The 48,614-nt window shown below is 63.4% G+C and carries 13 protein-coding genes; all 13 read right to left on the bottom strand.

The features are described from left to right. Positions 1-1,131 (bottom strand): hypothetical protein (locus tag CAI21_RS19555; protein ID WP_220348898.1); only part of this gene is annotated, 1,131 nt, incomplete at its 3' end. Continuing rightward, positions 1,124-2,179 carry a hypothetical protein gene (locus CAI21_RS19550; RefSeq protein ID WP_116303839.1) on the bottom strand — a complete coding sequence of 352 codons (1,056 nt, stop codon included), beginning with the start codon at positions 2,177-2,179 and terminating at the stop codon, positions 1,124-1,126. The genes CAI21_RS19550 and CAI21_RS19555, both read right to left, overlap by 8 nt. A gap of 73 nt (positions 2,180-2,252) precedes the next feature. Further along, a complete protein-coding gene (locus CAI21_RS19545; RefSeq protein ID WP_116303838.1) occupies positions 2,253-3,314 on the bottom strand; it encodes a carboxypeptidase-like regulatory domain-containing protein in 1,062 nt (353 codons plus the stop codon). Between the two features lie 11 nt (positions 3,315-3,325). Continuing rightward, positions 3,326-5,323 carry a hypothetical protein gene (locus CAI21_RS19540; protein ID WP_116303837.1) on the bottom strand — a complete coding sequence of 666 codons (1,998 nt, stop codon included), beginning with the start codon at positions 5,321-5,323 and terminating at the stop codon, positions 3,326-3,328. Further along, entirely contained in the window at positions 5,218-5,856 is a 639-nt protein-coding gene (locus CAI21_RS19535; protein ID WP_116303836.1) for a fibronectin type III domain-containing protein, read from the bottom strand. The genes CAI21_RS19540 and CAI21_RS19535 overlap by 106 nt, the downstream gene beginning before the upstream one ends. A gap of 164 nt (positions 5,857-6,020) precedes the next feature. Further along, positions 6,021-6,893: a peptidyl-prolyl cis-trans isomerase gene (locus CAI21_RS19530; RefSeq protein ID WP_116303835.1), complete on the bottom strand. Its 873-nt coding sequence runs from the start codon at positions 6,891-6,893 to the stop codon at positions 6,021-6,023. Positions 6,894-6,936: 43 nt separating this feature from the next. Further along, entirely contained in the window at positions 6,937-7,815 is an 879-nt protein-coding gene (locus CAI21_RS19525; protein ID WP_181919546.1) for a peptidylprolyl isomerase, read from the bottom strand. Next, a complete protein-coding gene (locus tag CAI21_RS19520; protein ID WP_220348895.1) occupies positions 7,802-12,700 on the bottom strand; it encodes a hypothetical protein in 4,899 nt (1,632 codons plus the stop codon). The genes CAI21_RS19525 and CAI21_RS19520 overlap by 14 nt, the downstream gene beginning before the upstream one ends. A 50-nt stretch (positions 12,701-12,750) precedes the next feature. After that, positions 12,751-21,675, bottom strand: a complete 8,925-nt coding sequence (locus tag CAI21_RS19515; protein ID WP_116303832.1) for an Ig-like domain-containing protein — start codon at positions 21,673-21,675, stop codon at positions 12,751-12,753. Next, positions 21,669-30,944: an IPT/TIG domain-containing protein gene (locus tag CAI21_RS19510; RefSeq protein ID WP_181919545.1), complete on the bottom strand. Its 9,276-nt coding sequence runs from the start codon at positions 30,942-30,944 to the stop codon at positions 21,669-21,671. The genes CAI21_RS19515 and CAI21_RS19510 overlap by 7 nt, the downstream gene beginning before the upstream one ends. Next, positions 30,941-32,812, bottom strand: a complete 1,872-nt coding sequence (locus tag CAI21_RS19505) for an IPT/TIG domain-containing protein (protein ID WP_116303830.1) — start codon at positions 32,810-32,812, stop codon at positions 30,941-30,943. The genes CAI21_RS19510 and CAI21_RS19505 overlap by 4 nt, the downstream gene beginning before the upstream one ends. A 5-nt stretch (positions 32,813-32,817) precedes the next feature. Next, complete coding sequence (locus CAI21_RS19500) at positions 32,818-47,202, bottom strand: Ig-like domain-containing protein (protein ID WP_147305179.1); 14,385 nt, start codon at positions 47,200-47,202, stop codon at positions 32,818-32,820. A gap of 730 nt (positions 47,203-47,932) precedes the next feature. Then, the coding region (locus tag CAI21_RS19495; RefSeq protein WP_181919544.1) for a HEPN domain-containing protein at positions 47,933-48,614 on the bottom strand (682 nt) is incomplete at its 5' end.

The raw sequence follows: 48,614 nt of genomic DNA, 5'->3' as shown, positions 1-48,614 counted from the left end.
CTCGTCGAAGATCGCGACCTTGACCGGCACGTAGTAGCGCGGGCGAAAACTCAGCAAGCCGTCGCCGGCACCCGTGCCGCCGAAATCCGGGGTGCCTTCATGATAGGGCTGTGCGTTGACGTGCAGGTAATAGTGGTTGGCCAAGAGGTCCACGCCTTGCAGCCGCAGCATCTGCGTGTGCCGTCCCGGCTGAATGGGGAAATGCGCCACACCGCCACCGAGTTGCCGGTCCGCCACCGTCCGCGCCAAACGGCCGGTGAAACCGGGAAGGGAGGCGGGAAGCGGGGTGCCATCGTGATCGTACCACTCCGTGATAACGGCCACGTGAATATCGGAGCTTAAACCGGCGCCCTCAAAACCCACTAAGTAGTTGTCTTGCTCGCCGATAGCCGCCTTGCGCTCTACCCGGACTTTAAGGTTCGGCGGCCCCAACTGTAGGCCATTGATGCGTACGTCGATCATTCCACCCGTCGGAGGCGTTAGCGTCGTCGTGGCGGTACCGATGTAGCCGGTTTTGCGGTTGATGGCGACCACCTGCACCGCCTCGCCCGGGCGTAATTGATCAATATCTCTTATTTTCAGGAATTCCGGGCTGTAAGAAAGCCCGGACTCATAGGGGGTTGAGAGGCGGCGCTGGGTTCCGACCGTAATGTCGCCACTTGGTAATAACAAGCTTATGTAGAGTCGATTAATATCCGGATCAAGATCAAACTCATCAAGCCCTTGCCGTTCGGCAATTAGATCTCCTGTGGCAGCTCTAAAGACGTAGAGATCCGTCTCTTTGAGATCAGCGAGACTCAGTCGCTCCAGCAACCCTTGATGAGCGAAGTCAGGCGACGCGTGGGGCTGGATGGTGAAGTCGGGCGGAAGCGGGTTACCCGCTCCATCACCGTCCTCCGGACGACGGCCTTGTAACCATACGCCCCATTCTTCCCCCCAAGGTTCGACATGATCGGCTTGGCCGTCACCATTGAAGTCCCAACCTTCCGGCGGAACTTGCTCAAAGCCAGGCACGTTGACCCCATAAGTCGTCGGCCCCCGTTCGACTGGCCCACCACCAAGTTGGCTATTACTAATATCAGCCTGCCCTACCAAGGCCGTCACATCAATCGGAAAGCTAAGGTCAGGCACATGTACCCCGCCCCGCTATTATCCCTTCGACGTGCAAGTAAACGCCAATACCGACTAGGCCTCCAGCAAGGGCTTTGACGTGGGAGCCCAAGCAATGATCATAGATATCCCGTTGCTGATAGTGAAACCTCGGCGCCTGCGCTCGCGGATGAAAGTGACTATAGAAAATCTTCTGAAAAACGATATAGGTAAATTCAATATCGAAGCCAGGACAACCGCTCCGCATATAATTCAACCGGAACTGCCCGTCGGTATCGGTTACGGTTTGCACTTCACCATAAGCGCTCCACATACTAATTTCTGCCCCAGGGACGGGGCCGCATAGCGCATCTTCACCTCGGCGACGTCCGATAACACGGTTATCCCCTCCCGGCTCGTAGGCTACATCGATGGTGCACTCATCGGGTTGCTCCGGCCCTTGAACGAAGTAACTAGAACGGTAACCAAGTGTATAGTCGCTTTGCCGAAGCACCCTCCCGTTTACATCAAGCAGTACCGACTGAGTACTAGGCTCCAATATAGCTAGGTTGGTCAGGTCGATAGGCGATTCGAGCAACACCGGATTGGTATCAGGAGTCGCCAGCGTCAGCGGACCTCTGGTCAATACCGACCGGGTCCCCGGCCAACGCAAGGCCGGCTTATTCACCGCCTGGTTATCATGAAAGGTAGAAAAAGACGCCGCTTCATAAGCAGCTCGACTCATTGGAACGGCACCCCGAGCCTGGCCGTCCCGGTGCTGGTCCATGAACGAGGTGTAGGCATCCGCATGGGCTCGGTACTCGGCAGCCGACATAACGCGAGCACCGGCCAACTCGCCCACGGCCTCACCGATCACGTCCACAACGTTTCCTTGGCTATCGAATTGGGCGAAAATAGGCTCGCCGTTCTCGCCCAAAATCAGGGATCTAGCGTACACCGAACCGACTACCGCCCTCGGCTGCGGCATGTAACTCGATGCCAAGCTCACCGTGGTGTATATTGATGCCACGGCAATAAATAGCACTCCCAATAGGCATTTAAGTGCTCGTTGCTGCCCCGTGAAGTCCATTGCTGTTCCGCCTTGTTTTTCTAGTTCCTTGCATGAGGCATTGTGCTGACCTCGCTTCGCGACTGATGCTCCGTCAGCGCTCTAACTCTGCCACCAATGCCTTCAGACTGATCTCGCCGTTGGCGTGCCGTTCCGCCCATACTTGATAATCGTCAGGTATCAACACATAGCCGAGGTACGCAAGCGAACTCAGCGGCAATTTGCCCACACTGTGGATGCGGCGTTGTTCGATACGCCCCAGCCCGACCGGGATCAAGTGTTTTTCGTCCGGCTCGAAACCGATAATAAGTACGAAGGCGCCGTCATCAGGGATATAGTCATAGCTGCCGTAAAGGGCGGGTATAGCCATAGACAATCCCACCTCGCCATCGACCCGTACACCGGGCTGAACGGCAAACATCCAATGCGGATTCGCCACCGGTTGAGCTCGGTAGGGAATACCGACCCGATCCAACTGCTGTACGTGAACATCGCCGTTATCACGGCCGCCGGGGAATTGCAGCCACGCCCCGCTCAAGTCAAGCCGTAGCTGGTCGCGCGCGAGGCTAATATTGCCGGTACGGCCGCGAATACGCTGAAAAGGCAGTTCCGGATTCAGCCGGGGAAGCTGTGCTGCCGGTAAACGGTTGAGTCGACCGGGCTCGACTGTCACCCATTGTTCGGTTGTACCGTAGCGACGATCGGCTAAACCGGGGTTAACGACCATGCGATGGCGGCCGGCCGGCAGAGTCGCCTCGACGTTACTCCGGAAACCGAAGTTAAAAGCGCCGTTACGGCCAGTGGTCGTCCGTAGATTGATATCCGGCAACGCCACCACGACTTCATCGACTGGCTGTCCTACCTGATCGACCAGCAAACCGGACAGGAAGCTCGGTAGAGGGCGGATGCCGTACTGGAAACGACTCAGCACCTCGCCGTCGTAACGCAGATCCACATAAACCGTGGCACCGTAAGCAAACTCTCGCGCGGGATAAAACACCACGGCCCGATTATCCGGCAGGACGGAAAGCTCGCCCGCGACCTCCGCTTGATCGCGATTGACCTGAATCACGGGCAAACTGCCTCCGGTGTGCAAAGCCTGCCGACCGTGGTTGGCGGAGAGATCATAAGTCGGCCCGTGGACGGTTTCGGTCACACGCACGGTAATCAGGGCCGGGTCGATCGGGCGGTTGAAAAAACACCAATCGAGCGGTTGGGCTCAATATCGCTAGCGGCGTTCTCAGGCTCCGTACGCGCGACATCGAGTGCGATGTCGTCCAAGTTCACCCACTCGAACTGACGCCGGGCGCTCGCCACCACGGTAGATTCGGCATCCAGCACCTCCACGATCACCTCGACCGCGCCGGCTTGGACGGCCTCGAAGTGGACGCTGGCGCGGGCCAGATTATCGCTCACTGACATGCTCTGCGGCTCGCCCGCGCCTGAGCTAATACGGACTTGGTGGTTGTCCTCCAAACCTTCCAGGCGGGCGATAATGTCAACGCTGGCACCGTCCTCACCGGCCATTTCAAGCACAGCGCCGGCCCGCGGTGCGAGTATCTCGATGCCAACCGCTGGCGTGAACGCCAGCACATACTCTTGTTCGGTACGGTTGCCGGCATAATCCCACGCCGCGAGAACAATCGAGCGCGACTCGCCAGCAGTTAAGTTGAACAGAGTATCAAACTGATAATGGCCCGTTTCGGCACCAGGCACCAAGCCCAACGTGCGGTCGTTGAGGCTGACGCCGGCTAAGCTAGCATCCGTCACCGTACCGCGTAAGCGGTACGGTGATTCAACGACCGTGTTGATCTCGGGCGCCGGCGCCAAGGGGCGCTCGAGCACGATCACCGGGGCGTCGGTATCGCGCTGCAAGTTAATCGTACGGCGGCTGCTACGGCCGTCGATGTCCTCGGCAACCACTACGATTTCTAATCCCTCCGCCGACAACTCGATACTATGGCGGAAACTCAAGCGGGTAGAATCGCGACCGCCCACGGCCACCACTTCATTGTTCACCGTAACCTGGGCCACGCCGACCGTGCTGGTGGCATTACCGGCCACGATTACGCGTTCCTGGTTGCTGTAATCGGTGGCGGACGGGGAGGTGATTTCCAGCGTCGGCGGGGCGATTTCCCGCTCCGGACTGTCGTCGCGGAATACGCTAACCACTTGACGGTCGTTGCCCGCCGGCGAGGCCACCGCTACCGCTATCTGGTTGGTGCCGGGTTGCAAGGGCACGGCGGCGAAGCTGAACACATGGGCGCCGTCCTGCGGGCCGGGGTCGGGGGATTGCTGTCGATCACCCAGGCTCACCCGCAGTTGATCGCTCGCCTGGCTGCTGTAGACGACACCGCTCACCGTCAATTGCTCGGCACGGGTGGTGGTATCGCGTGGCGGATTGAGAATAAGCAGGCGAGGGGCTGCCGACACCTCGCGCATGACCTGCACCTGCGCACTGGCGGAATTGCCGGCGCGATCGACGGCGGTGGCCGTCAGCAGGTTCATACCCCGCTGCAACGGCAGCTCGGCGGTAAACGCGCCGCCGGCACCGATAAAAGCCTGGAAACTCTGCCCGGCGTAGCGATCGGAGTGCACCCGCACGTCGGCAAGGCCTGAGCGCGCATCGCTAGCACGCCCTTCGAGCACGATATAATCTTTCGTGGTAGTTCGCTCGGCCGGGCCGTGGATTTCAATGTCGGGGGCCGTATTATCGGTTATGAAGCGGTAAACGACCTCGGCCTGGCGCCCCGGCCCGCCCGTTTCCTGCACCCGAAAGCGCCACTCGGCCGGCCCCTGCACCAGGAGGCTTAGTTCGAACCGATCACCGTCGAGGCTCACCGATGAGCGCCCCCGCCCCGATTCCGCTGCGACAGTCACGGTACCAAACGCACCCAACACCCGACCGCTGACGGTATGGCGCGGCTCACCGTCCCAAATTTGCCAGAATCCGCTCTCGGCCGTACCGGCCGCGTCGGTAAACGCAATCGTCAGCGGTGGCAAGGGTTCAAGCCGCACCGGCTCGCTCAGCGGCCCTTGCAGACTCAATGACTCGCCGGTCAGCGGGTTGCTGAAATCCCGCACCGTCGCCACCCGATAATACAAAGGCTCGGCACCGGTTGCGGTGGCATCGCGGTGTTCGGACTGCTCGGTCTCGACCAGCATGGCTTCGGCGGCCGCGAAGTGCCTCGAAACACTTGGTAGCGGTAGCCGCTCTCCGGCTGCCAACGCAGCTTGCCGTACCACTCGTCGCGGCTAACCGAAAGTTGGCGTACCGGTGTCGTGTTATAGGCGACGAAGAATTCGACCTCGGCGGCAGGCCCTGCTTGGTTGTCCCGGTTCAATGCTACGACACGGTAACGATAAACCGTGCCGTTAGCCGGCTCGGCATCGACGAAGCGGGCGTCGGCGGCAGCGACTTCGGCCAAACGGCTCAGTCCGCCGTTGATCTCGCCCCGATAAACGCGGTATTGCGCCACGTTATCGGCAGGGTTGGGCGCTGACCATTGCAGGCGCACACCGGATCCTTCCATCGTGGCGGATAAATCGGTCACGGCCCCAGGTGTCGGCGCCGGGTCGTCGTCGGATGAGCCGCTACAGCCGAGCAGGGCGAGCAACAAGGCGCAGAGAAAAATCAGCGCGCGGTAGCGACTGCGTCGCTGCGCAGCCGAGACAACCGAATGTGTTGTGCCTGGCATGGATCGGTCCTGGTTCCACTGTCCCAAATCCTCTCGCAATCGCATTCGGCAATCCCGACGAGGACTCTTATCCATGGACGAGCCGTTATGGCCCCGCCCCCCATCAAATCGCGTATCGTGCATGACCGTGCCCTGGCCATGCGTGCTCAGCGCTGTGCGCGCAATTAGTTGTCGTCGTTATCCCAGAGGTAGTCGATCTCTACCTCCTCCAGCAGCGGCTCGGTGACGCTGCGCACCGCCGCCTGCATTTGCTGCGCCGCCAGCGCCTGACGAATCTGGCCGCTGACCTCGGTCAACGGCCGCGGCGGCTGCTCGACCTCGTCGACCACGCGGAGCACGAAAGGCCGCTGGTTGTATAAACCCGGCGCAGAGCTTTGGCCGGGTTCGACGCCGTCCACCACGCTGCGCAAGCGCGTATCCAATAAATCGCCCTCGCTCGTGCCGCGGCGGTATTCCAGCTCGTGGCCCTGCGCCCGCAGGCCTTGCGCCAAGGCGGCCCAATTGCTGTGGTCTTGCGCCGCCGCCAAGGCTTCCAGCAGCTCGTCACGGGCCGGATTGGCTAAGGCATCCGGCGCCATAAGCAGCTCGAAGCTGCGCACCACACCGGCGCCGAACCGCTCGGGGTGGCGCTCGTAGAAGTCTCGCACCATCGCCGAGGACACCGGCGCCGGCGCCACCCGTTGTTGCAAGTAGGCATTCAGCAATAATTGTTCACGGTGCAGGGCGGCTTGCACTTCCAGCTCGTGTAGACGGTATTCGGGCAACTCGGTCTCGGCGCGGCGCGCCAGCACCCGCGCCATCACCAAACTTTCCAGCGCCTTGCGCTCCACGTCGGCGCCGAGACCCGCTGTCGCCCGGTCGCCGAACAGGGTCAGCAAATGGGCGTCCAACTCGGCTTGGTACACCGGCTCGCCGCCTACTTCGGCTAGCACGCGGTCTTCAAACTTACGCTCCACTGCCGCGTCGGTATCGGCTCGCTCGCCGCAGCCGACCAACAACAAAGTAAGGAGCAAGCTCGCACGGAGTAAGGCTTTCATTGTTCTGTTTCTTCCGCTGTCGCAGTGGCGCTGTCGGATTGGTTTAATCCGCCGTTTCGATCTCAATCTCGCCCAGCAGGCGCTCCAGCTCGGCTTCCCGCGCCTGGTTACGCAACTGGTGGCGGATGTTGCCGCGCACGGCTTCCAGCGGCTGTTTCACCGTCATCGGGCTTTCCAGCACTTTCACGATATGGAAGCCGAACGGCGTCTCGAAGGGCTCGCTCAGCTCTCCGGCCGGCGTGTTAAAGGCCACTTCGGAGAAGCGGGTGCTGATCGTGCCTTCGCGCAGCCAGCCCAGATCGCCGCCTTTTGCCGCCGACACTTGGTCTTCGGAATACTGTTGCACCAGTTCGGCAAAATCCGCTCCCGCGCGGAGCTTGGAGTAGGCCTCTTGCAGCGTGGTCAGCTTGGCCTGCCGCTCGGACTCGTCCATACCGCTGTGGGTGCGCTGCAAGATGTGCGCGACGCGGACTTGCCGGTGCTGATAGTTGTCGGCGTTATTGAGGTAGTAGGATTCGATCGCTTCCTCGGTAACGCGGTCGTTGAGAAAGGCTTGGAAATACCGGCTGATCAACATTTCCTGGCGGAATTCGTTCAACTCGGCCTGGATCGCCGCGCGATCCAGCACGTCGCTTTGTTCGATGACGGTGGCGAGCGCTTCGCGTTCGACATACTGCTGCAAAGCAGCCTCGCGCCGGCGCGCATCATCGGCGGGAATACGCTTGAAATCGAGGTGAGCGCTGAACTCGGCCTCGCTGATGGTTTTATCGCCGATTCGCGCCACCGCATCCTCGTCGCCGCCGCGCGAACAGGCGGCTAACACGAGAACGATTCCTAAAGCGAGCACAGTACGTTTGAGCATCCCTTTCAAATCCCCCATCCCGTTCATTGGCATTATATCGCTTTGCTTATTCTTGCTCATAAAAATCATCGTGAGTAATCAATCCACCTTCATCAATCTGGGAGCCGTCCGGATCCCGAATCACCAGCCGCTCAGCGCCGGCATCGAATTGTCCGTTACCGGTGATATGTACCGTATCGAAGACGTGAGCGCCGGTTATACGGTTGCCGAGCAACGGCGAGAGGTCGTCGTCGGTACGAATCACCAGACGGTCTACGGAACCGGTTTCGATGCGGTACAAGGGGCTTTCCGGATCGGTGGCGTCGAGATCGACCCACATACCGTCGACCGGCCCTTCGGCGGCCGCCGAGGCGGGATCGACGGTAACGGCATCGAAACGGAAGCGGCTCGCCGCACCTGGAGCATTGCGTTCACCAGCCAAAGCGGCCTCCGCGTCGAACCAGGGCTGGCTGCCCACCACGATACGGTAGTTACCCGCCGGTAAATCATGGTTCCATTCCAGGTCGGCGGCAGGGCCCGCATCCTCGTTGTAATAGAAGGAGTGGCTGGTATGCGACCCACCGGTATCCAAGTCCACTACCTGAATCAGATGGCCGATATTGATCCACGGACCGTCCCAGTCAGGGTCGGCCGTAATGGTAAGAACCCGCGGCGCATCGACGCTAAGGTCATACCCCACCAACGAGCCTTCGCCGAGGGCAGCGAGCTGCCCTTCGAGCCGCTGCCGGATGCCTTGTGCATCGGCGATTTCAAGCTCCCACAGGCCTTGGCTGAGCTGGTTCACGCCCACCACACGGTACTCGCCAAAGGCGCGCGCGTGGACTGCCCCGGTGGCATTCAAGCCATCGTTATCGACTCGCAGATGCAGGGTGTCCTCGGCAAGGTTCTCCAGATAAATCGTTCCCGGCGCACCGCCGCCGGCGGTGGCACGGATATTACCTAAATTAAAGTCGGAGAAGCCGTGGGCGCGTAGCGCGACCCGGCCGCCGCTGGCATTCCAACCGCCGGCGGCGGAAATCGAACCCGAGCCGGTCAAGTCAGTCACCGTTACATCGATCGAACCGCCCGCGGCACCGTTGTTACGGTGATCGGCCAACAGTTGCCCGTTCAAGGCCAGGGCACCGGCGCGAACGATCGCTACACCGCCGCCGGCGCCCGAGTTATTACCGCCACTGCCCGGGAAGCGGGGTAGATCGTAGCGGCCGTAGATACAGTCAGCCGTGCGGCCCTGAGCGACGCCGGCGTGACAGCCGTTCCAGGCCCCCAAAGTTCCGAACGGTCCATGCTGGCGGTGGCCAAAGCCTTGCGCCGACACGTCGATGCGGGAGTCTTGATCGACGAAGATCGAGCCATCGACATCGACTTCTAGCCGCGCATCCGCCACGGCATTTATCCGGCCGTTCATACCCGGCGCGGTGAGTACCGCACCCTCCATCAAGCTTAGGTTATTGTTCACGTTGAGATACCGGCTCGCCAGTGTGGCGTTCACCAGCAAGGCGTCGGTGGCCGACACGGCCCCTGCATGGAGTTCGGCACGCTGACCCAGGCCCAGAGTTCCGGCCACCCGCAGGTGACCTTGTACAACTAGGTATCTGTCTTCGCCCAAGATCATATCGCCCGAGGTTCTCGCATCGCCGGACACCTCGATGTTGCTGTCAACGGCCTCCTGGACCAGCCAATCGAAAGTGCTGACATCCACTTCGCCGACCAGCAGTTCGCTCCGCTCTAGCGACGAAGCGGCTGGATTGTTAACGATCAAGCGGTCATCGCCGAAGTCGACCGAGGCCTCATCGGCGATGGTGAGCGTCTCGAAGACATGCACACCGACAAGCACGTCGCCCACCGCATAGCGCGCGGCAAGATCTTCGCTGCTGTGGAGAATAAGGCTGGTCTCCGCGTTATCGATCACACGATAACGCTGTGCGGTGTCCGCATCCTCACCCAACTGGACCCAATGCCCGGCAAGTCCCCGCTGCCTGTCGGTATCGCTCGGCTCCCAGTCGCCATCCGCCACACCGATGCGCCATCGGTGATCGCCGAGGGAGCTGATCTCGATGATTTCGTGGCGTCCCACGGCTCGCACCGGCGTACTCCCGCCGGCGGGCCTAAACCCAGTGCCGACGATGTGTAAATGGCCATAATCAGCGCCCGATTCCTGCCAGTAGACCGTACCGGCACCAGCGGAGGGACGAGTACCTGCGGGGTTGTTCAGACCGCCGCGGGCGGTGGTCGAAGAGAAGTCGAAGCCGGCGAGATCGTCGCCGTATAAGCTGATTCGGCCGCCGCCCGCGGCGGCATTGCTGTTGGAATTGCTGTCCACGACCGAGCCGCCCACCGCTTCCAAGCGGCCGCCACCGACCAGCGATTCCACCTCGATGTGGATACCGCCGCCCGCAGTCGAATCATCCCACGACGCATCCATACCGTTGGCGAGGATGCCGCCGTACAACAGCAAGGATTCCGCCTGAAGCGTGACATAACCGCCGCCAGGCAATTCACCTCGAGAAGCGCCGCCGGCAAAACGGGCGCGCTCATAATGCCCGACGACGCAATCCGCCTGCGCCGAGACGCGAACCCCGCCGTGGCAACTTTGGTGATCGCCGTCGGCGGGAACGAACGGCGCCCGCTGGCTGCGGTAATACCCCTTACCGCTAACATCGATGAAGGAGTCGGAGTCAATACTGACGGTTCCGGCAACCTCCAAATGCAGCGGGTAAGGCGCTTCTTGGGCAGGAGACGGGACCGTCAGCACCGCTCCGTCGCGCAAGAGCATATCCGCACCGACCTTGATCGGTTCATGCATACCGACTAGAACATGAGCGGTTTCGAGTACGAGAGAACCCTCGATCCCGGCCTCGGTAGCCCTCAACAGCAAGTCGCCCGTTGCCCGCAGATCGCCGGCGAACGTCGCTACGTCGGTATTCACCGACGCTCCGGCGACTTCGACATCGCCCCCGACCCACAGCCTGCTGCTATGTAGCACGGCGTCGTCTGTCAGGCGCACATTTCCCTGAACATGGATGCTGTGCGCCGCCAACCGGCTGTTGCTATCGAGTTCCAAGTCGCCGCTAATCTGCAAAGCAACCGGGACAAAGACCTCCGCGTTCCGCAAACTCAACGAGTCTGCGGTCACCGCGCTTTCGAAGGTGCGCGTTGTATCCTCGACAACGACATCGCCCAGCGTCTGGGCGCCACGGCTGAGGAGGGCGGCATCGCTAATCGCCCACCAGTCCGTCACCGAAACCTGGTCCGCGATGACAAGATCAGCCGCCGCCAGCTTCGCCCCGCCGCGCACGTTAACGGCATCGAACTGGTAAACGCCCTGCAAAGTCGCGCCGATGTAAATGCTGAGGTCCGTGTCGGCCCGCACGACCAAACTATCGACCGCGCTATCGACGATCTCATAGGTGGCCGCGTCGTAAACGGCGCTATCAAAGCTGATCTTCCGCCCGACGAGGCTGGTGCGCCACATTGTGTGGCCCGTCGTATCGAAGCCATCTTGGGAGCGCCAAGCGGCATCGTCCGGCAAAAGCCAGGCGTCTTCGGCGGCAAATACCCGATACAGGCCGTCGCCGAGATACTCGACCGCCGTTACTACATGCACGCCAACGGAAGGCAGCGTGGCCTGCGGACGAGACGGGGCGCCCGCATCCGCCTCGCCGCGACCGTCGGCATCGACGATCAAATCACCGTAGGTCTGGCCTAAGCGCTGGACGAAAATCGTACCCGGCCCACCCGCGTAACCCTCGCTCGGCACCGCGCCGGCTCGCGCGTGGATCCGCAGGCCTTCCTCCAGAGTTTGCGAGCCGTCGCCGTAACTGTCGTAACGAATGGCGACCCGGCCGCCGCTACCCGAGCCTTGTTGCGAACGCGCTGCGCCACCGTCCACTGTGATTCGGCCATCGCCCTCAACGTGACCGAAGCGCAAGTCCAGACTGCCGCCGGCGCCACTGCCATAGTGGCAAGACACACGACCCGTACAGAAGTTGCCTTCAGCATCGGCGCCAACGGCGCCGATTTCGCCGAACAGGGCCAGGCTTCCTGCGTCGACTCTGAGCGCACCGCCGCCGGCGGCTGCACTATGGCCAATGCTGCCAGGCCCTGCCGACCTAATAGCACTCTCCCCCGGAAACAGAGGCTCTTTGACGGAGCCGTAGGCACGGTAACGGCTAACGCCGTCCCGCAGGGCGGTATCGCCGCCATGCGGGGCGCCGTAATACAGAACGTTATGCAAACTCCACCAGCGCGCATTGAACGGCGTTACCTGTAAGACGCCGCCCGCGTCGATACGCAACTGATCACGAACCTGAAGGTGACGGCGTTCCAAGCTGCCGAAGAACTCGACACGGCCGCCGCTTTGGATATGCAGCGAAGCAAGCTGCGGCAAGTCGACAAAGGTCGAAAGGCGCAGCACACCACCTTCGGCAACCGTTAAGCCGGCAAAACGGTAATCCTCAACGTCGGCACCGGAGTTGAGCGTGCGCTCGTCATCAACGACAACCTGGCGCGTACCCCATTCGCCGACTTCGAGCACTGCCGACTCGCTGACGGCTCGACCATAGACATCGTAGGCGGTCACGGTCACTGCAATCTGTTCGCCCGCCTGCAACGAAGTATCGAGCGTGGCCGTAAAGTCTACAACCTGCCGCCGGTCTCCATCCGCGCGCAGAGAGAAATTCTGTTGCGCGGAACTTTCAATGGCCCCCTGGATTTCTACAACCGCTCTATCGACAAATTCCACTTTTCTCGTCACGACCAAGCGGCCGCTAAGCTCTGCGCCTGGCGGTATGCTGTATTCGGGCAGTTCCAGCGCCACCTCATGCAACAACTGAGACGGCTCAATCTCCACAACGATCCGCTCATCGCTGAAATTAGCTTGCCCCGCGTCGTCGAGGACGACTAGACGGAAGAACCCATCGCCGGCCATTTGCGGCAACATAGTCACGGGCAGCCGATAGAAGAAGCGGTCTTGCTCGACTATGTCATCTCCAAGCGCTAATAAATGCCCCCCGGCACCGCTGCGTATTGGTTCAGAAGCTCGTACCGAGGCACCATTGACCGCCAGCTATGCCAGCCGAGCAAACCTCCCTCGCCTAAGCGAGCGCTAACCGCCGGCCGGGAGCCCCACCCGGTCCAACTGGTCGCGGGAGCGGTCATCCGCTGAAGGTTTTCCGCTACCTGACTCCACGCCTGCTCCGTATCCTCGGGGGAGAACACCAGCCCAATATGCTTCGCACTCCGGCCGCTATCGATAACTTCCGAGGAAACGCTAAACATTTGCCCTGTGCTCAGGTTCATCTCCGCCGGCATATCAAGCAAGGAAACCTCAGGAGCGGGCGCCTCGCGTACCGTCAGTGGCACGGTGAGTTCTGCGTAGGCGCCGCACACCGACTCAATCCCAAACTTCAGTTCGCTCAGTCCGGCGTTAGCGATTGCTTCATACACACGATAAGAATCGAAATAAGCGTCGCCGGGAGCGTCAGAGGCCAGAGCGTCAAAGCTAGTCGACTCGCTCGCGGCCACGGCCCCCTCGTCGCTTACCAGCCACGACCACGCATCCCGAAAGCGCGGCAGCAATACATAATCGGAGCCCTCTCGGCGCACGAGCCGATAGCTGTCCTCAGCTAAGTTGCTCGGGCGATTCAACCACGTAAGAGCGGAAACCCCGCTGGGCGCATCGGCACTGAACCTAACCGGACGGACGTTGCCTTCAGACAGATAAATCGGCCCCTCCTCCAATGGATACTTCACCTCGGCCTGTGGGGTCCCGCAATCGCTCGGCATCACATTAACCGTGAAGCTAGCGACATCGTCGAGTACGCGTTCGGCGCCTCCCGCCTGAGCCTCCCGAAGACGTAGCGTTAGCTGGCGTTCGCCGACCTGGTCCGCGCCGAAGCGGACAATGTTGCGCTCAGCCTTGTAGCGAACGCTCCGGTCCTTATGCTGCACTGGGTGGAAAGCCTGCGCCGCATTTAAGTTGCTGCCTCCGTTCCCCCAGCCGCCGTCGACATCTTCAATCGAGCATGTCCGCACATACCCATAGCCGTAGTGCCCATCGGTACACGGACGCAGAACCAAGGTGTACGATTGCGGCTGACATCGAGTGCAACGCACAGTGCCCGTCAGAACTTCCGAGACATCGGCCTCGGCGGGCACTACCGCAAGCAAATAGCGCCCTTGCGATAACGGCAACTTATCTGCAGTAAACCAAGGGTCACGCGACCATGCATACACAAGGTCTTCAGCAACCGGCTCCCCCGTATCCTCGAACAACAGCAAAGAAAGCTCGGTATCCATTTCAATTTCGAAGACACCAGCCTCTTCGACCCGAATCGAGTACCAATGCACGTTACTCAAACCATGGGCATTCCATTGGCTGCTTGAGGTAACGGTGTTAAAGCGGCCGCTGACTGGCTCGCCAACGTCTAGAGCCGGATACCGCAACTCCGGCACCAAAGGCTCCCCGTCGATGAGATACTCGATCCAAACGCGGTTCTTAGCTCCGCCGCTGATCTCCAACGGGATGTCCAAAGCCTCGCCGACCCGTAACTCGATCCTATCGCCCAGCTCCGGCGCGACATCGATCACAGGTAGAGGAGCATCCACAACCGGCACTTGAATCTGGAACTCCTCCGTGACCCCATCAAGCAACCCATAAGTGGATACCGTCAAGGTGCCATCAGCGTCATTGGGCACGCCATCCGGGAGCACAAGTTGCAGAGCTTGCGGCACACTTCCTACGCTACCTTCATAGAAATACTGGAAGTAGCACTCGGCACGCCAAGCCAGTTGTAACTCCTTACCGTCCAGCCAAGCGCACTCGACTTCGGTGGGTTCGCTGCCGGAGATCTCCAGCCATAGGCGAGCATGATCCGCGTTGCGGTATAACACCTGCGGCGGGTCAAGCGGCATAAGGCGGACGCCTGCATCCGTACCTTCATCGACATGTAGCACGCTAACCGCAGTATGTTGGCCCAAGGAAACCAGGAGTTCCGCCTCGCCGTGGCCCACCACAATGAAGGAGCCATCCGCTTGGTACTGAGCGACGGCTGGCTCGGACACGGCAAATTCGGCGCCGAAGCGATCTTCGGTCACATCGATAACGTAGTCCTTATCGTTCGCGCGAACTTGAGCCTCAACGCTGAGTTGGATCGGTCCGGTGTTGTTGCTGAGGAACACGCGGGACTCCGTCGGCGTGACCGTCAGGCCGACCACATAGTCGCTGATGTCGGCGATGCTGTTCGGGTCAGTCGGATCGGAGCCTAGATAAATCTCCAGATCGTCCGGCAGGCCGTCGCCGTCGGTGTCGAGCTTGAGCGGATCGGTGCCGTAGACGTAGATCTCGTCGTAATCGCTGATACCGTTACCGCTGGTATCCCATAGCAGCGGATTGGTGCCGTAGTGCAGCTCTTGCAGGTTGGTCAACCCGTTGCCGGAGTAGTCTTCGTCGCCGTCATTGATGCCGTTGCCGCTGGTATCGGCCAACGTCGGATCGTAGCCCATTTCGTATTCCAGCCAGTTCGGCAGGCCGTCGCCGTCGTAGTCGCCGTCGCGCTGCAGAATACGTATGGAGAGGGTATTCGCCACTCGCAGCGGCTCGCCTTGGTACAAACCGCTCAGCTCGATGCGAACCGGCGTGCCATCGTCCACGCCCGTGTCGGTATGGCGCGGCAGGGTGATTTCGCCCTCGCTCCAGTCGAACGGGTGCTCGACCTCGTCGATCAGCACCCGGCCGTTGCTAATCGCGCTGCGGTCGATGCCGTCGCCGAATTCTAGCGCAAGCGTCAGGCTGGTTTGCTCCAGCGCATAACCGTTGCCTTGCTGCGGCAGGGCGACCTGCGGGCCGCAAATCTCACCTTCCTGTACGAGCACGGCGTCCTCTTCGGCTAGGCCGATCAGGTTCGAGTCGGCGGTGCTATAGCGATAGCAGCGGTTCAACTCGAAACCTTGGAAGACGAACTCGACCGTCGTTTCGTCGACGCGAGCATGACCGTAAACCGGCGCGTCATCGAGGTACAAACGCACCGGTTGGCCGTTACGCTCGGCGATCACCGGCTCGGTATAAGTGAACAGCAAAGTCGGTTCGGTGCTGTCGTGCGGCTGGCTAAAGGCCGCCGCACCAATCGCCGGCGGTCGCTTGGCGAAGTCGAGACGGTATTCGGCATTCAGCGGCAAGTCGGCCAGTTCCGGCTGCAATTGCTCCACGCTCAGCAGCACCTCTTCCACCGCCTCATTGCTGACTGGGAAGCTCGCCCGGCCACGCACCAGGTCGACCGTCGCTTCGTTGCCGAGCCCGTTCAGCTGCGCCGATCCCGTCACCCGCAGAGCGGCGCTGAAATCGGCATCGCGTCGACTGTTGTCGGCGTTACGCAAGGTGCTGACTCGGTTACCGAAATCGTCGACCAAACTGAGCTGCATGTGTGCTGTATCGCCGGCTTCCAGCACATCGGGGCGACCAAGCGGCTCCTGCGAGTCGATCTCGGCCAGTTCGAACAGCAACTGGGACGGCGCCCGCGCCAGCACGCGCAACGGCACGGCGTCGACGGTTTCCGGCAGGGTATTGGGGTTACCGTCGTGATCGTAGCGGAACTCGAAGCTGTCGCCACCCACTGCCTGCAACTGCATGCTGTAGTCGCCTACCATTCGACTCGCCGTGGCGCTCACCTCGGCGCGACCTTGACGCAAAGTGATCACTGCCCGCTCGCCGGCATGACCTTCATCGCCCACTAGCGGCTCAGTCCTTACATGGTCAGCGAAGCCGAAGTGGAAGGACGGCGCCACCACCTCAGCCAGCACTTTGACCTCACCCACACCAGTGGCGGCATTGCCCGCCTCATCGACCGCTTCCAGCGCAAAGCCAAAGGCCTGGCCGGCTTCCAGCGGGGGAATATGGCTCACCAACACGCCACTGGCCGGCCCCGGCAGGATTTGCAGCGGATGGGCGGTGTTCACCGTACTGCCGTACGGGATCACTTCGGCCCGCACGCGGTACTGCCCGCTGGTGCGCACGGTATCCATATCCAAGCTCGCCAAACCGGCGGCGTTCGTCTCGCTCACGCCCAGCTCGACGTCGTCGAGACTGCCGTCGAGGCGCTGCAGCACCCAGCGCACGCTCTGAGCCGGCACGTAGCGACCGGCGGAATCGAGCACCCGAACCTGCAACGGCAACGGCTCGCCGACGGTGGCGAAACTGCGGTTGAGATCGGCATCGCCGCCACGGTAGAACTCGATGGCGTTAGGCCGCTGCGTCAGCACGATGCTGAACGGCTCGGTCTCGTCAACCTGACCCAGCTCGTCGGTTACCCGCAGACTAAAGCGCATCTCATCGCCATGACGACCATCGCGCGGGGTGGATAAGGAGAAGTTCACGCTGTCCTGCGTCAGGCTGCGTCGATAAGCAATCTGCGGCGTTGGGCTGCTGTGGTCGATAGCCGCCAGCTCCAGCCGCGCGCCATCGTCCACCGCCCACAGATTGCCGACGCTGACGCGAAGCAGACTATTGAAGAACGCACTACCCGGCACGTCGACCACCAACTGCGAAGCATCCGGCGGGCTGTCCGGCACCACGGTAATTTCAACCGTATCGCTCACCACCTGGCCGCGGCTGTCCTCGACCTCGACCAGCAGGGTCTGGGTATGCGCAGTATCCAGGCGCAAAGCGCGCGAATCCAATATGTCAAAGCTTGCGGTCACGGTACGCGGCGCATTGTCGTAGCTGCGGCGGAAGGTCTCGCCGTGCCAGTGCACACGCACTTCGCGCAAGGCGACTGCATCGCTTGCGCTAATCCGCACCGGGAAGCGGCTTTGCTCGCGCACCTGCTCCGGCGCCTCGATGGCATCGAGACTCGGCGGGTTATCTTCGACAATAGCGAAGCTCGCCGCCACTTGCCGCTCGTTACCCGCATTATCGACCACAATCACCGAGTAATTCAGCGTCGCACCGGCCTGCGCCGGGGCTTCTTGGTAGCTGAACACGCCGGCGTCGAAGGCGGCGGCGACAATCAAGCCATCGCGGCTCAACAAAGCGTAGTCGATGCCGCTTTGCGAGTCGTCCAGCTCGACATTGACGGTAAACGGATGGCCCGCGGCCAGGCGGCCGTCGATCATCGGCCCGTCGACGCTAATCGTTGCGTTGGGCGGGAACGGGTCCAACAGGCGCGGGAAGCTCTGCGCGGAGGATTCAACGTAATTGCCGTAGATATCCACCGCGCGCACCCTGATGTAGTGCCCGCTGTGGCTAAGATCGAAGTTGCGCTCGATGATGTACTCGGGGCCGTAGTGACGACCGAGAATCTCAAACGGCCCATTGGGGCTCGCGCTGGCGTAGAACTCGACCTGCTGCACCGGCTGCGTGCTGTTATGCACGTGGGCCTGCATCCGCAATGGCCGCGGTAAGTAGAAGTTCTCCAACTCGACGCTGACGCTGAACGGATTGGCCGGCAGCTCCTCGCCTTGCAGTAATACGCGCCGCGGGGCGGATCTCAGCACTTCGCCGGTTACCGTTTCGATCTCGCTGTGCAGCTCGAACGGGAAGCCGTTGCGTAGCGAGGCGAGCACCGGTACCCGGGCGCTAAACGGCGCCTGACTGCTGCGCGCCACCAGCTCGCCGTCGAGGTAGTAACGCACTGCGTTGACGCCGCGGCTGTCCTCCAGCGCGAAGCGAATATGCTCGCCCTGGCTGAACACAGTATTGGGTGCCGGTGCGGCCAGCGCCGGGTTGGCGCTTAGCCAGGCAGCCGGCAGCTCCCGCAACTCAAAGCCAAAACCACCCTTACCGCCCACTAGCCAACCGTCTTCGGCGGCCAACGCAGTCACGCTGGCGTCAAAATCGATCGTGTAGTCGAGCAGCCGCCATTGAATCGGGTCGAGCGCCTGCACCTGCTCGCCGGTCGCTATCCACAGACGGCCTTGAGCATAATGCAGCGCCGTGATCGGGCCGTCGAAACGCATCACCGAGTCGGTCATATCCACCAACCGCAGCCGGTAGACGACATTATCCAGCGCGTAGAACAAGTGATCGCCATCGCTCGCTAGCAAGCGAATCGGGCTTGCTGCGTTCAAGAGGTTGTTCACCTCGACCACGGCATCGACCAAGGGCAGCCCGCCCGGCCGTACGCTATGCACACGGCCGTTCACAGTACCGACGAAGACACGTTCCTGCACCGCCACCAGCGACTCGATGGCATCGCCAGTCTCCAGCTCCAGGCTATCGCGCCGCGACGGCTCGTGCCGGTCGGCGAAGTACAAGGTGGAACCGCGGCTGGCGACCACGTAATCCTGGGTGAGGGCGATATGACGATAAGCACCGCCACCGAACACCTCGAATGCCCGCTCGACCCGATCCAGGCCGATGACCCGTGCATGGCCCGGCTGCACCAAATACCGCGTGTCGAGTGCGGCCGCCACACCCTGACTGGCTTCGGTATACGCCGCCGGATAGACCCGCGACTGCCAGCCGCCGGCGGCATCGCGATCTAGGCGAATGGCGCCATAGTGATCGGCGCCGAGAGTCACTGCACCGTGGGCGACGGCGACGTCGCGGATCAAGCCGCGCTGGCGCTCCGGCTCAAACAGCGCCCGGCTCTCACCGGCGGCGAAGTCTAGACCCAGCACGGTTCCGGTGGCACCGCCGATCCACACGCGGCCGCCAATCAGCACCGCACCGTCCACACGCTCGCCGAGTATCAGCGGATAGGTACCGACCAACAGCGGCTGTCGGCCGCTGGCCACGTCGATGATCTGCACGCTCTGTTCACGAGCCGACAGCGCCAGCAATTGCCCCTGCAACCGCAGCAGGCGATCGGCCGCTACGCCTAACTCGAAGCGCTGTTCGTTGAAGTCCGGCGTCAGCACATGCAGGCGGCCCTGGGGTGACGCGACGTAGAGCAGGTCGCCGTGGCTCGCCATGGCGCTGAACTCGCCGGAGCGGGTGTGGCGGATACTGAAGTCCGCCGCCAGCCGCGCGACCTGCAAGCGGCTCAGGACGACAAAGCCGCCATCGGCTGCCTGAATATCGAGTACCGGCCCGGACAGGCTCAGATTCGCGACCGGCTCCAGGGCGTTGCCGGCAACCTCGAAACCCGTGAGCTCGCGGCCTATTACTGCCAGCACCCGCTCATCCACCGCCGCCAAGGCCGTCACCGGCTGGCTCAATGGCTGCGTCGATAACACACGGTAATCATCGGTCGGGTCCAGCACGACTAACCCGATACCTTGCTGTGCCACTAATAAACGCTCGCCGAGCGGGGCGACGGCGGTTACCGGCGCTTCCAAGGTGGCGAGCAGGGCGCCGTCCAGATCGCGCAGTTGGCGGCCGCTGATGAAAACGGCATCCCCCACATCGGGCAGGGCCAAATCGAAACTGCGGGTTTGGCCCAGGCGCTGCACGCCCAGCGTATCCACCACTCGGATGTCGCGCTTGATTTCGCTGCGGTTGCCGTACGGGTCGGCCACGCTGGCCACGACACGGAGCGAGTCGACCGCCTCGGGGACGGTGAACTCCAACTCGCGCTCGCCGGCGAACAAGGTGCTACCGTCCTCGGCGCGCACCACCAAGCTTGCCACGGCATCGGCAGCCAACTCGCCACTGATGCGCAGGTGCTGATAAGAGCCGACCAATACCTGCGGCTGCACACCTTCCAGGGTAAAGCTCGGCTGCTGTAGTTCGGGGAACACACGGATGCCGACTTCGGATTCGCTATAGCGATACTGCTCGCCGTAGTAGGCACGCACGCGCACGAACAGATTGTCCTGCTCGCTTACCGCCGGGGCACGCAGGGCGAGCTGGCCGGCGGCGCGGGCGCTGTAGACGCGACCCAGCAGATTGCGGTTGAAGTCGTACAGACTGATCTCGGCATGGCGGAACGGCTCGCCGCGCTCGCTGGCCCGGTATTCCACCGTAATCGCCTCGCCGGCGATAAAGCCGCGGTTGTGCTGCGGCTGCAGCAACAGAACCTCATCCCGCTCGGGGTCGTTAGCCGCCAGACTCAAATCGATGCTGCGCTCGACGCTGCCGTTGACGCGCAGCTCGAAGGCCTGCGAACCGACCGCCTCGTCCAACGCCAGCCACTGCGCGGCACCGCCGTCGACGCTGGCGCTAAACGGCCGCGCCAACGTGCCCTGGCCGAGTTCCAACCGCCGAATGCGGGCCGCCTCATCCAGGCTGACCTGCACCGGCACCACGGCACCGGCGGTCAGCGTGGTGCCGGTATCCGGCCTCACCGTGTCGATCGCGGTGTAGCCGCTGCTGAGATAGCTGAGGCTGATTTCGACTTGCTGGCCGGCGCGGTCGCGGCGCAGCACGCGAAGCTCGCCGCCGGTAAGCGCCGCACGCGGCAAGAACCACTGCCGTTCGCCATCCCAATGCGGGGCGGCGGGCAGAACACGGCCGGCGGCGTCGGTGAATTGCACCTCGCTACCACCCAAGCTGGCGCTGTCGGCCACGCCGCTGATCAGTACGCCCTGCGCCAGCTCGGTCAGCTGCGGCTCGAACGGAGTGTCCTCGGCGCTTGCTCGCAGCTGGCGACGGCGCAGCTCTGTGCGCTCGGCGCTTACCACCCGTTCGTACAAGGCATCGCCGGCGAACTGCAACTCGCTGGCACCATTGCGCCACAATCCAACCAGCTCCGCGTCGCGATAAACCTGCCAGGTGTTGTCGGCGTAGGGGCCATCCACCTGCAACCACACGAGTTCACCGTCGGCACGCGCCTGGTATACCGGGCCACCGGCGGCCACCGTCGCCGTCTCGGCCAGGTGCCCTTCGGTATCGAGCCGGGCAAAGCGCAGGGTTTCGCCGGCCCAGCTTAGCAACCGCTCGCCGGCAATATGGAAACCATCCTGCCCCGGTAGCGCAACGAGGGCTTGCCGTACCAAACCGCCGTGTTCGCTATAGAAACGATACAGCCCCGACTCGCTCAGCACATACAGATACTGGGCGTCGACTTGGGCGGCGCGCGGCGCCTCGTCAGCAGCTGACCGATACCGGCGATGAACTCGCCGTGCTGGAATTGATACGGCGTAAACAAACGCCCGTGTTGGACAAAGAAGGTGTCGCCGCTGGCGCCCACCAACTCGCCGAGTAGCGGCTGCCGCACAGGGTCGGCCCAGGCGCCGTCGATCAACGGCCAGAACAACAGAGCCCGTTCGCCGCCCAGCTCTTCTTCCGCCAGCAGACCGCTGCCGGTGTAGTGCAATTGATGCAGGCGCGCAGCCGGCGCCTGATGCAGCACACCGTCGATATCGCGTAGCTGATAGCCGCCGTCGAGGCCGCCGACTGCCCACACTAGGCCCTCGCCGGCGGCCACACCCGGCGCCACGGCGAACTGCTCTAAGCGGCCGTCGGTGCGTGGCAGGCTGGCGACGATACTCGTCGTCGCGCCGAGGTAAGGCAGTTTGGTTAGGGTTTCGTTGATCGCCAGCTCGTTATCGGAGCGGTCGCGCAGCAGCGCTTCCACCGCGACCGCCGCACCGTCGACGGACAACGCCACGCCACGGGCGACACCATCCATCGGGATACTCGCTACCGGCATGCCGGTGGCCGGATCGCGTACCAACACGGCCGAACTGTCGGCAAACGTCGGCATGCTTTCCGGGCGCGCGGCCTGCACCCACAGCTCGGTACCGCCCAGCACGCTTGTTGCCGGCAGCAGCTTGAGCGTCGGCTCGGCGTCGATGCCGTCGTTGCGCAGCACGTTGAGGAAGCGGCGCGCGCGCAGGCCGTCGACTTCCAAGCGCACCACCACAACGGCACTGTCGTTGATGATCGGCAAGCGCTCGCTATGGGCAAAGCGCGTGGTTTCCTCCAGCGAGCGGGTCAGCGTGGTCACCGGCTCCTCGCTCTCCACGCCGCCGACGTCGAAGTACAGTTCGGCCTGCGGCACGTTGCGCATCATCAGCTCGAACTCGACCGCCTCGCCTTCGTAGAACTCGGCCCCGTTGGCCGGCGCGAGGATGTCCACCGCCGGCTCGCCGAGGCTGGCGTCGTACGGCTGCACGGTAATGGTCTTAACGTCGCTGACGTTCTCGTTCGGGTCCCAGGCACGGGCGGCGATAGTCAGCGGATCGGTCGAGGTCGGCGTATAGGTAAAGCGGTCCGGCCGTGCGGTCGCTTCCCAACCACCGCCGTTCACCGCCACTTCGATGCGGTCGATGCCGTAACGGTCGAAGGCCTGGAAGATCACGTCGAGCGGCTCGTCGAGCAGCACGCGATCGCCGTCTCCCGGGGTTACGATCTGCAAGGTCGGCGGCGTCACATCGAGATGTAGTGTGTAACTGTCGTCGACCTGGCGCGTGCCGGCGAAACCGTATTCCAGATGCAGGCGCACCGGCACCTGATCGGACGGCTCGATATCCGCCAGTTTGGGATGCAAGTAGGACAGGCTGGTCGTCGCCGTGCGGGTATTCGGGTCGAAGTCCACCGCCAACGGATACCAGGTATCGAACACGCGCAGCTCGGCGCGAGTGATTAGATCGCCGTCGCCGCTGATATCGAAGCGAATATCGGCGCGACTCATTTCCTCGACCAGCTCGGGGGCGGTATACACCGGCGAAACATGGATCTCGGGGTCGACCACGGCGGCGTCGAAGCGCTGCTCGGCGTAGTTGCCGGCACGATCCTCGGCGCGCAGGATGACGGCGAACTGGCCGTCGCTTTCCTGCGCGTGATAGACCAACCCTTGGTTGAGCGACTGATAAGGGCCGAAGCTTATACCGCCGTTAGTGGACACCCGCGCCGAGAAGCGAAGCGCCTCGGCCGGGTCACGATTGTCTTCCGCGCTTGGCTGGAAGGTATAGCTGCGGCCGCGGGTCAACTGGGTCGCGGCGGTCAGCGGGTTGCCGTCGAGACTCAGCGCCAGCTCACGCGGTGGCAGCACGTCTTGGCTGACGAACTCATGCTCATAACGCCCGTTGTTGAGATCGGCGCGTTGTACCGGCAGGTTGCCCTGGCGGTCCGCTAGGCCGTCGATGACGAGCTGGTAAATCCGGTTGTGTTCCAGGGCACCGCTGCGCAGCCGTGCTTCGACGATATTACCCGTTACCCGCAGCTCGAAGCGGTCGCTCACATCGAGCGGTTCGGCGCCGGAGTAATCCTGCACCACGGCAATCACCTGGAGATGATCCGCCATCATCGGTTCATCGAAGGTCAGGCGCAACGGCTCCACGTAGCCAAGCCGCTGCGTCGTAATCAAGCGCGGCGGCACGTCGTCAATGCCGGTGAGCAGCTCGGCGGCAGTCACCTCTTCGCCAGTGGCCGGCTTGCGCACCACGACCTGATACTGCACACCGTGCTCGACCGCCGGTGCGCTGAACACCAGCCCTTCGGCGGTTTTCCGGAAGCTGACGCGGTTATTGTCGCTAGGCACGAAGCCGGCACCATGCTCAAGCCAGTGCACGGACAGCTCGCCTTCAAAGCCCAGCCCGGTGACGCTTACCTGCGTACCACCGGCCTCGCTGACCCGATCCGCCGCTTCGGCATGGTCGGTGCTTACCGTGTGGAGTTCCAGGGCTTGGCCGACGAATACCGCCGCCGGCAACACCTCGGTTTGCCCGGCCTGAGTCACGCGCAAGGCATGCAGCCCAGCCTCCGGCACGGCGGCGCTAAAGCGCAGCTCGCTGCCTGCGTCATTGACCGTCCACTGCGCCGGCTCAAGTTGCAAGCCACCCAACCTCAGCTGCTCGGCCTGGTGTAAACCGCTGCCGTAGACGGTGAATTCGGTGAGCCGATTGCTGATTGTCGTGCCGGGACGCAGGCCGCTCAGCGCCAGCGGCTCCAGCCCGAACACGTCGGCCGCTTGCAGGTACCAGGGCATGGCATAGTCGATCTCGACGCCCTGGACCACGTCGGCCGGCGGATTGAACAAGGCCACCCGGTAGCCGCTCTGCGCAGTATAGCGGTCGGCACCGAGTAGCAATTGCAACTGTTCGCCCAGCAGGCGGGACTCACCGGTCATGCGGTAGTCATCCTCTTCACGGATGACATCCAACAGAACCTGCGACCAAGCGGCAGGAGCGCCGGTAACGGCCAAAGCAACCTGCTCGTCGTCCGCACCGATCCGCACCCCCGGCACCGGTCCTAAGACGTTGGCCACCGGTACGCGCACATTGTGATACTGCTGTGCGGCGCCCCATTCCAGCAAGTTGCGCTGGAAGCGCAGCCGCTCCGGCGCCGTATCGTCGATGAACACCTCGGCTACCGTCGCCAGCCGCAGGTCTTCGCCTAGCTCAAGCGCCGGGCGGACGTCGTATAGCATCAAACTCCGGTCGCTACGATGCACGGCAAGCAGTTCACCGTTCAACACCGCACTAGTCATGCCGCCGATGCTACGCACGCCCAGTGCTCGCAACTCGCCGCCGTGCGGCACGCGACCGGTGTCGTAAAGCTGTAGGTTGCTGGCACCGTGCAGCAGCAGACGCTGCGGCGAGAGCTGTAAGGCCTGCGGGTTAATCACTGAGTGATACAGCTCGGCGACGATCGTTTCCGGCGTGTGGAGGTGGCGGACCTCTAGCGTAAAGTCGGTGAGCAGATACAACATCTGCTCCTGCACGCCGAAGTCGATCACCGAGTCGGTCAGCACTTGCCATTCCTCGCCGCCGATCCGACCCAGCAGGATTTGCTCGCCGTCATCGGCCACGATAGCGCTGCCGCTCAGCGCCAGGCGTTGGAAGGCCTTGCCGCTTGGGTTGCTGAAGCGGTGCAGCCGCTTGGGCGCGTAGACATTGCTCAAGTCGTAGACCAACAACTCGGCGGCCGTGGTCGCCATCAGGGCGTAGTCCTGGCTCAGCGCCAAAGCGGCCACTCCGGCGCCGTCCCACTCCAGCACGGAGAGGAACACCGGCGCAGCGCCGTCGCGGGTCGTGTACAGCTCAGGCGTGCTCCCGGCAACCAGTAACAAGTCACCGGCGCGGTCACTGGCGCGTACTCCTCGAAGCTGCGAGACGGGCCCGAGGCCGACGCTCAAGGAGTCGTTGCTGATCGCGTCCAGCCCGTTGTGCATATTGCCGACCTCCAGGCTCACCGGCCCCAGCAGGTTCTCCGGCAGCAGGAAGCTGAGCATATCGGCGCCTTCCAGGCGCACGTCACGCACTGGCAGGCCATTGGCGGTAATCCGCGTCATCGGCCCCAGACCTTCGCCGACGATGGCGACGCGCTGGTCGCTTTGGTACAGCAAACGATGTTGATAGGGGTTAAAACCGTCGGCGAGCGGCTCGAAGGTGCCGATTTGCTCGATGCTGGGCTCGGCGACGTAGGTGAAGGCGCCGGCGCGGAAATCGCTCATCGCGCCGTTACGCACTTCAAGGCCGACCAAGCGGTTATCCGTCGGCCGGCTGTCCAGCCGCGGCAAGCGGAAGCGGACCTCGTCCGCCGTCAGCGAGACGATAGCGGCCGGGTCCACCGCCTGACCGCCGAGCACAATTTCGGTGCCGCCGGTAAAACCGGTGCCCAGCAAGCGGATCTCGTCGCCACCGCGCCAAGAACCGTGCACCGGCTCCAGCCGCTCAATGGCCGGCTGCGCGTCGGCAGCGGCATCGAAGCGGAAGCTGTATTCCGCCGGCAGGGTGTTACCGTGCAGATCGCGCACCGCTTGACTGACCCGGACCCGATAGCGACGACCGTCTTGGAAATCGCTCGCCGGGCGGAAGTACAGACGCGTGCCCGTGTTATTCACCTGCGAGGAGACGTAGCCCGGTATCGGCGCGCCGGACAGGCTGACTTCCAACAGGCGGTCGGCGACATCGCGCAATTGCTCGGGGTCGAGGATGCGGTTGAACTGCACCGCCACCGCTTGATCAATCGGATGTGTGGCCATCGGTTGCGGTGTCTGATCGACAATCACCAACTGATCGTTGACGATGGTGTTCAACCCGCCGCCCAGGCTGCCGGCCGCGACAGCCGATGCGATCGGGTTGCCGGTTGGTTGTCCGTCGACATAGATGTAGGCGGTGCCGGCGTAGATGGCGTCGCCGCCGAAGGCGAGCGCGTTGACCGCGCCGGTCACCGAGAAGTAGTGCTGCAACTGGACGGCGCGCTGATACTGACCGTCCAGCCAGGGCGAGATGTCGAACAACTGCACGTCGCCTTCGCCGGCCGCCACGTACAATGTCTGGCCTGCGAGCTGCAAGCGACCGGCGAAGATATCGCCGTTGCGCAGCAGATACGCCAGCGGCAGTTCAGCGACTGCCGCAGTGCGCTCGTTCGGTTGCAGCGCGTAGAGCACCACTTTAGCGCTGCGGCCGCTGCTGGCCAGCACGCGATCGCCCCGCACCAGGATATCTTCGGCGGCGAACGCATAGCCGGCGCGGTCGACGCTGGCAAAGCGCTCGGCCACCGCGAAATCGCCGCCGGTGAGGTCGAGCCGCAGGATTTCCTGGGCGTCGGTCAGCGCCACGGTGAGGTGACGGCCGCTGACTTGCAGCGCCCCCGGCGTACCGCCGAGGCGCTCGCGGTCAATCCGGACTATTTGCTGCAGCCGCCGTTCGACGTCGCGGCGATAGACAGCCAGGCCGTCGTCGCCGCTGACGTAAATCAGCCCGTCCGCCACCGCCAGCCGGTTACCCAGCGCCGGCAGTTGCTCGACGCTCAGCAGTAACGGCTCGGCCGCCAGGGTAATATCGAAGTGATAGAGCCGATCGCCGCCCAACAGGTAGAGATCCCGCTCGTCCAGGACGATATCGCGGAAGCCGTCCGGCGGCAGCGTCTCATCCAGATGATACGGCTGCTCCAGGTCGGCGAACTGGCGGTAGACGACATCCGGCCGCACCGGGTCGGAAATATCGGCCACTACTAATTGCGCTCGGCTGGTGGTCGGGTAACCCACCACCTTGCCAGTGCGATCGACGAGTTCGTAGCCGCCGCCGGTGACGGCGTAGACGATTTGATCGCCCAGTGCGATGGCGGTAACCGGGCTGGAGCGGTGGTCGCCAGCGGATAGATCCACCGAGCCGGTTTCGCGGCCCGCGTAGAAGTAGCCGTCGCGGTAAACATCCTGCTCGTCCGGGAACAACTCGCTGCCGGCAATGACATCGGTATAGCCGAAGTCGCCGGCCGGCACCCGCACGCGCAGGTGGTTGCTGCTCAGCAGGCGCAGATCGCCGACCTGAGCGCTGCCGAAATGGACCGTCGTCGCGTGGCTGAAGCCGCGGCCGCGGATATCGACGAAGTTGCCGCCCTGCGGCGGGCCGGAGGCCGGATCGATATCCTCGATGGAGACGCGCGGCAGCACAACCAAGGCGCCCGGGCTCACGGCCGCGATGCCGCCGCGCTCGACGGTGAGACTCAAACTTGCGCTGGCGGTCGGCAGGCGCAGACGCGGCAGGTCGAAGTAAATGGCGTCGTCGGCAACGCCGCTGATCGCCGCCGCCGGAATCGCCTCATCGCCCACCCATAACCGTAAGCTGTCCGGATCGCTGCCGAAACCTGCGCCGAACACCACGGCCTGTTCATTGCCGTCGGCATGGAAATAATGCAGCCCCGGCTCGCCGTCGCGGATCCGCGCCACGCCTTCGATACGCGGCCGCTGACCGTCGATTAGGGTGTAGTCGGCGCTGACCGCCACAGTGAGCGGCTCGCCGTTGAGCGCACGCAGCTCGGTGCCGACCTGCAGCGTCAGCCCGCCCTCATACGTCAAAGCCTCGGTGAAGCGGATATCGATGTAACCGCCTGCCAAGGTATTGATACCCTCTAGAGTATAGGCATCGCTCGGCAACGCGCTGCCGTCGGCCTGCCTCAAGGTCAGGGCGGCCGCCAAGGCCTCGGCCTCGGTATTGAACAACTGGCTGAGCTGGACCCGAATCCGATCGCTGGAGGCAAGTTCGCTGCCCGACGGCGGCTCGATCGAGGTGACCGCCAAACGCGGAGTCGGCATCACGGTAGCGCCGCGCCCGCCACCGACGAACACCCCGCCGACGTTAGCAAACAAGGCATTGGACGCCGAGCCCAGGCTTTGCCAGTAAGCGGTATCGTAGTGGCCGTCGGCATCGCGGTGGAGGACTAGGTATTGATCGCCGCTGGTCACCACCACCTGGCCGTGCTGCACCAACATGGACACACTGTCGAGCTTACTCACCGCGCCGCGCGCGACCGTTTGCACGCGGTAACGCTGCTCGCCGCCCAAATCTTCGAAAATAGCCAGCTTGAGCGCGCCGTCCTGGGCGAACAGCACATAAAGCGCATCGCCACGCCAAGCCACATCCAGCGGCCGACCGCGCAGTTCATCCTCGGCGAAGGCCAAGGTGCTGTAACCGGCGGGCGGATCCAGCGCCGGGTCGCTCACAGCGAAGAAGCGGACAAAACCGGTGCCCAAGTCGTTGTGCGCCGCCAAGGCCAGGATGCCACGCCCGCGATGCAGGTCGAGGTCGCTGGCGATATTACCGGGCACCGGCAGTTTATGAACCAGCAGCGGGCGGCTCAGATCGTGCACGTCGACGACCAACAAGCCGTCGCTACCGCTAGCCAGATACAAGGCGCCGCCCTGGCTGACCAGGCCGGTCACCGGCTGCTCGGTGCGCATCTGCGCTAGCCGCACCGGCCGACCCCAGACGGCAATGTCGTAGATCTCCAAACCGCTGGGCATCAGGAAGCGGTTCTCGGCACTCGGCTCCGGACCGTCCTTAACGCCGACGAAGAGGATATCGCCGCGGCTTTCGGCGGCACCGACCACCATCGGCGGGTAATTCGGCAGGTCGATCGAACGGCCTTCGCTCATCGTGTACGACAGGTTGCCGACGTACAGCTCGTCGCTGCCGTGCACCAGATACAGCCGGTACAGTTCGGGCGCGGTCACACCCGGCGCGCGGAAGCGGAACTCGTCGAGGCTGACCACATTGTCTTTAAGATCGGAGATGTAGGTGCCCGCCGCCACTTCTTCGGTGCGAATCTCCTCGCCGCTGGGCGAGCGCAGCACGATCTTAGTGCCCGGCAGAATGGCCGGGGTGTTGCTACGGATCGCCACCACGGCACCGCCTTGGGTGCCAGCGGTATCGGTCGACTGCTCGAAGTCGACCAGATCGGCCGCTTCGACCAACACGATGGCACCCGGCAGCGCTGCGGTCAGCCCGCCATCGACCACCCGCAGGTGATGCTCGCCCAGTTGCAGCGGCAGCATCTCCAAGCTACCGGCCGGCAAGCGCAAGGTATTCTCGTCGACCCACACAGGGTCCAGGGCATAGGGGCCGATGTAGGCTTGCAGTTCCGCGCTATTGCGGAAGCCGGCGCCGTGGATTTCGATATCCGCATAGTCGCCACGCCGTGCCAGGCCGTTTTCCACCCACTCGATGACTGGCCGCTGGGCGTTCGCCGGCGCCGCCGTCAGATGCGTCACAAACGGCCGCCACAGCGCCCCGCCGCGTTGGTTACGGGCCTCGTCGATCCGCAATTGATAGGTCGCGCCCGGCTCGCGCGGGAACTCGAACCGATAGCGGGAGTAGGCATCCTCGCCATCGCCCAACGGCGTCACGGTCACCGGCACGGCCTCACCGCCCACGCGCTGTACACTGACCGCCGCCAGCGAAACCTCGGTAATCGGCTCGTTGAATTGCAGCTCAAGCCCTTCGTCGGAGGCGATCAAGGCGCCTTCCGGTAGGGAAGCCTCAAGCACCACCGCGCCGGGCAGCTCGAACACCGTCATGGCTTGATCGGGGGCGACGGCGACGATGCGCTCGCGGTAAATGTCGAGCGCGGCGACCGCTTCCTGGTTGCCCGCCGAGATCACCTGCGGCGCTAACGGTTCGTGAATATCGACCGCCACCACCCCGGTGCCCCCGGCAACCAGCAGTACATTGCCGAACAGGTGCAAGCGATTACCGCGCCCGGCCACGCCTTGCAGCGTGTTGCCCAGCTCAAGCCGCGTGGTTTGCTCCGGCCGGTCGCGGTGCAGGATGACCAAACCCTGGTCGCCCACCGCGGCGAGCAGATAATCGCCGTAGACCGCCAAGTCATGCACGTTGCCCGCAACCCTATAGCTCCGGGTCAAGGCCGGGTCGAACAGATGTTGCGCCGAGATGGTCGAGCTGTCCCGATCACCGGCGAGGCCGGCAGATAGCCCGCCGCAGATCGGCGGAGCCGGCACCCACACGCTCGACGCCCGGGTGCCGCCGCTGAACAACCAGCGGCCGTCGGTGACCAAGGTATTGGCTCCTATCGGCGCGCTATCCTCGCCGATGTACACCGGGTCGTACGGATCGGCGTAGTTCACCGCTGCAGCCACCCTCGGGCGTTATTGCGGGTCTGTCCGAAATCGCAGGGTTCCTGCGGCCCGTCGCCCTCCAAGGTGCCGAGCTCGGCCTGGAGAGCGAATAAGCTGTTACCCCACTTAAGGACATCGGTGACAGTCATATTGCCACCGTCGTGCAAAGTTTGAGACAGCAACTGCAGGCCGTTTTGCTCGTCGAGATTGAAGCGCACCGCACCGGCAGTACCGGCGGCTAGGTACAAGCGCTTGCGCTCAACGCCTTCCTCGCGCTCGATCACACTGTGGATGCGTAGCGAGTCCGCGCCGATCGGCAGGTAGGGCTGCTGTGCCTGCAACTCCTCGTAGCGTTGCCGCTCTTCATCGCTCAGTGCCGCTTCGCCGAACTCAGCGTTGAACGCTTTGCCGCTCAACCGCAGGTACTCGGCGTAAGCGGCTAGATCGTTGCGTCCGCTCGGGCCCGAAGGCAGAGCGCCGACACCGCCGACCAGCAGCGGTTGGCGGGCATTTTGAATGTCGAAGCTGCTTAGCAACACGGGGTCGGAGAACAGCAGGCCGTGGGCCTGGAACACCGGCCCGCTCAGGTTGCCGTCTCCGGCGACAGCAATGCCACCGTAGTGACGGGTGAACAAACCGCTGTTGGTGATCGCCACCCCGGTGGCCTGGTCGATGACGATATCGGTCGGGTACAGATCGCGCGCCGGATGGCTGGCCAGGCGGCGCAGCCCGTAACCGAAGCCCTGCTCGCCGGATAGCACCGTCCGGGTGCCGTAGCGGTCTTCGCCGTAAACGTTGTGCAGCCCCGGCGTACCACCGCCGGTGACTACTTCGATCTGCTCGCTGGAGAGCACGCGAATGCTGCGCACCGGCACCGAGCCGATTTTGATCTTAAGGCCGTCCATCACCGTGTTGCCCGGTTCGAAGCCCTGGCCGGTGATGATGACGGTATCGCCGCCGGCGCCACTGCCCCATTGCGGGCTGATGGCATCGAACTGCAAGGGCGCATCGACCGCCAAGGCGCCGCGCAGGAAGGCTTCTTCCCAGGCGCCGAAGCGCTCGACGGCCACCGCCACATCGTAAATACCGGCGCTGGCAATCGCCGGCACTTCGGCACGAATAATCGCGGCGCGTTCGCGCTCGTCGTTGGATTCGATGTCGACGATGCGGGCTGCTTGCGCACCGACGTAGACCCGGACGCGCTCGGCATCGGTGGGGATACCGATACCGGAAACGGTAATCTCGTGGGCGGCGGCCAGCGGTATGCGCCGCGGCACCACCGCTTCCAACCGCAGGCTGTCCGGCCGGCGGCCGCGATACAGCAGCGGGAATTGCTGGCTCTGACGCAAGCGGTACATCGGCGTGACCGCACCGTTATCGAGCAGATTGACCGACTCGACGCCGGCTTCGGCCACCGCAGTGAGCCGGTCGCCGGCTTGCAGAGCGCCGGCATCGACCAGGGTCAGCCGAGCGTCGTTATTGCTGATCGCCACCTCGACCGGCAGCGGCTCGCCGGCCGGGCCCAGCAAACGGAAGCGATGGCGGTTGTCCGGCCAGTTGTCGATGGCTTTATTAAAGCGCAGCCAGACCACCAGTTCGTTATTGGCATCGCGATCGAGTATGCCGTTGGCGGGGTGGATGCCATGCACCTTGAGCACCACATCCGGCGTCACTTGCACCACATTGCCGCTGCCGCGCCGGCCTGCCGAAATGGCCGCGTAGTCGCTCGCCAACACCACTTCCAGCCGGTTGCCGGGGAAGGCTTCCATACCTTCGGTGACCAAGGGCGCGGCCGGGTTAGTCACATCGACCGTCGCCACACCGCGCTCGCCCAGCGCCAGGTAGGCGACTGAGCCGCTCACCGAGACATCGTGCACAAAACCTAATTCGTTGACGCGAGAAACAATCGCCGGCGCACGCGGTCGCCGATATCGACCACCACCATACCGGCGTCGCCGGCTGCCAGGTACGCGTAGTCGCCCGCCACGGCGACGCGGCTGGCCGGCACCGGCAGCTCGGCGACCACCTGGAGCCCATGTTCCGGGCTGCCTTCCAGCATGTAGAAGCCGCCGGTATCCCGATCCAGCGCATTCTCCAGGCGATTGGCGCCGACATTGAACTCGCCGGCAACCACTGCATAGAAACTGTTCTCCCCGGCCGCCATCGGCAAGCGCTGGAGATCCAACGCAGCATGCTCGTTGGGCAACACCCGCTGGCTATTGAGGTAGGACTTGGTCTGCAAGAAGACATCGGCAATGCCGATGCCGCCTTGCGCCATCGCGATCACCGCGTGGCCGTTTTCCACCTCTAAGCCGCGCGCGAAATCGGCCGGCAGCGGCAACTGGTTAACGATGCTGGTGTTGTTGAGGTCGCGCGAATCAAAGGCGATCACGAACAAGCGCGCGCTCCCCGCCACCGGCTGGCCGTTAGAGAGCCGGGCGCCGGTGACGAACACACGGTCGGTGGAACGCTCGAAGTAGGTCGCCACCCCTAACGCCGCATACCCCTGCGGCAGCCGAACTTCGGCCAGAATACGGTCGTCCTTGCCATCGCGGTTGAAGTCGATACGACGCCGCAGATCGTCCAGATTCAGCGGGTTTTCCGCATCGGTGGTGTAGGTCGAAGCGTCGATATTGTAGATGCGCACGCCGCTGGTGCCGGCGGCGGCCACCAGATAAGTCCCGGTCGGGTCGAGCGCCAGATCGTAGATGCGATCGCCGGCGGCCTCGATGTTGGACTGCACCGGCTGTTGGTACTCGAAGGCGCCCGGCAGGACGGCGAACTGACCGTTCTCCAAACGCACTTCGACATCGACCGTACCGATACGGCCGGCCGGGGTCACCAGGCGGATGGTTTCAGAGTCCAGCACGCGCACCTGGTCGGCATCGGCGGGGATATCGTCGAAGCGCACCTCGACCTGGGCGGACTGGAAGCCGCGGCCCTTCAGCGTCACCTCGGTGCCGCCGTTCACGGTGCCTTGCGCCGGCGCGATACTCACCAGTTCCAACGGCTCGACGTAGTTGATCGCCCCCAGACGGCGGTCCCGGCCGCCGTTGCCGTTGATCACGGCGAGCTCTGCCGGCCCCGCTAAGCCCGGCGGCACGGCAAGTGTAAAGCGGGTCTCGTCAGCGCCGAGGCTTTCACTACTCTGGATCGGCGCGTTTTCACCGGCGACCAGGAACACCGCACCGTTGGCGTTCCGCACCACCACCGTCGCCTCGCCGCCGGTGGTCGGCACCACGCCGGTCTCGACGCGCGCGATCTGCGGCCGCGCGCCGGGGCCGGCAGCGGTTTGGAAACGGATTGTGTAATCGAACAAGCCGGCGGTGCGACGGCTACCCAGCACGCCTTTGAGTTCGAGGCGGTGAGCGGCATTAGCCTGTAGCGACGCCTGCGGGGTAATCACCACCCGGCGCGGATTATCGGCGTCGATGCCGGCACTGAAGGGCAGTGCCAACCCGCTGTCGCCGTCGTCGTACAACAACGCTAGGTAACGCGCCAGGTAGGTGTGCGCATCCTCGCCAGCCGGCAGATCCAGCGGCCGGTTGAAGTACAACACCAAGGGCTGATCGGTGCCGAAGCCCTGTTCGCCGTCCGCCGGTAGCGAATGGTCGAGATCCAGCATCAGAGTGTCGAGCAGCAACAACTCCATGGTCCGGTCTTGCGCGTCGCCATAGGCGGTGATCAAGCCGGTCAGGACTCCATCGGCGGTAAAGTCGAGCTCACCGAAACGACGGCCATCCCGATCGCCGCAACTGCCCACCGGCAGCGCATCCAGCAAGCCGAGCTGGTCGGCGCGACTGATATCGTGCAGCGCTAGATACATACGGCCGTCGCCACCGCAACGGGTACGGCCGGTGGCGGTGGTAGCGGGCGCGGCGGCAAAGCCGGTCACACTGCCCGGCACATCGAAGCCGCGGTTATCGTGCCGGCCGAGCAAGCGTACGTGATCCGGCCTTTCGGTATTAAAGAGGAACAAACTGGGATCACGCGAACCCGGCCGCGCCAAGCGCGGCTGTCCAGGCACGGCAACCAGACGGCTGGTCTGACCGGCCTGGCGCGGCACCACGCCAAGCTGCGGCAAGGTCGGCCGGCTAGCATCGAAGACGAAGGTGTGCTCGCCGGCGCTGACGTACAAACGTCCGTTGTTCACCGCCAAGCCCGAGGGGCGTAAGGCAATGCGACGGCCGTCGGCAATGACATCGTGAATTACCCGAACCACCGTCGGCCGACGCGGGTCGGCCAGCGAGATCACGGCCACGCCGTCGCTCGGACTAGCGGCGAATAACAACGCATCGGCGCTTGCCAGATGACGCGGAGCCTGTTCAAAGTTCAGGGACAACGCATACAGGATGTCGCGGTCTTTGCCCTCGGCGGCCTCGGCATCGCCGCTGCCCGGCAGCCGGTCCTCGCGGTCGTAGACCAGAATCAGGCGCTGCGCTTCGTACGGGGTGTTGATGTACGGTAACTCATAACCCTCGGCCGCCACATAAAGCTGCTCATCGGCCAGGTGCAGGGCGCGCGGCACCAGCTCCTGCGGCAGGTTGAAGTAGCCTAAACCGTGCATCGGCGCGGCGTTGCCGAGCGCATCGGGCTGGTAATGCACCAGCGAAATCCAGCCCGGCGCGAATAGGTTATAGAAGTCGTCCAACTCGCTGACCGTCTCCGGCGACACGCCCTGAGCGAGCACGCCACGACCAAGCACATACACAAGGCCCAGCTCGGCATCGGTCGCCAACGCCATCGGCGCCCCCGGCGGCAACTTCATGGGGTCGGGAATGAACACGTGCGGATTGCGCTCGGCGAGCAGCTGATCCAGCTCGTTACGGGAGAACGGGCGTTCGACTTCGATGCGGCGGTCAACGTGCAGACGGCCGTAGAACAAGGCGTTCGGCAGCCAATGGCGGCGACCGTCGGCGTCGCGAATCTCGATATCGACGAAGCCGCGATACGAGCCGTCGAAATTCGGCACCGTCCAGGACATACGCTCGGCGCTGTAGAGCCGCAGGCGATTTTGATCCACGGTATCGGTGACCGCCGTGTCCGGGTTGCCGCTTTGATAGGCGGTCAGCGTCACACCGGGGTGGAAACCGTAGCCGACGATGCTGACGCGGTCGCCCTCACCGGTCTGACTGACTCGTACCACCGGCGGGTCGACGAAGGAGATGTGCAACAGATTGACGTAGGTAAACGCGCCCAGCACGGTGTCGCGCAGGCCGTCGTCGTTCACCACCGTCACCGCTGCCGGCCCCGGGTAATTGGGGATGGTGCGGGCGTAGATCTTGTCGAACGGATCGTCGTCGCGCGGCGGCTCGACTCGGTCGACCAGCAAGCGCTGACCGCCCAGGTACAGCTCGGGGTTGTCGCCGAAGTCATGCCCGCGCACCACAATCTTGGTGCCGCCGTCGATGCCGCCCACCGGCGGCGTGATCGAGGCGATATCGGGCGCGGCGGCAACCCCGGCCGGCGAGGTGGTAAAGGCGAAGCTGTAGCCCTCGGCCAGGGCGCGACCGGCCAAGGGCGCCAGCCCGGCGCTCACCACCACATGATATTCGGTGTTATCCAGCAGTAGCGCGTCGTCGTTGCGACGCAGCTCAACCATCCGATAGTGCGGCTCGCCGTTGCGCTCGCCAAAGCTGAGGCTGAACTGCTCGCTCACGTCGCGCCCGATCAAGGGGTCGCCTTCCAGCACCCGGATATGCTCGGCCAACGGCGCACCGGCCGGCAGCACCGCCGAGAACTCCAGCCGAATCCGCGCCAGGTCGGTGGCCACGTCGCGGGCATCGCGCGCCGGCTGATGCGACAGCAGGGTCAACCCAGCCAGTTCGATGCGGTTAATGCCGCGCTTACCGGCGGCCACCTGCACTCCACCGCGCGCCAGCACCATGCCGCGGGCGGCGAAGTCCTCGGCGCTCGCTTGCGGATGGGTCAGCACCGGCACGGTGGCGTCCTTGCGCGGATCGTCCAACTTACGCAGGTCGACGATCTCGACCAGCGCCTGCGCCGGCTTATCTTCCTGGTCCGAGTAATGCACGCTGACGTAGGCAAAGCCACCCGCCACCGTAACGTCGTAGCTACCGTCCGGCACCAGGTCGGCCTGCGCCGGCTGCAAGTCGACCACCCGCCGCAGCCGCGGCTGGTAGGGGTCGCGGATATCGATGATGTTGAGCGCCGAGACGTTGCCGTCGCCGGCCATATCCGTGAGATACAGGGTCTCGCCTTCGATGTGGAGTCGGTTAGCGACGCCGAAGGTGTCCAGGCGCGCCACGATGGGCATGCTCGGATCGGCCAGGTCGGCCACCACCAACCCCTCGTGGGAGGCGGCGATGAAAGCGAAGTTACCGTGCACGGCGACGTCGCGACTAAAACCGTTCGGCTTGATGTAGCCGACGTGATAAGGCGCGCTCAGGTCGCTGATGTCCACCACCTGCACGCCGCCGTGGCCGTTGGCCACCAGGGCCAGATTATCGCGCCGGGTAACGCCGTAGAGGTCCGGGTAGGGCATGTCGACGCGGCCGGCGAGCAGGTAGGGCAAGCCGAATTGGCCGTCGGCGTTGTTGACGGTGAAGATCAACAACTCGCCGGCGGTGTTGTCCAGGTATTCGCCGCCGGTTTCCGGGTCGATGTCGATCCGGCTACGCATCCGGTTGACGAAGCCATGCCCTTCGCTGCCGGCCACCGTAACGCCGCTCTTCGCCGCTAGCACAAAGTCAGCGTCGGCGTGGATCTCGCCAATGGTACCGGCGAAGATTTCCGCCGCACCGGCCATCAAATCCGAATAGATAAACACCTCGCCGTTGTCGGCGTGCGACTCGTCGACGGCATCGGCGATGAACAAGCCGGTACGCGGATAGGCGATATCGTCGCTCAAACCCGGTGCCGACACAGTGCCCTGTTCGATGCGCATCGGATCCTGCGTCGCCCACGCTCCCAGCAAAGCGCCGTGGCGGTATTCGCCACGATAGTGATCCACCGCCGTGTAGTAGACGTTACGCGCTTCGGTGCGGGCGTTCTGGCCCGGCAGCAGGAAGCGGCGCTCGGAGATCCGCAGGCCGATTTCGTGGCGCGTCTCGCTCTCGGTGCTGTGGTTGTCGGTGCGCACTGTGGTGACCACCCGCACCCGCTCGTTGTGGGCGGTGTCGCGAGCGAGCAGGGCGCCGTCGACGAATTCGTCGCGGTAGACGTAGTAGTGCCGATCCGGGTCGCTTTGGGCGCCGTCGGTGTCGGCGTCGTTACGGAACAACTGCCGTTGGCGCTCGACGACGACTTCCCAGGTCCCGTCCACCCTTTGCCGCTCCCGCAGCCACTGCTGAGTGACGCGGCGTTGCGACTCGACCCCGATGTCGCTGACCAAGGCAACCGAGCGCACCGGCTCGCCAGCGGTGAGAATCTCGCCCTGGAAAGGCTGGATCACTTCCAGCCGCGGCGCAACGGTATCGTCCACCACCCCCACGCGTACCGGCTCGGTCTCGCCGCGCTGACCCAGCACATCGTAAGCAACCGCGTGGATCACCAAGCCCTTGACGCCTTCCGGCGGCGTGATAAGCGCACGATAAATATGCTCCTGGGCGAAGGAGCCAGTGGTGTCGGTGGCCGAGCTATAGGCCGTGTGCACGGCGTTGCCGTTGACGTAGAACACCACTCGATCGATGCCTTCCGGCCCCAGATCGTCGATGGCTTCCACCCAAACCTCGACATCCTGGCCTTCGATCACTGCCGATTCGTTGTTGGCGGGGCGCACAATTCGCGCGCTGGGCGGCTCGTCGGCAACGATCAACAAATCGCGCGGGGCCGACATTTCCGACACATAGCCGTCGACGTCGGTGGCCTCGGCCTTGAAACTCAAGGTGTCGCCGACCCGCCCGGTCGGAACGCTGAGATGGAACTGGAACGGCGCGCTCACGCTCTCGCCGATGCGCTCGTAGCTCGGCTCGGCGCCGGGCGCGGTAATCGCCCTGAACAGACGCACCGAGTCGACCCCGGCTTCCGGATCTTGCGCGGTGACGTGCACCACTATGCCGCGATTTTCGGTGATCTCGGCCAGCTCGCGGCCCAAACTGAAACCGCGGCTGTCTAGGATATCGATGCCGGTGACGGTGGGCGGCTGGTTGCGCATCAGGGTAACCGGCACCTGCTCCTGGCTCTCGTTACCGGCACCGTCCATGGCGTGTACCCGCAACTGCAAGTTCAGCTGCTCGACGCCCTCGGCCGCCTCGCCGAGGTAGTCGGCTAGGGAGGCCAGCTTGAGTTCGGCGGCGTAGGGGGCGGCCAACAGCAAGCGGCGTGCGATCACGTCGGCTTCGTCGAAGTTGCCGCTGCCGGCAGTGTCCGCTAAGAGCTCGAAAGTGACGGTGCTGACACGCACGTTGTCGTGCACTTCGGCCTCCACCGGCAGGCTGCGCTGTTCGACCACGCTGGCGCCGCTGGCAGCCGGACGGCGGATGATGATCTCGGGCGGATCGACGTCTTCCTCGACGCGCACGCGCACCGGGGCCGGTGTCTCGGCCACCCGCGGCTCGCCGGCGAGGCGGATTTCGGTGGCGGTGGCGGTCAGCTCCAAATCGCGACCGGCCTGGCCGTAAGGGATCTCGACCAGGAACTCATACGGGAAGCTGGTATCGGTGTAGGTACGGTCGCCGCCGATCAGGCCGGCCACCTGCAAGCTCACCCGCTCGATGCCGACATCGTCGACCGCATTGACTTGCACCAGCAGGTGCTGGCCTTCGATGACCTCGGCGCCGTCGTCCGGATGGCCGATTGCCACCGTCGGCGGTTCGTCCTCGACCAACTCGATGGTAATTGTCTCTTCCACCAAGTGGTTGTTGAGATCGCCGAACCGCGCCCCGTAGGTATCCAGCGCCTCGACGCTGAGGGTCACCCGGTTATTGGCGCTGACCTCAGGGTCGTAGTCGGGCAGCGTCACCTGGAAGGTGTACGGCGCCTGCCGCAGGCGTTGTTCGTGAATCACCGTGCCGGCGCTGCCGTGGCGCGCCACCAGGCGCACGTAGTCGATGCCGACATCATCGAAGGCGTTGACGTTCACGGCCAGCCGCGTGCCCTCGACCACCCGCTCGCCGGGAGCGGGCTTGACGATATCGACCACCGGCGGCTCGTCCGCCCGCACCGGATAGCTGACTTCCCGCGCCCGTTCGTTACCGGCCGCATCGCGGGCAATGACTTGCACCCACACGTCCAACAGTTCTTCGCCGGTGGGGGCGAGGTCCGGGAACCGATCGAGGATCTCTTGCCGGCGGCCGACGTTGATGATCCGCGTGTACTCGGGGGTGTCGATGTTCACCGTGGTAACCGGCAGGAAATCGCGCGCCTCAATATCGTCGATCACCGCCAACGGGCTACCGTAGTCGGTCATCCGATAACTGCCGTCGGCACTGCGCACGCCGTAGGCGGTATACAACTCCAGCCGCTCGACCTTGACGTTATCGTAAGCGCGAAAACCGAGCGTGAAATCGGAGGCCTCGGTGGGGCCGTAGCCCGGCTCGGGGCGGGTGATGATCACTTCCGGCCGGATTTCGTCGGCGGCAACGTTGATGCTGATCTCGTGCCGCCCCACCGCGCCGTCGCTGTCGCGCATCACGGCGGTGAGCGTGAGTTCCTCGTTATAGCGCACCATGCCCGAGGGCACCGCCATAATCAGGGTACGCATGTCCGCATTGGGGCTGTTGCGGCGGCCGTGCTCGTTGGCCAGCGCGATGCTGTAGCGGCTTTCGATCTCGTCGTAAATCGAGGCGAAGGCTTGCTCGATCACACCCTCGCCGCCGACTTCCTCGGCGCGCAGGATAGCGGTGCGGGATTCCGCCCGGCTCAGCCGCTCGCCGTTGGCATAAACCTCGACCTTATTCCAATCGAACTCGCGATCGTCGGTGGCCACCACGCCGACACGGATGGCGAAAGTGCCGGCAACGATGTATTGATCCTGCGCCGGACTGACGATGCGCACCGCCGGGTTCATGTTCGCTTCCGGGTGCACGATGAAGCTGCGGGTGGCGGTTTGACCGTGCTCGTCCTCCACCACCAGCTCGTATTCGGTGGGTTCGGACTGGGCGAACGCAATATCGGCGCTGACTTCGGCCCGTGTGGTGGGCTGCTCGGGGCAACTACGGCCCCAGTCGCGGCGGTACTCTTCGATACGGTTGCCGGCGCGATCGAGGCGGTTGATCACATAGCTGCGCAGTTGCGAATCATCGCTTAACTGGGCACGGATGTGGAACTGCTCGCCGCTGCGCACCCAAAATTCGCCGGCGTTCAAACGCTCGGCCTGCGTAAAGACTTTCCGATATTCCCTTCCGACCCGATGACTGGCGAACTCTTGAATCGCCAGCTGAGGCGGCTCATTGACGGCCACCGGTAGGGTAAGCAGGTAATCGCTCGCGTGGCCACTGCGATCTTCCGCCACTAGCAACAGTTCCAGAGTTCCCGCAGCTTGATCAAAAGGCACCGTGTAGGGAACGCTGAAGCGATCGGCGGCAAACCGACCGCCCAGTTGCCGCACCACCGTTCCGCGGTTTTCCATGACCCGCAGGGTATCGATCGCTCCCTCGGCGTCGTTGGCCGCCACTTCCAGTTGCAGGTGCTGGCCGGCCACCACGGCTTGGCCGTTACGCGGCTGCACCACGCTCAGTTGCGGCGGCCGCTCATCGGCTTGGGTGTGACGGCTAAGCAGGGCGAACAGATTGAGTGCATCGCGCTCGCCGGAGTGGCGATCGATAGCGTGAGCGAGCACGGTATAGGCTTGGGCCCAATAGTCGGCCGGCACCGGCAACGCATAGCCACGGCTGTGGTCGGCGTTCGTGGTCAGCGCCTGGGCGCCGGCACTGAGGAAGGCTGGCTGAATCTCGCCGTCGCGCGCGTCATCAAGCACCACCGTAATCACCGGCCGCACCAAAATAGCGTGTTGGCCGGCACTGCCTTGGAAGCGGTGCAACTGGGCAAGCGTGCGTCGCTCGATGCGAATCTCGCGGATAAAGGTAGCCACCGGCGCACCGGCGGCGTCCAGCGGCTCGGGGACAATAGTCGCGGCAGTTACGTCAGTCGTCAGGATCGCATCGAGCGCGACGCCGTCGGCGGCTTCGAATGTCTGCTCCCGCACCTCGGCACTGCACGGGTCGTCGTGCAGCGTACGCACCCGGTAGCGTACGTTGGCGGCCCCACTCAGCGCCAAGCGCAACTCCCCCCGCGGGTGTTCCAAATTGGGAGCCGGATACACTTGCAGCACGCCAGCGCCGCTTTGCAGGTAGGTTTCGCCATTAAAGCTCAGCGTTGTGGTCGACGTGCCGGCCTCAGGGTAGTTGAGGCTAATCACCGGCGTGGCTTCACCGTGCAGCACCTGCCGGCCACCTTTTGGCTGGCGGTGCCCGTCCGGCAGCAGGCCGCTCAGCGAACTGAACAGCGGGAAGTAGCGGATGGGGTCCTGCACGCTGGCATAGTCGTCCCGCATGCGCAGAGCATAGAAGGAGACGCCGCCGCGCACCGGGTTAGCGTTCGGCGCGCGGTCGATCAGGTTTAATTCGGGCGGTTGATCCGGCAGCAACTGAAGTCGCCGCCTCAACTCGGCCTCGTTGCCAGCCTGGTCGCTGGCGCGGATCACCAGCTCCAGCTCGCGACCTTCGGCGGGCAGTGGCGCATATTCGCTCAAGTCGAGCTCGATGACCGGAGTCTCCACCATAGCGGCGTTTAGCCCGGATTCGGCGGCTAGCGGCTCGTCGGCGTCGTCCAGCCAAACGCTGTACTCGGCCACCGCGACGTTGTCCGAAATCGAGGCCTGAATGTAGGCCGGCTGACGGTCGTAGAGTTGTTCGCTCGGCGCGCTGAGGTTGATCTCCGGCGGCTCTTCGTCGGCGGCAACGGTTAACTGCACGGCCGCCGTTGTCACCTCGTTATGACCGTAATCCCGGCTCCGGAGGCTAAACCGGTACTGCTCGCCGGCGTGATCGAGATAACGCCGCGGCAGCTGGATACGGCCTTTAAAGTCGGTAAAGAAACGCTCGCCGACGATTAACTCGCCAAAGGTTTCGGGGTTAGGAATGGTAACCCGCTCGACCCGATCGTTACGCGACAGCACCTCCCACTCAAGGATTTCCTCATGGCCGTCGGCATCGGTCAGCACGGCCTGAATATCGTCGACATAGTAGTTATCGTCACCACTGCCGGAGACCGTAAAACTATCGCCCGGCATCAGAGTAAACGGCCCGTCCGGCTCCGCCATCACCAAATTGGGCGGCTCTTCGTCATTGAGGATGGTGACATCGAGCAGGGCTTCGCCGCGCTGATCGGCGTTGTCAAAGGCCTCAGCGCCGATTCGAATACGGTAGGCCTCATCGTCCGGCCGGTGCGGCGTACGCAGCCCGGCGCTTAAGTAACGTCCGGCATTGAGCGCGGCGGCGACTTCCTCACCACTGAAACTGCGCTCGACGAGTCGGGTTACTGTCGGCTCACCGCTCGCCGGCGTGTGCACGCGCTCAATGAAGAAATTGACCGCGACGACTTCGCGATCGTCGCTGGCGGTGGCTGTCATGGTAAACGGCTCGCCTTCGACTAATCGCGAGCCCTGGGCCGGACTGCGAATGGACACCGTGGGCGGCTGGTCTTGATCGAGTTGAAAGCGCCAATTGCTCTCGTCCCGGTTGCCGTAGATATCCTCGGCGGCCGCCACGATAACAAGTTCGCCGTCGCGATCCGGCGGGGTATAGCTAAAGCTGCCTTCAGCGGCATCGCCGGAGACGGCTTCCTGATGAATCTGGGTGCCGTCGACGTGGAAGCTGACCGCGGCCAATTCGGCGTTGTCGGTGGCACGCCAGCGTATGGTGGTCCGATTGTCGCGGTAGATACGGGCATTCTGCACCGGCTCGCTGATGGCAATCCGCGGCGGCTGGGTATCTGGCCGAATCGGCAGCTCCAGCACGAAGGGGCCATTGCCGTCGGAGCGCTGCCCTTTGTCGTCGATGGCGACGAATTCGGCGCGCAGGGTATGCGCTTCGTTGGGCAAATCGTAGGCCGCCAGATCGAGTACGAAACGGGGCAAGAACTCGCGTGCCGGCGGGTAACCGTCGCTATCGTCCTTGCGCTCGGTGAACAAGGGCGTGGCGGCGCCGTTGAGGTAATAGCGCACCTCCATCGCCTGCACGGCCTTGTCGTCGCGGGCGTGGGCATTCAACTCGATGCGACCGCGAGGGAAGAAGGCGGGCCGGCTCTGCTCCACCGCGATCATCTCGGGCGGCTGGTCGGCGGCCACCACGATCACCACCTCGGCGGTCGAACTATTGCCGGCGGCATCGGTGGCGGTCACGCTCACCGGGTAGCGGTCCCACTCAACGTCGGCACCGGAAAACAAGGGCGTGCGCACGATCTTCAGCGCCGAGAAGGCGTTCATCGCGCCCGGCACCTGCTGCGGTGCAAAGTCCGGCGCCTCCAGCACGTCGTCGGGGTTGCCGGTCAGCTCGTAACGCGAGCCTGCCTGGCGCACGCCGCGCAGCGTCAACTTCTCGACCTTAACGTTGTCGTAACCGGCGACTTTGAGGACGATTTCGCTATCCTCCACCACCTGGGCAATGCTGTCGCCGCCCTCGGTGCCGGTCACCGCCGGGGAAACCAAATTCACCACCGGCCGCTCTTCATCGCGGCCCAATACCACCTGAACCGGTTCGCTACGCCCTTCCTGACCACGCAAATCGAGCGCCACGGCTTGCAGAGTCATGACCTGCTCACGGCTTACGCCGGCTTCGGTGGCCATCACATAGCTAAAGGGCGCGGCCGCGTCGGAGCCAACCAAACGGCCATCGGCGTAGAAATCCACCCGCTGTACGCCGGTGTCGTCGCTCGCCAACGCCTGCAGCTCGACCGGCTGGCCGGCGACAATATGCGCGCCTTCGGTGGGACTGACGAGGGCCACGGTCGGCGGCTGGTCTTCGCGCACCGATACCCGCACCGGCTCGGAGTGGCCGACCTGGCCGTGGAAATCGACCACCCGGACCTGCAACTCCAGGCTATCGCCAAGCATTTCCTCGGTAATGTCGTAGCGGAAACGTTGCGTCGCTTGCTGTAGCGCCACGCTTTGCTGAAAACGCCGCTCAGGGTCGTCGTAACGGCGCTGTTCGACCACTTGGCCGTTGACCAGCAGCTCGACATCGGCACCGATGAAGAGCGTATCGTCCATCAAATCGACAGCAATCGCCAAGGCGCGGCCGGCGGTGATCGACTCGCCGGCCACCGGCGAAGTAATAACCGCCGATGGCGGCTGATTCTGCAGGACGCGGATCAAGCGCGAATCGAGCTGCTCGCTGGCGCCGTTGCGACCATGCACCACCGCATGCACGGCCACGCTAGTCTCGCGAGTGGAGGTCCGGCCCAAAGCCGTATCCAGCCGCCAGACCATATAAAACACGTCTTCTTCGCCCCCATCGGGGCTCGGCCGGCTACGCTTATCCAACACCGGGAAATGGGCGTCGCCGACGCGCTCGCCGCCCAGGTAAAAGTCGATATAGTCGACGTCGTTGTTGAACTCGCTGACGTCGGCTAAGCGGCGCGCCAACTGCAAACGCAGCGGCGTACCCTCGACGCGGCGCTCCAGGTGCTCCGGCAACTCCCAATCGACCTCCGGTGCTTCCAGGTCCCGCTGCGACCGCACACGCGTTAGTCGCGCCTCGCTAAGCTGAGTCTGGCCGGCCGTGTCGATGGCCAACGCCTCGAAGCTCAACTCATGGTTAGCAAGTTGCTCCGGAATATCTATAGTCAATTCATACGGTGCGGCTTGGCGCGTGCCAACTACAGCGCCATTCATGAGGAAACGCACTTGCTCGATGCCGACGTCGTCACGGGCATCGGCACGCAGCCTAATGACCTCTCCGACCGTAGCGGTGCGCGGCGCCTCCAGCGCCACTTCCGGCAAAGCATCAACCGCGGTGATCGCCACATTCACGCTTACCGCCGGGTCGTCCCTCAGCGCCACCGTCAGAGGAATGGGCACGCTAGCCGGTACCACCGCCTGGGCGGTCAACCGCCCTTGCGCATCGATGCTCAGAACGCCGGCGGCGCTCTCCGGCAAGCGGTAACTCAGCGCGAGTTGAGAACCGACCTCGGCACGACTGCCGTCATCGAACACGCCCAGCACCGGGGGCAACGCCACGGCACCGTTTAAGCGCGGCAGCTCGAACGTAGCATCGTCCAGACCCTCCAGCACCAAGCCCACCAACTGCTTGGTCAGGTCGACCTCAACCGGAATCTCGACATCGGGCAGGCCTTGATAGGACACCCGAACAGTAACCGGCTCACCGTTGGTTTCCCGCAAGGGATAAACGGTACCGGCCGGTGTTACCGCAACCAGGGAGGGATGGGATGAAGTATAGGTAACGCCGGTACCGGGCCCGGGCAGCGGGGTTAGCCCGCGAAACTGAAATTGAACGGAAGGAATAACCGTTGCCGACTGCAACATGTTATTGAAAACAATCCGCGACGGCGACGCGGTAAGCGCTGAAGCCTCTTCCACCACATCGCTGCCGGTGAAGCTGATCTGCGAGCGCGAGGTGCGGTTACCGGAAGCGTCCACCGCCTCCAAATCGACCAGTACAACGCCGTCGTGGGCGATGGCCGCACCGTCCAAGGCGGCCGTCATCGGCACCGACAGGGCGAAGCGGGTCTGCCCGTCCCGAGTCGGGTAAACTCGCCTAACGCCTTCGGTGGCGGCAAACACCCGGTTGGCGGAAACCAGCTCGGAAATCACGCCCCCGACCGAGCGCAGCTCGGAGGCGCGCACGCCGATAACCGAGAAACCGACGTAGCTGAGGTCGACGTCGTCGGCGGCAGTGGCCTGCACCACCAAGTGTTGTTCACCGTCGAATTGCTCCACGGCGACGCCCTGCAATTGCAGGCTGGGTGGATTGCGCTCGATAGCAAATGATTCAGCGTGCTCGGCACGACTGCCGTCGGTGAAATGCAGAATCAGGCGAGGAGAGAAGCGGGCGGCGCCCGTGAGAACGAAATCAACGCTACAAGCCAAAGGGAAACCGCTGATGCGGCTTAATTCGGCGGCGGCAAAAGACTCTCCGCTGGGCTCGACCTCCAGCCTTCGCAGCCGCGAGCAATCGGCCACCCGCGCCGTATAATGCGCCGAATCCGGAAATTGCCCCAAGCTGACCGCAGCGCGTATATCCACCCCGGCGGCAGCTTGCGCACTCGCCCCCCATAAGAGGAGTGCAACCAGCGCCAAAGCCACAATGGCGCCATAAAGCCCATCCCATGGGCCTTTCCTTTGCATTTTTTGCAAGAGCCTGTACCCGCTCTTTATAGTTTTTTAGTTTTTAAACGGGGATCTTTTTCAAGCAAGCTTTGATCAAGAATCATCCCCTTAAGGCAGTCCCCGAACCTCCCCTCATCGGAGAAAATTCGGTGCTCTTTAAGGCAGAACGATCGCAATAAAAGCAAGGAGCTTAGATGCCGTACGGCGAAAAACCGCACCGAAGCGCTGTCATACTTCTTAGAGCAAAAAAGCTCACCCCGACGTTACCGTGCATAACGCCCGGCAACAGTGCCCATTCAGTTCAATCTAGAAGTGCCGTGGCACGGCTCGAATGCACGAAAGTTGTCTCGGCATTCCCCCTAAAACATGGGGATTCTTGCACGTACTGAATATCAACACACTAGCCCTTACGGGCTAAACACGTCTAAAAGCAATTCATTATCAAAGCGTTACCCAACGACAAGACGCCGCGCTGCGGCCGTACGGTTAGTAAAGGTAGCGTACCTCGTTGAAAACCTACCTCGCGCTAGGATTTGACTGCCTACGCGGCAACGAACTAGAGCGAAAACACCGTAACCCACTGTTTTGACAGCGACAACCCCGCAACGGCCGACTTTAACCCTTTTTTCGCCCCCTCTCTAACTCATTGATTTTATGTGGCGCTTTGCCGGCCGAAAAAAGGGTTGACGCTCGGGGCCTGCCGGCGTTGCCAGCGAAAGGCCGCGCAAGGTGCTTAGCCGGAAGGCGATCAGCCCTCGGCGGCATTCTGAGCGAGGCGCTCGATCTCCGCTTGGCAAATCTGCTCGGTGACGGCGAGCAAGCGCTGTACCCGCTCGGCGAGGTAGTCCAGGTGCTCGTGGTCGACGCTGAAGCCCATGCGGTAGCGGCCGGCGATGTAGGCATTATCCAGCAGGTCGAAAAGATCCTGCTCTTCTTGGGTTTGGCACGGGAAAATTTCCTCGTACACCGGGCCGAACGCGGCGGCCTCCAGCGCCAAATAGACTAACCGATGCTCCTGCGGGGTATAGAGGGTATGAACCAGGAGAATGCACTTGTAGGCTGTTTCGGCAGCTTGGTTGAGGGTAAATGCCGCTCCGCCCATATCGTTCTCGCCTAAATTGAACTCAAACATGCGGTAGAATCTGTTGGCGCGGTTAAGCCAGCTTTCGAAATATTCTTGCGCAATCCGCAGCTGATCTTCGGCACTGAGCTCGCGCGGCTCCTCCAACTCCACCCAGCTTTTCTTATACAGCACTCGGCCCTCGCGCTTGATGTCGAGGAAGAAATACCGCCCTTCGCTCAAGCTCTCGTTAACATGCGCCAAGCGGTGAACGATGGGGCGGACGGAGGCGGAGAAGCCGTGGGCGTTGCAGGTTTGGCTGAGTCGGTGCGCCAGGCTGGCGTCCGATTCGGTCGTCTCGTCGCGCACG

This window comes from Alkalilimnicola ehrlichii (assembly GCF_003399765.1).
In the GTDB taxonomy this organism is placed as follows: Bacteria; Pseudomonadota; Gammaproteobacteria; order Nitrococcales; family AK92; genus AK92.
This window is presented reverse-complemented; position numbering and strand designations above follow the sequence as displayed.

Excerpts from the sequence above, each read along its gene's own strand:
- CAI21_RS19550 (WP_116303839.1), bottom strand. The coding sequence starts at position 2,179 with ATGGACTTCACGGGGCAGCAACGAGCACTTAAATGCCTATTGGGAGTG.
- CAI21_RS19540 (WP_116303837.1), bottom strand. The coding sequence starts at position 5,323 with ATGCTGGTCGAGACCGAGCAGTCCGAACACCGCGATGCCACCGCAACC.
- CAI21_RS19535 (WP_116303836.1), bottom strand. The coding sequence starts at position 5,856 with ATGCCAGGCACAACACATTCGGTTGTCTCGGCTGCGCAGCGACGCAGT.
- CAI21_RS19530 (WP_116303835.1), bottom strand. The coding sequence starts at position 6,893 with ATGAAAGCCTTACTCCGTGCGAGCTTGCTCCTTACTTTGTTGTTGGTC.
- CAI21_RS19525 (WP_181919546.1), bottom strand. The coding sequence starts at position 7,815 with ATGAGCAAGAATAAGCAAAGCGATATAATGCCAATGAACGGGATGGGG.
- CAI21_RS19500 (WP_147305179.1), bottom strand. The coding sequence starts at position 47,202 with ATGCAAAGGAAAGGCCCATGGGATGGGCTTTATGGCGCCATTGTGGCT.